37 protein-coding genes, 2 tRNA genes and 2 rRNA genes (1 of these 41 running past the window's edge) are annotated in these 46,411 nt (G+C 42.6%); 12 read left to right on the top strand and 29 right to left on the bottom strand.

The genetic code is table 11. From position 1 onward, the window contains the following. Window positions 1–64: 64 nt before the first annotated feature. The 16 genes from F612_RS0111760 to F612_RS0111680 form a co-directional block, all read right to left on the bottom strand. Window positions 65–2,933: ribosomal RNA gene (locus F612_RS0111760) — 23S ribosomal RNA — on the bottom strand. Between the two features lie 468 nt (window positions 2,934–3,401). Next, window positions 3,402–3,477 (bottom strand) — tRNA-Ala (locus F612_RS0111755). A 4-nt stretch (window positions 3,478–3,481) separates the two neighbouring features. After that, window positions 3,482–3,558, bottom strand: a tRNA-Ile gene (locus F612_RS0111750). A gap of 73 nt (window positions 3,559–3,631) precedes the next feature. Then, a 16S ribosomal RNA gene (locus F612_RS12755) occupies window positions 3,632–5,177 on the bottom strand. Together the 16S and 23S rRNA genes with 2 tRNA genes alongside form the textbook arrangement of a ribosomal RNA operon. Window positions 5,178–5,963: 786 nt before the next feature. Continuing rightward, the gene (gspN, locus tag F612_RS0111735; RefSeq protein ID WP_157760555.1) at window positions 5,964–6,731 is read right to left on the bottom strand and encodes a type II secretion system protein N; all 768 of its coding nucleotides are present in this window, start codon (window positions 6,729–6,731) and stop codon (window positions 5,964–5,966) included. A gap of 68 nt (window positions 6,732–6,799) precedes the next feature. Further along, on the bottom strand, window positions 6,800–7,288 hold the full coding sequence (gene gspM / locus F612_RS0111730; protein ID WP_019557966.1) for a type II secretion system protein GspM: 489 nt from the start codon (window positions 7,286–7,288) through the stop codon (window positions 6,800–6,802). Beyond that, window positions 7,272–8,480 (bottom strand): type II secretion system protein GspL, encoded by a 1,209-nt coding sequence (gene gspL, locus F612_RS0111725; protein WP_026329764.1) that lies wholly within the window; start codon window positions 8,478–8,480, stop codon window positions 7,272–7,274. The genes gspM and gspL overlap by 17 nt, the downstream gene beginning before the upstream one ends. Beyond that, the gene (gene gspK / locus F612_RS0111720) at window positions 8,467–9,465 is read right to left on the bottom strand and encodes a type II secretion system minor pseudopilin GspK (protein ID WP_019557964.1); all 999 of its coding nucleotides are present in this window, start codon (window positions 9,463–9,465) and stop codon (window positions 8,467–8,469) included. Before gspK ends, gspL begins: the two co-directional genes overlap by 14 nt. Next, the gene (gene gspJ, locus F612_RS12750; protein WP_019557963.1) at window positions 9,462–10,127 is read right to left on the bottom strand and encodes a type II secretion system minor pseudopilin GspJ; all 666 of its coding nucleotides are present in this window, start codon (window positions 10,125–10,127) and stop codon (window positions 9,462–9,464) included. The genes gspK and gspJ overlap by 4 nt, the downstream gene beginning before the upstream one ends. Continuing rightward, entirely contained in the window at window positions 10,124–10,486 is a 363-nt protein-coding gene (gene gspI / locus F612_RS13085) for a type II secretion system minor pseudopilin GspI (protein WP_019557962.1), read from the bottom strand. The genes gspJ and gspI overlap by 4 nt, the downstream gene beginning before the upstream one ends. A 1-nt stretch (window position 10,487) precedes the next feature. Further along, window positions 10,488–11,012, bottom strand: coding sequence for a prepilin-type N-terminal cleavage/methylation domain-containing protein (locus tag F612_RS0111705; protein WP_019557961.1), 525 nt, complete (start codon window positions 11,010–11,012; stop codon window positions 10,488–10,490). A gap of 22 nt (window positions 11,013–11,034) precedes the next feature. Then, window positions 11,035–11,490, bottom strand: coding sequence for a type II secretion system major pseudopilin GspG (gene gspG, locus F612_RS0111700; RefSeq protein ID WP_019557960.1), 456 nt, complete (start codon window positions 11,488–11,490; stop codon window positions 11,035–11,037). Window positions 11,491–11,550: 60 nt separating this feature from the next. Next, entirely contained in the window at window positions 11,551–12,774 is a 1,224-nt protein-coding gene (gene gspF / locus F612_RS0111695; protein ID WP_019557959.1) for a type II secretion system inner membrane protein GspF, read from the bottom strand. Between the two features lie 14 nt (window positions 12,775–12,788). After that, window positions 12,789–14,246 carry a type II secretion system ATPase GspE gene (gene gspE, locus F612_RS0111690; protein ID WP_019557958.1) on the bottom strand — a complete coding sequence of 486 codons (1,458 nt, stop codon included), beginning with the start codon at window positions 14,244–14,246 and terminating at the stop codon, window positions 12,789–12,791. Next, the gene (gene gspD / locus F612_RS12740) at window positions 14,243–16,324 is read right to left on the bottom strand and encodes a type II secretion system secretin GspD (RefSeq protein WP_245539543.1); all 2,082 of its coding nucleotides are present in this window, start codon (window positions 16,322–16,324) and stop codon (window positions 14,243–14,245) included. The genes gspE and gspD overlap by 4 nt, the downstream gene beginning before the upstream one ends. Window positions 16,325–16,376: 52 nt before the next feature. Continuing rightward, window positions 16,377–17,201 (bottom strand): type II secretion system protein N, encoded by an 825-nt coding sequence (locus tag F612_RS0111680; protein ID WP_019557956.1) that lies wholly within the window; start codon window positions 17,199–17,201, stop codon window positions 16,377–16,379. A 366-nt stretch (window positions 17,202–17,567) separates the two neighbouring features. Here F612_RS0111680 and hemH point away from each other — a divergent pair, with 366 nt between their 5' ends. Continuing rightward, a complete protein-coding gene (hemH, locus tag F612_RS0111675; protein ID WP_019557955.1) occupies window positions 17,568–18,755 on the top strand; it encodes a ferrochelatase in 1,188 nt (395 codons plus the stop codon). Window positions 18,756–18,779: 24 nt separating this feature from the next. Here the strand turns inward: hemH and folM are convergent, their stop codons facing one another. Next, window positions 18,780–19,517: a dihydromonapterin reductase gene (gene folM / locus F612_RS0111670; RefSeq protein ID WP_019557954.1), complete on the bottom strand. Its 738-nt coding sequence runs from the start codon at window positions 19,515–19,517 to the stop codon at window positions 18,780–18,782. A 222-nt stretch (window positions 19,518–19,739) separates the two neighbouring features. Between folM and F612_RS0111665 the strand changes: the two genes are divergently transcribed. Then, complete coding sequence (locus F612_RS0111665; RefSeq protein ID WP_019557953.1) at window positions 19,740–20,798, top strand: YeeE/YedE family protein; 1,059 nt, start codon at window positions 19,740–19,742, stop codon at window positions 20,796–20,798. Between the two features lie 66 nt (window positions 20,799–20,864). Here the strand turns inward: F612_RS0111665 and arsJ are convergent, their stop codons facing one another. From arsJ to F612_RS12735, 3 genes are all read right to left on the bottom strand, one after another. Further along, window positions 20,865–22,049 (bottom strand): organoarsenical effux MFS transporter ArsJ, encoded by a 1,185-nt coding sequence (arsJ, locus tag F612_RS0111660; protein ID WP_019557952.1) that lies wholly within the window; start codon window positions 22,047–22,049, stop codon window positions 20,865–20,867. A gap of 136 nt (window positions 22,050–22,185) precedes the next feature. After that, window positions 22,186–23,199, bottom strand: coding sequence for an ArsJ-associated glyceraldehyde-3-phosphate dehydrogenase (locus F612_RS0111655; protein WP_019557951.1), 1,014 nt, complete (start codon window positions 23,197–23,199; stop codon window positions 22,186–22,188). A 128-nt stretch (window positions 23,200–23,327) separates the two neighbouring features. Further along, window positions 23,328–23,669 (bottom strand): ArsR/SmtB family transcription factor, encoded by a 342-nt coding sequence (locus F612_RS12735; RefSeq protein ID WP_019557950.1) that lies wholly within the window; start codon window positions 23,667–23,669, stop codon window positions 23,328–23,330. Between the two features lie 168 nt (window positions 23,670–23,837). On the opposite strand from F612_RS12735, the gene F612_RS0111645 reads away from it, so the two are divergent. The 3 genes from F612_RS0111645 to folE2 all read left to right on the top strand — a co-directional run bounded on the left by F612_RS0111645 (window position 23,838) and on the right by folE2 (window position 27,410). Continuing rightward, window positions 23,838–25,181: an FAD-dependent oxidoreductase gene (locus F612_RS0111645; RefSeq protein WP_026329763.1), complete on the top strand. Its 1,344-nt coding sequence runs from the start codon at window positions 23,838–23,840 to the stop codon at window positions 25,179–25,181. Window positions 25,182–25,213: 32 nt separating this feature from the next. Further along, a complete protein-coding gene (locus F612_RS13080) occupies window positions 25,214–26,296 on the top strand; it encodes a CobW family GTP-binding protein (RefSeq protein ID WP_019557948.1) in 1,083 nt (360 codons plus the stop codon). Between the two features lie 154 nt (window positions 26,297–26,450). Then, window positions 26,451–27,410 (top strand): GTP cyclohydrolase FolE2, encoded by a 960-nt coding sequence (folE2, locus tag F612_RS0111635; protein ID WP_019557947.1) that lies wholly within the window; start codon window positions 26,451–26,453, stop codon window positions 27,408–27,410. A 280-nt stretch (window positions 27,411–27,690) separates the two neighbouring features. Here folE2 and F612_RS0111630 read toward each other — a convergent pair whose 3' ends face one another. Further along, window positions 27,691–28,803: an MBL fold metallo-hydrolase gene (locus F612_RS0111630; protein WP_019557946.1), complete on the bottom strand. Its 1,113-nt coding sequence runs from the start codon at window positions 28,801–28,803 to the stop codon at window positions 27,691–27,693. An 87-nt stretch (window positions 28,804–28,890) separates the two neighbouring features. Beyond that, complete coding sequence (locus F612_RS0111625; RefSeq protein WP_019557945.1) at window positions 28,891–29,994, bottom strand: AI-2E family transporter; 1,104 nt, start codon at window positions 29,992–29,994, stop codon at window positions 28,891–28,893. Window positions 29,995–30,115: 121 nt separating this feature from the next. Here F612_RS0111625 and ppnN point away from each other — a divergent pair, with 121 nt between their 5' ends. After that, a complete protein-coding gene (gene ppnN / locus F612_RS0111620) occupies window positions 30,116–31,489 on the top strand; it encodes a nucleotide 5'-monophosphate nucleosidase PpnN (RefSeq protein WP_019557944.1) in 1,374 nt (457 codons plus the stop codon). A 75-nt stretch (window positions 31,490–31,564) separates the two neighbouring features. Continuing rightward, window positions 31,565–32,791, top strand: coding sequence for a DEAD/DEAH box helicase (locus F612_RS0111615; RefSeq protein ID WP_019557943.1), 1,227 nt, complete (start codon window positions 31,565–31,567; stop codon window positions 32,789–32,791). Between the two features lie 194 nt (window positions 32,792–32,985). Here the strand turns inward: F612_RS0111615 and F612_RS0111610 are convergent, their stop codons facing one another. The 4 genes from F612_RS0111610 to F612_RS0111595 form a co-directional block, all read right to left on the bottom strand. Next, window positions 32,986–33,750, bottom strand: coding sequence for an EI24 domain-containing protein (locus F612_RS0111610; protein WP_019557942.1), 765 nt, complete (start codon window positions 33,748–33,750; stop codon window positions 32,986–32,988). Window positions 33,751–33,807: 57 nt separating this feature from the next. Then, entirely contained in the window at window positions 33,808–35,178 is a 1,371-nt protein-coding gene (locus F612_RS0111605; RefSeq protein ID WP_019557941.1) for an NAD-dependent succinate-semialdehyde dehydrogenase, read from the bottom strand. 123 nt (window positions 35,179–35,301) lie between these two features. After that, window positions 35,302–36,501 (bottom strand): EAL and HDOD domain-containing protein, encoded by a 1,200-nt coding sequence (locus F612_RS0111600; protein WP_019557940.1) that lies wholly within the window; start codon window positions 36,499–36,501, stop codon window positions 35,302–35,304. Window positions 36,502–36,653: 152 nt separating this feature from the next. Further along, on the bottom strand, window positions 36,654–37,997 hold the full coding sequence (locus tag F612_RS0111595) for a dihydroorotase (protein WP_019557939.1): 1,344 nt from the start codon (window positions 37,995–37,997) through the stop codon (window positions 36,654–36,656). A 344-nt stretch (window positions 37,998–38,341) separates the two neighbouring features. On the opposite strand from F612_RS0111595, the gene yidD reads away from it, so the two are divergent. From yidD to ppx, 3 genes are all read left to right on the top strand, one after another. Further along, window positions 38,342–38,680, top strand: a complete 339-nt coding sequence (yidD, locus tag F612_RS13165; protein WP_211209502.1) for a membrane protein insertion efficiency factor YidD — start codon at window positions 38,342–38,344, stop codon at window positions 38,678–38,680. A gap of 226 nt (window positions 38,681–38,906) precedes the next feature. Next, window positions 38,907–41,054, top strand: a complete 2,148-nt coding sequence (gene ppk1 / locus F612_RS0111590; RefSeq protein ID WP_019557938.1) for a polyphosphate kinase 1 — start codon at window positions 38,907–38,909, stop codon at window positions 41,052–41,054. A gap of 106 nt (window positions 41,055–41,160) precedes the next feature. After that, window positions 41,161–42,693: an exopolyphosphatase gene (ppx, locus tag F612_RS0111585; protein ID WP_019557937.1), complete on the top strand. Its 1,533-nt coding sequence runs from the start codon at window positions 41,161–41,163 to the stop codon at window positions 42,691–42,693. Window positions 42,694–43,039: 346 nt separating this feature from the next. On the opposite strand, the gene F612_RS13240 is transcribed toward ppx, so the two are convergent. The 3 genes from F612_RS13240 to F612_RS0111570 form a co-directional block, all read right to left on the bottom strand. Beyond that, window positions 43,040–43,207 (bottom strand): hypothetical protein, encoded by a 168-nt coding sequence (locus F612_RS13240; protein WP_019557936.1) that lies wholly within the window; start codon window positions 43,205–43,207, stop codon window positions 43,040–43,042. Window positions 43,208–43,322: 115 nt separating this feature from the next. Then, a complete protein-coding gene (locus F612_RS12725) occupies window positions 43,323–44,423 on the bottom strand; it encodes a flavodoxin domain-containing protein (RefSeq protein WP_019557935.1) in 1,101 nt (366 codons plus the stop codon). Between the two features lie 144 nt (window positions 44,424–44,567). Further along, window positions 44,568–45,074: a hypothetical protein gene (locus F612_RS0111570; RefSeq protein WP_019557934.1), complete on the bottom strand. Its 507-nt coding sequence runs from the start codon at window positions 45,072–45,074 to the stop codon at window positions 44,568–44,570. A gap of 183 nt (window positions 45,075–45,257) precedes the next feature. On the opposite strand from F612_RS0111570, the gene nfo reads away from it, so the two are divergent. Beyond that, window positions 45,258–46,106 (top strand): deoxyribonuclease IV, encoded by an 849-nt coding sequence (gene nfo, locus F612_RS0111565; RefSeq protein ID WP_019557933.1) that lies wholly within the window; start codon window positions 45,258–45,260, stop codon window positions 46,104–46,106. Window positions 46,107–46,256: 150 nt separating this feature from the next. Then, on the top strand, window positions 46,257–46,411 hold the beginning of the coding sequence (gene pyrE / locus F612_RS0111560) for an orotate phosphoribosyltransferase (protein ID WP_019557932.1). It continues 490 nt past the right edge of the window; 155 of the gene's 645 nt are visible here — the first part of the coding sequence; it begins with the start codon at window positions 46,257–46,259; its stop codon lies off the right edge, out of view.

Below are 46,411 nucleotides of genomic sequence, written 5' to 3'. Positions count from 1 at the left end.
GATACACTCAAGGTATATCATGACTTACTTTTAGTCACGTACTCAAAAGTTACTTTTGAGTTGTATAGTTAAGCCTCACGGGTAATTAGTACAAGTTAGCTTCAAACATTACTGCTCTTCCACACCTTGCCTATCAACGTCATAGTCTCTAACGGCCCTTCAGAAGACTTAAAGTCTAGGGAAATCTAATCTTGGGGCAGGTTTCCCGCTTAGATGCTTTCAGCGGTTATCCTTTCCGAACGTAGCTACCGGGCAATGCCATTGGCATGACAACCCGAACACCAGCGGTTCGTCCACTCCGGTCCTCTCGTACTAGGAGCAGCCCCCCTCAAATTTCCAACGCCCACGGCAGATAGGGACCGAACTGTCTCACGACGTTCTAAACCCAGCTCGCGTACCACTTTAAATGGCGAACAGCCATACCCTTGGGACCGACTTCAGCCCCAGGATGTGATGAGCCGACATCGAGGTGCCAAACACCGCCGTCGATATGAACTCTTGGGCGGTATCAGCCTGTTATCCCCGGAGTACCTTTTATCCGTTGAGCGATGGCCCTTCCACACAGAACCACCGGATCACTAGAACCTGCTTTCGCACCTGCTCGACGTGTCAGTCTCGCAGTCAAGCACCCTTTTACTCTTGCGCTCATTGCACGATGTCCGACCGTGCTGAGGGTACCTTCGCGCTCCTCCGTTACTCTTTAGGAGGAGACCGCCCCAGTCAAACTACCCACCATACACTGTCCCTGACCAGGATTCACTGGCCTAGGTTAGAACCTCAATAATATCAGGGTGGTATTTCAAGATTGGCTCCACTCTAACTAGCGTTAAAGTTTCATAGCCTCCCACCTATCCTACACAGATAGTATCAAAGTCCAGTGCAAAGCTGTAGTAAAGGTTCACGGGGTCTTTCCGTCTAGCCGCGGGTACGCAGCATCTTAACTGCGATTTCAATTTCGCTGAGTCTCGGGTGGAGACAGTGTGGCCATCATTACGCCATTCGTGCAGGTCGGAACTTACCCGACAAGGAATTTCGCTACCTTAGGACCGTTATAGTTACGGCCGCCGTTTACCGGGGCTTCGATCAAGAGCTTCGCCGAAGCTAACCCCATCAATTAACCTTCCGGCACCGGGCAGGCGTCACACCGTATACGTCATCTTTCGATTTTGCACAGTGCTATGTTTTTAGTAAACAGTTGCAGCCACCATTTTATTGCAACCCCTCCTAGCTTAGAGAGCAAGTCTCATCACCGAGCGGGGCGTACCTTCTCCCGAAGTTACGGTACCATTTTGCCTAGTTCCTTCACCCGAGTTCTCTCAAGCGCCTTAGAATTCTCATCCCGACCACCTGTGTTGGTTTGGGGTACGATTATTTATTACCTGAAGCTTAGAAGCTTTTCTTGGAAGCATGGCATCAATCACTTCACCCAAAAAAGGGCTCGTCATCAATTCTCAGCATTAACAAGAGACCGGATTTGCCTAATCTCTCTGCCTACAATCTTAAACCTGGACAACCATCGCCAGGCTGATTTAGCCTACTCCGTCCCTCCATCGCAGTAATAAATAGTGCAGGAATATTAACCTGCTTCCCATCGACTACGCCTCTCGGCCTCGTCTTAGGGGTCGACTAACCCTACGTCGATTAACGTTGCGTAGGAAACCTTGGTCTTTCGGCGAGGGAGCTTTTCACTCCCTTTATCGCTACTCATGTCAGCATTCGCACTCGTGATACCTCCAGGACACCTTACAGTGCCCCTTCGCAGGCTTACACGACGCTCCTCTACCATGCACTATGTGCATCCGCATCTTCGGTATATTACTTAGCCCCGTTAAATCTTCGGCGCAGGCCGACTCGATCAGTGAGCTATTACGCTTTCTTTAAAGGGTGGCTGCTTCTAAGCCAACCTCCTGACTGTCTGAGCCTTCCCACATCCTTTCCCACTGAGTAATATTTAGGGACCTTAGATGGCGGTCTGGGTTGTTTCCCTCTTGACAACGGACGTTAGCACCCGCAGTCTGTCTCCCATGATTGCACTTCTAGGTATTCGGAGTTTGCAATGGGCTGCTAATCCTTGACGGACCGCTAGACCATAACAGTGCTCTACCCCCTAGAGTGATACATGAGGCACTACCTAAATAGTTTTCGAGGAGAACCAGCTATCTCCGGGCTTGATTAGCCTTTCACTCCGATCCACAGCTCATCTCCGCATTTTTCAACATACGTGAGTTCGGTCCTCCAGTACCTGTTACGGCACCTTCAACCTGGCCATGGATAGATCGCCCGGTTTCGGGTCTACACCATGCAACTAAATCGCCCATTTAAGACTCGGTTTCCCTACGGCTCCCCTATTCGGTTAACCTCGCTACATAATGTAAGTCGCTGACCCATTATACAAAAGGTACGCAGTCACAGAACAAGTCTGCTCCTACTGCTTGTACGTACACGGTTTCAGGTTCTATTTCACTCCCCTTCAGGGGTTCTTTTCGCCTTTCCCTCACGGTACTGGTTCACTATCGGTCAGAAGAGAGTATTTAGCCTTGGAGGGTGGTCCCCCCATGTTCAAACAGGATTTCTCGTGTCCCGTCCTACTCGATTTCACTGATAAAAGAATTTCGCATACAGGACTATCACCTTGTATCGTTGGACTTTCCAGACCATTCTACTATTCTTATACCAGCTTAAGGGCTGGTCCCCGTTCGCTCGCCGCTACTTAGGGAATCTCGGTTGATTTCTTTTCCTCCGGGTACTTAGATGTTTCAGTTCCCCGGGTTAGCCTCCCACTAGGGGATATCCATAATTGGATGGGTTTTCCCATTCGGAAATCCAGGGATCAATGCATGTTTACTGACTCCCCCTGGCTTATCGCAAGTTACTACGTCCTTCATCGCCTTCTTCTGCCTAGGCATCCACCGTGTACGCTTAGTCACTTAACTATACAACTCAAAAATAACCTTGTGCCTTTTGATTACAAAGTCTATTGAGTGTACGTAACTAAAAGTTTCGCTGTCATGATATACGCTTGAGTGTTCTCAATATATATATATGTATTTACCTATACTTTCTAGCATCATCATTCTTTTAAAGTACGGTTTAAATACCTTTAAAGAACTCCACTAGAAGCTTTGGCCACATGCCATTGGAAGGTGGCATGTGACACCTGAGTCGACAAAAGTCGGCGTCGTCTCAGGCTCTTCAACGATCGTCTAATAATTAACACATTTAAAAATGATTAATCTAGATAATCGCTAAGATCTATTCCAAATTTTTAAAGAACTTTCAGTTATTCCGGCTATCTATGACTTGCAAAGCAAGCGAAAAATAACCATCAATACAACTGTTAATCAACTCTCAACCTGTCTCTAACTAAGTAGAGAAGGTAAAAAACAGATTAACAGTAATATTGGTGGAGCTATGCGGGATCGAACCGCAGACCTCCTGCGTGCAAGGCAGGCGCTCTCCCAGCTGAGCTATAGCCCCAATATGGTGGGTCTGGGTGGATTTGAACCACCGACCTCACCCTTATCAGGGGTGCGCTCTAACCAACTGAGCTACAGACCCGGGTCGTTCATTTCATGATAATTCAGAGACAATTTATGTGAAAACTCACTCAAGCTCGCGACTTTTTCGTCTTAAAGGAGGTGATCCAGCCCCAGCTTCCGCTAGGGCTACCTTGTTACGACTTCACCCCAGTCATGAACCACAAAGTGGTAAGCGCCCTCCCGAAGGTTAAGCTACCTACTTCTTTTGCAATCCACTCCCATGGTGTGACGGGCGGTGTGTACAAGGCCCGGGAACGTATTCACCGCGGCATTCTGATCCACGATTACTAGCGATTCCGACTTCACGGAGTCGAGTTGCAGACTCCGATCCGGACTACGAGAGGTTTTTTGAGATTCGCTCACTATTGCTAGTTGGCAGCTCTTTGTACCCCCCATTGTAGCACGTGTGTAGCCCATCCCATAAGGGCCATGATGACTTGACGTCGTCCCCACCTTCCTCCGGTTTATCACCGGCAGTCTCATTAGAGTTCTCAACTAAATGTTAGCAACTAATGATAAGGGTTGCGCTCGTTGCGGGACTTAACCCAACATCTCACGACACGAGCTGACGACAGCCATGCAGCACCTGTCACTGCGTTCCCGAAGGCACCAATCTATCTCTAGAAAGTTCGCAGGATGTCAAGGGATGGTAAGGTTCTTCGCGTTGCATCGAATTAAACCACATGCTCCACCGCTTGTGCGGGCCCCCGTCAATTCCTTTGAGTTTTAATCTTGCGACCGTACTCCCCAGGCGGTCAACTTATCGCGTTAGCTTCGTTACTAATCCTTTTAATAGGACCAACAACTAGTTGACATCGTTTACGGCGTGGACTACCGGGGTATCTAATCCCGTTCGCTACCCACGCTTTCGCACCTCAGCGTCAGTTTTAGGCCAGGAAGTCGCCTTCGCCACTGATGTTCCTCCAGATATCTACGCATTTCACTGCTACACCTGGAATTCCACTTCCCTCTCCTAAACTCTAGATTACCAGTATCAGATGCAGTTCCTAGGTTGAGCCCAGGGCTTTCACAACTGACTTAATAATCCGCCTACGCGCGCTTTACGCCCAGTAATTCCGAATAACGCTTGCACCCTCTGTATTACCGCGGCTGCTGGCACAGAGTTAGCCGGTGCTTCTTCTAAAGTTAACGTCAAACTAAGCAGGTATTAACTACTTAATCTTCCTCACAATTGAAAGTGCTTTACAACCCTCGGGCCTTCTTCACACACGCGGTATGGCTGCATCAGACTTTCGTCCATTGTGCAATATTCCCCACTGCTGCCTCCCGTAGGAGTCTGGGCCGTGTCTCAGTCCCAGTGTGGCTGATCATCCTCTCAAACCAGCTAGAGATCGTCGCCTTGGTGAGCCATTACCTCACCAACTAGCTAATCTCACGCGGGCTCATCCTATAGCGAAACCTTTCAAGAAGAGGGCTCCTTTACTCCGTAGAGCATATTCGGTATTAGCGTACGTTTCCATACGTTGTCCCCAACTATAGGGTAGATTCCCACGCGTTACTCACCCGTCCGCCACTCGACGCCTAGAAAAGCAAGCTTCTCTATCGTTTCCGTCCGACTTGCATGTGTTAAGCCTACCGCCAGCGTTCATTCTGAGCCAGGATCAAACTCTTCAGTTTAATCTTGCTTAGTATATTTATAACGAGCACTTCTGCTCTAACACTCGGAATTGACAAGATTTTGCATGGAAGGATTACTCCTACCTGATATTTGCATATCTACATAATTTTGTCGTTTTCGAGATTTTTTATATCGTCACTCACTTAAGGAGTTTCCACATAAATTATCTCTGAATTACCTGATTTTTAAAGAACTTAGGTCTCTTCGGGAAAGAGAAACAACAACGTTGCTTTTCTCCCCGGTAAGCCGCTCATTATAAGGGGGTTTGAACTTCTTTGTCAATTATTATTTTCAAATAATTTTCAAAGATTTTAAACCCGATCCGAAGATCTCTCATAACAAACGGGCCGGAACAAACGACTTAAAAAGTGTGTTTGCTTCGGAACGGGGCGTATTCTATCTAATCTCGCAAACTACGCAAGTCTTTTTTCATGCTTTTGATGACTTTTTAATGACTTATTTGAAACCATTCACTTTACGCCAACTTATTAAGGGGTTATCCACAGAGTTATTCACACCACATGGCTTAACACCCCTATTTTTGGGGATTTTTACGCAGTTTAAAAAAGGATCAATCCCTTTATAAATCTTGATTCAGCGACCGAAATCAAATATCTAAAGACTGAAACCTAAAACACCGCAATCAATGCGGTGTTTTGGGTTGGTTTAAATTAACCAGGCCTGGTTATCCTCTTGTTACTGACTTAAAGCCTTGTTAAGCAATACATCATAAGAAGAATATATAACTCTTAAAACCTTAAGTCCTAAAAACTGTCCAAACCATACTACCATTTTCCTTGGTTTATAAAAGTGGCTGAAGTGGGCGTTTTTTGCACCATTAATTGTGACCAGTCGGGCATTTTCTGAGCGGAATCAGCCTTTACAGAAAGCGTTATGTCATAGGTGTGATTCTCTTTGATGCTGACACGACCAGTTAACTTCCAACCATTTTCTTGAGCACTTAAACTCAATAAAAGGGTCTGTGCCACCATACTTGGCACAACTGTCAGCTTAGCGATATTGATACCGAAAGAAGAAAGTGAACGTAGTTCAAATTGACCACTCACTTCCTGCGGCCACAAAGTCAAAGGATCCAGAGCTACATCAATGTCGCTGACAACCATTTGACCGGTTGCCGCCAGTGTCTGCAGACCTGCTACTGATAAATGCTGGATCAACTGTGCAATGTCGATATTACCCCGCACATTTGACAAAAACAGTGGCGCTTCTGCAGACAGAATCTCTTTTTCAATATAAAAGTCGACTTGACTCCCTTCCGTCAAAATCCATTTTTGTTGACTGCCTATATTTGCTTTAAATAGAGGCAACCAATCAAGGCCCCAATTCAAGAGACCTAAATTCAATATCGCACCAGACTTGTCCGTTATGTGAGTAGATAATGCCATTTCGCCGTTCCAAACAGAACCTTCCACAGCTTCGATTAGCCATTGTTGAGGAATCTGTTTCTGCACCATGGGCTGAGAAATTACCCAACGTGCAGGCAGACTATAAAGCATGGAAAATACCAGCGTGCAGGTAAATAATGTAACCATCCAAAATCGACCTAACCGAATGGTGTCATCCTGTTTATTTTTTGGCCTATTTTTTATAAACATAGCCATCACCGTGCAACCTCAAACTCTACTTGTGCTTGTATTAAGCCAACCTCAATCGGTATTAACTGCATATTTTTGGCCATCACGCCTTGCGACTCCAACCTTGACAACCAACGAAACAAACGGGGTGCATTTACCTTATTGAAACTCACCTTCACACCCTTGGCTGTCAATTTTAGCTCTTGCATTTGATGCATTAAATTTCCAGACTTCAACTCTTCTTGAACAAAACGCATTAAGCCAGCTTTGGATTGAATATCTAACGGTAGATTTTTTGTAGATGATTGAGTTACAAGGGGCGCCTGCTGGTTTAGCCAGACCCATTCATTTTTAGCATTTTCAAGCGCTTGTTTCATATGCTCATTTGCAATATGAATCGGAGACCAGATTAAACTGTAGAACAACACAATAGCTAGGAACGACATTAACACTGTGACTAATTGTTTTTCGCGCTGGGCAAGTTGTGACCAGGCCTGGTTAATCTTCATCCACATAAAAAACTCCTTCCACTAGCGCGAGGGTTACGTTTTTAATTTGCAATGAAACCTTTCCCGAAACCTTGTCAGAGATCAAACGAGTATTTAACCCTTCCAAATCATGTGTTTTTTGAGCCTCTACAAAAATCGTTAGCCGTCCTGACGGATGACCTTTATGGCTGGAATTCTTTTGGTTCCATTGTATTTTTTGTATCTTAACCGCCGGGAACAATTTGAATCCATTTTCAATTTCATGCAGCAACTGACTTGGACCGACACTTTTAGAGCGATGAGTTTGATTGATTTTATTTTTAGTTTGCACCCGAATATTAATAATTTTATTCACCTCAGGAAAGAGATGCATGAAAAGCACTTCGGTTGCCGATTGATAGTTGTGCACTTGAGTTTTCATTCGCTGAGTTTCTAAAAAGGTCTGCATTAAAAAACTTAAAAGGATCAAAAAAAGAATCAGCAGATGCCATTGCCAACGTTGCCATATTGAATACCCCTCTGACAAAGAGACATACTCATCTGTTCGTAAGTTATCACCAGACACCCTATTCTTGGTGTGTGTTGAACTATCATACTGCTGGGTGATTTGTCGCAACTCGGGTAATTGACCTTCTTGACCTTGCCGCGCTAAAGCAAAAATTTCTTGCAACCACTCAGGATTACCCGCAAAACCGGAATACCGGTTTTTTCTTACAATTTGACATTTATCGGCCGTATAGACACTCCAAACAGCTTCCTCTTGGGAAGAGTCATTATCTGCGACCGGTATACTAAAACAGTCGGCAATTAAAGCCGTGTGTTCCAAGCCATTGTCTTCTAACACTTTAATCCACTTCTGCATTAACACGTGTTCAACGAGAGCCGCTGAAACGTTGCCTTGTGGGGAACGGTTCAAAGCAACTATATGGAAATGCTCTATCGCTTCAGAAAGAGACTCTTCTAGTGCAAAAGGAAGTGCAGCTAACCAATCGGTTCGGCGTTTTCCAGGCACAAAAACCGACATCAATAATACTTGTTGAGTGGGCACCCAAACCACGTCAATCGTCTGAGTCAACATCCCCTGAGTCTTCAGCGACTGAATAAGTGAATCTGTTTCAAAGGCTTGACCATTTTCAGACGATAAAATTAACGTTCCATATAAATCTATTTTTGCGACAATCTTCTTATTCACGTTATTCACGCTCTCATTCTGATGCACTTAACCACCTCTGCAATAAACTCACTTTTGCATCAATTCCACGATAAAAAATAGCTGAAAAACCCTGATCTGAATCACCATAATGAATATGCCCCTTTAATAAAAAGAACTGGCTTTGTACGGTTATCATCCAATCCGGCAAATCCCGTTCAATCTCTTTAACTGCATAACCGGTCTGTTCTGTTAAAAACGCCTTAAAGTCCTCAACACTTTGAGCAGGTTCAATCTTGCGCTGATGAATCCAGGCTTGGGCTATTTCTTGGTTCATCCAATCTGTCAAAGATAAAAGAACGATTTCTGAAACCGTATTAATATTGATTGCCGTGACCATAGGTAAAGCCGTAATACCTTGCTGGAATTGATCCCACTGCTTTCGAGACAAGGCATTCAACCCCTGTACATTTTTCAACTCACTTAAGGTGACAACCGCTTGGTTTGCCGTTCGGTAAGCTGGCACCTTTAATAGGTAAGTTTCACTTTCCGCACCTAAAGGTAAAGGTTCATCATCACTGTCAATCCAATCAGTCAAACTGTCAACAAAGTTTGATTTCAGCTCGAGATTCACCGCATAACGTGTCAATAAAGCACGCCATAACCTCTGTTTATCAGGCTCTTTTTCTAGCAAATTATTGACATTAATTTTAGCCAACAGGTCTTCGAGCTGTCCTGTAATCTCTCCACCTTCAAACGGAATCGCCACCAATGGTTGTGCCCAACGCTCACTCAATGCGTCAAGCGTGCTATTTTCAGCATCGAGTTTTAACCCTGTTTTAATCCAGGATTCAAGACCATATAATACGGACAAAGATTGAGATTGGTGCAACATGTAGGTGCTTCTTTTAAGTGAAAGATGTTCTTTATAGAGGATATTACTCCCCAAGACAGAAACCACGGCGACCACCAATAATACCGTCAATAAAGCAAATCCTTTTTGAATAGGTTTAGTGCAGACTGCTTTACAAGAGGGCCCTGGAAACGGCTTCACAATTGAGACCCCCTCTTTATCTCTGCGATGGGCGCGAACGATACACTATCAACCCCTTTAATCAATTTTGTTAGGGTACCTTTATCCTTAAGTTCAATAACCACTTCGACAAGGTTCGGTAAACGGGTATTTGAATCCACCGTACTCGGCCAACTCTCAACCCAATGATTTTGCTGATTCAGCATTCGAACAGAAAACCGACTCACAGAGTCGAGTAAGAATAACTTTACAGGCTCACTGTCTGCGGCACGATCGACTGTGGGCCAAACTTTTCGATAAAGCTTGTCTCCATCCAGGTAATAACCCACCCGCATCAAACCCGCATTCGCAAAAGGCGTTGGAAACTCGGCCAATCTTGTTAACTCCAAACCCAAATCTTCTCGGTATTGAAAAGCTGGTAACCGCCCACCTAGTTCATCTTGAATTGAACGCGGAACCATTTGCACTACATCTTGCTCTAGCCACCACACCGTTCGCTGTATTGCCGTCATCCTATCATTGTGTTCAAAAAAACTGCTCTGCACTCGAACCACACTGTCTATTGATTGATAAGACAATACCGCTATAACGGCTGAAATACTTAAAGCCACTAACAGTTCAATTAACGTAAAGCCTTTTTGAAAGTATTGTTTCACATATCCTGGAGGGTGAAGAGGGTTCATTTCTCACCTACGATGGTGACTAACCGAGCAGAAATTTCAGTTTGATTTGCTCTACGTACCTGCATTTCAGTTTTGTAGATACCGGGTATCAATGTTGGTTCTTTTAATAGTTCAGTTTTCCACTCTAGATTCATAAACGAAACTGTCTGCTTAGTTTCTCTCGCCACATCAGTGGTCATTTGCAGCTTTATCAACTCATTTTCAGCAATCATCGTTGCCATAATGCGCTCTTCCAATCCCGACTGATTGACAATGGATAAGCCAAGAGAGCGACTTAATGCCGCTAATGCAATCGCGATAATCGTGAGCGCAATCATGACTTCAATTAAAGTAAAACCGCGTTGAATTCGAGAGTTCATTTTATAAATCCTTCCCTTCAAACTGCAAAAACACATTCCATTGAATCACCTGTGGTTCAATCACTTCTTGCTGTTTGAGCTTCTGGCTCAAAGTCATAAGTGTAATAGAACCAGGGGTTACCTCTCCACTCGGCCAAAATACCCAACCGGGTTTAGGCAATTCGTAACGCCGTACTGCGGAGGGTTCGACTTGCCATTCAGCTTCAACCAACCAACTCATAGCACTGACCTTAGTGGAAGATTCCCAAATACCTTTGTCTGAACGAAAAACCGTTAAACCAGTCTTTTCAGGCACCACGAGATACATTTTTTGCTCAAATGCAGATAAGTCGCTGACAAACTTAAGAAAGCTTTTAACTTTAATGGTTTGCGTTCTGAGCTGACTTTCCTCATTTTGACTTAATGACAACATCCCAACACTTAAGACAATCGAAATAATAACGACCACCACCATTACTTCGATGAGTGTAAATCCACCTTCACTTAACCTCCGGCGCGAGAGCTGTTTAAATAAATTTGAGTACACAGAATTCAACCGTTTGATTATTTTACTTAATCATCCAGCTGCCAATGGTCGCATCTACACCTTCTCCCCCTTCTTGATTATCTGCACCATAGGTAAACACATCAAAATCTCCATGTTCACCTGGCATCAAATAAAGGTAAGGATGACCCCAAGGATCCATAGGCATTCTGTCCAATACTTGTTTCCAGTTTTTAGGCACCGGCTCCTGGGTAGGCTTCACAGATAACGCTTCTAAGCCTTGATCGGTCGTTGGGTAAACAAAATTATCCAGTCTATAAAGCTGTAATGATGAACCAATAGAGCTGATATCTTGTTTAGCTTTTACAATTCTGGCTTCATCAGGTCTATCCATTAACTTAGGCACAACCAAAGCTGCAAGCACTGCGAGTATGACGACTACTACCATTAATTCAATCAAGGTAAAACCTTTTTGAAGTTGCGCTTTTGGTTGTTTATTTGTAGCTGTTTGTTGTTTCATCTTTAATCCTTCATTGTTATTTTTCAACAGGTCTGCGGCTCGAATGTGTGCTTTGTTACATTAACCACTAATCATCTGATTCATTTCAAATATAGGCATCATAATCGCTAACACAATCAACAAAACGACGCCTCCCATCACAATAATCATCACGGGTTCTAAAACACTCACCAATGTTTCTGCGGCATTTTCTACCGATGACTCATAGTGTTTGGCTCCTCGTAATAACATATTATCAAGCTGTCCTTTACCCTCGCCTGTTTTGACTAGGTTAAGAAGTAACGGTGGAAAGATTTTCTCTTCGTTCATGGAATGATATACACTTTTACCCTCACGTACCTTCTTAACCATGTTCAATACAGATTGTTTAAGGGGGTCCAAAGTCATCACTTCGACTGAAATCGTTAAGGCTTCTTTAACATTCACGCCGCTTGATAATAAAACACCCAAAGTTCTTGCCCAGCGTGCGGTTTCTGAATAGATCAAGAAGCGCTTTATTCCAGGCGTTTTTAACAGCAGAGCATGTATTTTAAAACGCCATTTGGGTTGACGTAACATCCACTTCACACCCAATACCAACGCGATCACCAGCATCACCAAAAATTCTGCATAATTTTGCATAAAAGCACTAATGTCGAGCAAACCTTGTGTCAGGGGAGGCAAGGCTTGATCCATATTATCGAACACACTCACCACTTTTGGAACAACATAGACCATCAAAAAGAGGACTATAGCAATCGCAACCACAACCATTAAAACAGGGTAGATTAAGGCTGTTTTGAGTTTTTTATTTAATTGATCACGCTGTTCAATGGCATCGGCTAAGCGGGAAAGAACCTTGTCTAAATAACCACTCTCTTCACCTGCTTGAATGATTGCAATATATTCTTGGCTAACGCTATAAGTGGAACGCTGCATAGCCATTGCCAATGAATAACCCTCGGTGACGCTAGTATGTAAACCGGTAACGAAACGTGACATGAGCTTAGAGTCTGATTGGTGAGAGAGGGATTTTAAAGCTTGATTAAGGGGAATACTTGCATCCAACAACGTGTACAGCTCACGAGTAAAAAGCGCTAAATCACTCACTTTAATACGCTGTATCAACAAACTGCTAAAGAAGTTTTTTTCACTATTCTTTTGGGGTGCAAGCGACTGAATAGCAACCGGACTCAAGCCATCATCGCGTAACATTTGACGAATTTGACGTTCAGAGTCTCCTTCCAGCAAACCTTTTTTAGTCTGTCCTGATGCCGTCAACGCTTTATACTCAAATACCGCCACAATGTTATCCTGTTTTAAACCTGAGTGACTCTCAGAACTTCTTGCAAACTAGTGCGGCCATCAAGCACAGCGGCATAGCCACTCTCATGCAAAGGCCGTGAGTGCTTTCTGAGGACTTTTTCAATTTCGATCTCTGCGACTTTATCATTAATCATGCTACGGACTTGATCATTAATTAAAATCAACTCATACAAACCCATTCGACCTTGATAACCAGTTTGTTTACACTTTGCACAACCCACCGGCCGATGTATCTTCGCTTGACTTACACCAAGCACCTTGCATTCTGCTGCATCTGCACTGTATGTTTCTTGACAATGTGAGCATAAGCATCGGACTAAGCGTTGTGAAAGAACGCCCACCAAACTGGATGAGAGCAGAAATGGTTCAATTCCCATGTCTCTTAAGCGAGTGATTGCCCCAACGGCTGTATTGGTATGTAAAGTCGTTAATACCAAATGCCCTGTTAATGAGGCTTGAACCGCTATATTTGCCGTCTCTTGATCGCGAATCTCTCCAATCATCACCACATCAGGGTCTTGTCGCAAAATAGCACGTAAGCCTCTTGCAAAACTCATGTCTGCCTTCATATTGACTTGAGTCTGATTAATACCATCAATGTTATATTCGACAGGATCTTCAATCGTCATAATGTTGCGCTGTGAGTCATTTAATAACCCTAAACCCGCATACAAAGTCGTGGTTTTACCAGAACCTGTCGGTCCGGTCACTAAGAAAATACCATGTGATTTCGACAGAGCCTGCTGCACACCCTCTTCCATCTTGGCGGGCATGCCTAAATCAGATAACATCAGACGGTCTGCACCCTTATCTAATATTCGTAATACGACTCGTTCACCAAAACTGGAGGGTATCGTCGAGACTCTTAAATCAACCGCTCGCCCACCTAGCTTCAAAGCCATACGCCCATCCTGCGGTAAGCGTTTTTCAGCAATATCCAAACGTGCCATCACCTTAATACGCGATACTAACATTGGTGCCAAGCCCTGCTTTGGCGACAAAACGGTATGTAAAACGCCATCCACTCTGAAGCGAATACGCAGTTGATTTTCGAAAGGCTCAATATGAATATCAGAAGCATTTTCTCGAATGGCTTCCGTTAAAATTGCATTCAAAAGTTTTATAATTGGCGCTTCATCAGAGCTATCTAATAAATCTTCAGGCTCGCCTAACTCGGTAAATACGGTTTCTAAGTCATGGGTTTCGATTGACTGGATTGATTCCATTGAGGAGCTTGAACGATTGGCAAAACTCACTTTAATCTTTTCTTCAAAAACCTCTTGAGAAAGCTTATGAAAAGAGACTTCTGACTCCAATAAACGGCGCTGCATTTCTAATAATGCCGACACAGGAGTTCGATCAGTATAAAACAGTAAAATGCCACTGTTCTCTGCAATCGCTAAAACCACTTGGTTTTTGCGAGCAAAACTAAAGGAGAGTTCAATACTCATAAGCCTAACAGTTCATCCGTGCTCATAGGGTTAATGAGCGGTTTCGATTTTTCATTAACCTTTACATTGGGTGCTTTTTTAATCGGTTTCACCACTACTTTCTTCTCTTGCCATACGTTTAATGACGGTAAACGTGGAACCTCTCCCGCTAATCGGTCCGTATTCATTCTTTGAAGCACACCATTTTGCTCATCGACAACCTTGTTATATTTCTTTTGACTATAGAAATTGTTCATGGCATTATTTTTTATGATAACAGGACGTAAAAATACCATCAAATTGACCTTTTCACGTTTATTTTCAGATGAAGTAAACAATTGTCCCAGGCCTGGTATATCCCCCAGGCCTGGTATTTTGGATTCGACTTCTGTCTCTTTCTCAGTAATCAACCCTCCTAGTACAATCATATTACCGTCACCAACAATCACCTGTGTTTTGATTTGGCGTTTAGTTGTTTGAATATCAACGGCCTCGCCTTTTGGCAACACATCAGATACTTCCTGATCGATTTCTAAATAGACTTCATTACCTTGATTCAAAATCTGCGGAGTGACTTTTAACTTTAGTCCAACATTTTTACGTTGAATAGTACTAAATGGATTAGTGACACTGTTTGCCGTATTCGTATAAGTACCTGTCTGAAAAGGCACCTCTTTACCAACGACGATTTCAGCTTCTTCATTATCTAGCGTGACAATGGACGGCGTCGCTAAAATATTAGATCCCGAATCACTACTCAAGGCTTTAATTAACCCTCCCCATCCAGTAGAACCATCTGCACTTACTTCACCAAACCCCATGGAAATACCACGACCAATCGCTGAAGATTGCGCAAGGGGATTGCCGACATTACCCAGGATCGTGGGAATACTGCCTGAAAAGTTAACCAACCCAACGCCATTTTCGCCTAAAACTCCCCATTCAACGCCTAATTGACGAGATTTATCCTCAGAAACCTCGACAAAAATAGCTTCAATCAATACTTGAGCTCGTCGTATGTCTAGCTGTGTTATAACACTTTTCAGTGCCGTAATAATACTCATTGGTGCACTTAATATAATGGCATTCATACGCTCATCGGCTTCAATACTGATATCCTCTTGAGCACTTATGCTGTTCACGATGGAAATAGCACCTTTCACACCGGAACCGCCTTCTGGGCCGGCTGATTCAGCCGCATTCAACAAGGCTTTGTTTTTCGCAATTTTTTGTAAAATAGGTACCATTTCAATGGCTTTCGCATAACGAAGATAAATCACTTGAACGCGACCTGCGTTATCGACCTTAATATCTAAATCGGCAATTAGAGCTCGCAAAATCATACGCTTATGCTCTTCGCCCGTTAAGACAATGCGATTAGAGCGTTCATCAAAACTGACCTGGACATCCAGGTCACCCTGCCCTTTCTGCAACACAGTTTTAATCGTCTTTACCAACTCTTCAGCAGAAGCATTTTTAACCTCAATAACTTCATAGGCACCCTTTGAATCAATATCAACTCGCATTAACACACTTTTAATGCGTTTAATATTGGCTACCGTATCCGTAATGATCAGCTTATTACTTTCTGCAAGTGCGACTAAATGGCCTTCTCTTGCAACCAAAGGACGTAATGTAGCCACTAACGCTGTAGACGCCACATTATGAACTGAAATAACTTCAGTCACCCAGTCGTCGTCATTCTCTTTCGGACCACGATAAGGCAATTGATCTCTTGCTAAATTGGCGGGCACAATTTTGATGATTCCATCCCCAGGAATGGCAACATAACCATGCACACTCAAAACCGCTAATAGCGTTTGATAAAGCGTCTCTGGAGCCATCCCCTCCTCCGCGAGTAGCGTAACTTTACCTTTCACTCGCGGATCAATAATAAAATTACGACCGGTTATTTTTGCAACGGATTCTATCACCGTGGTGATATCAACTTGCTTGAAACTCTGTTTCATCTCCCCTTCAGCTTGCACATTGCCGATGCAAGTCAAAGATATTGACAAAGCCAGCACGATCGAAGTCATCCACCGCCCGGATCGCTTTAGCGTGTATTCAGACGGATTAACGTCACTGAATCGTTTCATTTTTAAACCTTTTAATCATTGTATTCACTGGATAAAAAACGTTATATTTAAATCAAGGCATTTCCACGTTTAGTGTCTGTTCTACGCCTTGTCGATCAATTACAACAGACAAGCTGGTTTCAGATAACAGTACCTGCCACAACGCCGGATTGCTCGATAACTCATCAATAGAGTGACCATTCACTACCCTCAATAAATCTCCTGGTTGAAAACCCAACGCCGTAAAGAGTGCCGTTTCTTGTTTCGGCCAAACCTTAATCATGGCAGGCCCACCTTTTTTATTGATAAATTCATAGCGCACATACCCCAGAATGGAAAGCGGTGAATTTTTAACTTGGTCTTTTATTAGATTGAGCTTTTTAGATTGCACTTCGCTCATATGCGCCGACCTTTCGTCAAAACGGCTATTTTTTAAAATATTAGGCGTGGTTTTTAATTCTAGTTTTTCATGCAGACCTCGGTTGGAAATCACTGCAAAATTAGCACCGACTTCAATCAATTCCACACCCTTTAGTATTTCATCTCCCACGGCGAACACCTGATTTCTGCCATTTACATCGATGACTGCAATACTTTTTAAAGGATGTTTTAAAAGCCCAGTTAACTTCAAATTCAATCGCGACTTATTAATCAACTCAGGAGATTCAATGACTTTCTGAGTCAGGAGTGCTTCAGGACGACCTAGCAAGTAAGATGGTGGAAGAATGGATCTATTATTTACAGTAGATTGGGAAACATTAGGCGCTATCATTTCAGGCTGAACTACCTGAACAGGTACTTCAAGAAAGCCAACAAATAACTTACCTAAACTCCAGGCAAGGATGCATAAAATTGTCACATAAAGAGTCGTTGAAAAATTCAAAGTTTTGGATAGCATTTTAATCTTTATTGTCTGCAATTTCGATAAAGGCTTAATCTAGCTTTAATGCTAGATATCTCAGTGCGTTTAAACGTCAAATTTAAAGGCTAATTTAGCAAAGATAAGTATATAGCAATTATCAAACAAAGGAGGAAAAAGCCGATTAAATAGAGTTTTCAAAAATAAGGTTCATCAAACCTAATATCAGGAGTCTACTCTCCATCATAGAGTGGATCCTTAACATTATTTTTAACTTACCATTGAATCATAACCAACAGTCCTTTTATGAATGCCTAATTTTCTGCGCAACCTTTAGCCCTTTCTCTTTAAATATCCTCTAAAATAACTCACCCTATCACTCTACTAACTTGTGGGAGCTATGCTTTGCTGTATCAAGGACTTGAAAACTTTCAACATGGTGTCGACACGGCAACGGGTATTTTAATCACGAACTTAGGAACGCCTGATGCTCCCACTAAAAAGGCATTAAAGCCCTATTTAAAAGAGTTCCTGATGGACCCTCGTGTGGTTGAGCCTCCACCAGCCCGATGGTTATGGCGTTTGATTTTAAATGGCATTATATTAAACACTCGCCCTGCAAAATCGGCGGCGGCCTATGGTACGGTTTGGAATAGCGAAGGTCCAGGTGCGCCTTTATTAAATATCGCACAACGCCAGCTTGATGCGATCGCAGAGCAGGTTCGTCCACATTTTCAGGGTCGTGTTGAGTTTGCCTTAGGCATGCGTTATGGCAACCCATCCATTGCTCACGCCTTACAAGAACTGCACGCTAAAGGTTGCCAACGTATTGTAGTGCTCCCTTTGTACCCGCAATATGCGGCTGCCACGACCGCATCTACTTTTGATGCTGTGACAACAGAGCTGCAAACTTGGCGTTGGTTACCGGAATTGCGTTTTATCAACCACTATCACCGCCATCCTGGTTACATCAAAGCGCTGGCGAATAGCATTCGCGAATACCAAATTGAAAATGGTCAACCCCAACTATTAGTCATGTCTTATCACGGTGTACCACAACGCTATTTAGATAATGGAGACCCTTACCACTGTGAGTGTCACGCGACCTCGCGTTTAGTCGCTGAAGAACTGGGGTTATCTAAAGATGAGTATCAGGTCACTTTCCAGTCCATTTTTGGCAAAGAAGAGTGGATTAAACCTTACACTGATGCAACGATGAAGGCGCTACCTGGCCTTGGCATTAAAGATATTCAGGTTATTTGCCCTGGTTTTTCGGCCGATTGCTTGGAAACCATTGAAGAGATTGGAGAAGAGAACCGTGAGTATTTTGAAGAAGCAGGCGGTGAAAAATTTGGTTTTATTAAGTGTTTAAATGACCGACCCGACCATACCGAAGCCTTAGCGGATATTTTATTGCAACATACACAAGGCTGGGTTGAACGAGATAACTTTGATGCCGAGTTAGACTCAATAGAACGCCAGACGAGTAAAGACAATGCCAAAGCAATGGGCTGCCCTTTCGAAGACTCTGGTTCTAACTCTCCACACACAAAAAATCCCTTATTAAAAAGAGATTATTTTTGGTTTTGGTAGAGAGTCACTCTCAGTTAATGTCAATTAAAGCAAACTACGCCCGCCCTCTAACGGCAGCACAGTACCGGTTGTATAAGAGCAGTTCATTAAGTATTGTACTGCCTGCCAAACCACCATTGGACCAGGCTCAATACCTAATGCCGATTGCGCTAAACGGCTCTGCTTATAAGACTCACTATCCCCTTCATTAAATAAAATCAATGCCGGTGCGATGTCATTCACCTTAATGGTCGGGGCAAACTTTTTAGCAAATCCTTTACACATATTCTGCAAGGCCGCCTTACTCGCCAAATAAGCAATATATTGGCTAGAAGCCCGCTCCACACTGTAATCCGAAATCGATATCACATCCTTAAGAGGACTTGTCGATTTCTCCAGTAACGGTTGCAAGGCATTGTTTAGAAAGTAAGGAGTATTAACATGAAGCTGAAAAAGCGAATCAAAACACTCCCCTTCCACCCCTTGTAACTTATCCGTACCCATTGCATCCGGTAGCCATAAAGAAGCATTATGAATCACCAGACGTAAACTACTTACTCGTGCTTGGAGTGATTTAACGAGGTCAGGCAAACTAGCCTTCGCCATAAAATCGACTTGAATAGCAATGGCGCCTAATGCAACTAACTCATCCACTTGAATGCGCGGCGTTCGATAGGTAAATATGACCGGATAATGCGTTTCTGTCAAAAATTTTTTAACTAAAAACGCACCGATACGTTGACCTCCTCCTGTAATGAAAACAACATCTTGCAATAACTTCACTGCTATACACACCTTTTAAAATTATAAAAATAAGCACTTATACTTATATGCCGATCAATTTTTTGAATTACATTCTCTAAAATTAATTGTTAATATAGCGCCAAGCAAATATACACCCTATAACAGGGCAATCACCCCACACGGTCTTGCACACATTGTCACGGCTTTAATCACACCCAGACACTTATTGTAACGTCATAAAATAAAGACTACGAAAAACCCATGCCGGAAAACCTCTACCTCCTGAACTACATCATCATTGGCAGCTTACTCGGTGCCACGTTGAACTATTTTCAATTTGGCTTCAGCAGTAGCTTTCGCTCTTTAATCGTCGACAACAATACGTTAGGCTTTCGTTCGCTATTGTGGATGCTCGGTTTAGCCATTCTGCTTTTTTCACCATTATTGGCTGTAGAGTCTTGGGAGGGACAGACATTTGAGGGGTTTATTCGTCCTCTTAGCTTAGCCATTCCCATCGGTGCCTTTATATTTGGAATAGGCATGCAAATTGGTTGTGGTTGCACCTCTGGAACACTTAACAGAGTAGGCCAATTACAGCCTTTATCTTTTACAACCTTAGCCTTTATGATTGTCGGGGGTACGATTGCCGCGGCAACGTTTAATGACTGGCAAACCCTGCCGACTAGTCCAGCAATTTCCTTTCAAAATAGCTTTGGCTGGCTTCCAGGCCTCGCCATTCAGCTAATCATCCTATTAGGGCTGTATAAAGTATTAACATTACATGAACAAAAACAAACCGGGCAAATAGAGCCATTATTCCACTCTGAAAACTGGAAATTTCACCCCTATTTATTAGCAGGGTTACTGCTTGCAGTCCTAAATGCTATCCTATTTTTAGTCACTGGCGCTCCATGGTCAATCAGTTCAGCTTTTCCATTCTGGGGTATTAAGCTGATTGAATTCACTGGTTTGCCCATCGATTGGCCTTTTTGGGATTATGCACTAGAAAATAGTAAGTCTCTTAATCAAACGCCCTTTACAAACCCTGTCAGCTTGACGACCTTTGGTGTGATATTCGGCGCGCTTGTCGTCTCAATAATTCACCCTCGCGCCAAAATAAAAGCCACACCCGTTCGCTTATTAATGAGCATATTTGGTGGACTTATTATGGGCTTTGGTGCCGTGATGGCATCAGGTTGCAATATCGGAGCCTTCTTTAGCGGTATCGCCTCTGGAAGTTTACACGGCTGGGTATGGTTGGTGTTTGCGCTATTCGGTAATATTTTAGGGTTGAGAATGAGAGCTTACCTATTGAAGTAACCTTTCTTTATACACACTAAAATAGCGCAATCGAGATATCTTAATTTAATTAAGATATTGGCCACCCTATTGACCAACAGGTTGAATCCTTCCCGCTAAAGCCCCTGCAATCACTATAAAACCTGCGGAAATAAACAAGCAAGCCTCCATACCTGCTACTTGATACACATAACCCGACAATACCGTTCCCGCTAAACGTCCACCTGCATTTGCCATATAATAGAAACCGACATCTTTTGATGTGCCGTCAGCATCCGCATAAGAGACAATTAAATACGAGTGGACCGCAGAATTTAATGCAAAAACGACTCCGAATAAAACAAGACCAATCAGTAAAATCCATAAGGGATCATAAGAGAGCGTTAATCCCATTACTATAGGAATGATCGCCAACCCAAAGGCCAATAACATAGCCGTTTTAGCGGTTGGCAATTCACCCCTGTTAAGTCCCGTTAGCTTAGGAGCAGCTGCTTGAATCAAACCATAACCAATGATCCATACCGCAAGGTAGGTGCCTATTTCAGCATGTTGCCAACCTAATACTTCTGCAAGGTAGATTGGTAAAGCCACGACAAACCAAACATCCCTTGCGCCAAATAAGAAAAAGCGTGCGGCTGAAAGCTTATTAATTGCAGGACTTTTCGAGAACATCTCCGTAAACTTAACAGCATTTTTGGCCTTGCCCAATCGATTATCTAATAACCAAACAGATAACAGTAGTGCAACGACTAACAAGGTGGCCAATATAAATAAAGCGTTTGCGAAACCGACAGCGGTTAAGAGAATGGCGCCTAAGAAAAAACCAACGCCTTTTAATGCATTCTTTGAACCCGTTAATAAACTAACCCATCGATAAAGCCCACCATCAGACTCCGACACTAAACTTTTTATACTACTTTTGGCGCTCATTTTATTCAGATCTTTGGCAATACCGGATAACGCTTGCGCAAACATGACATAAGCAATGGTCAACCACTCCGGACTGACCGTCAGCATCAATAAGGCACCAATCTGTAGGGCCAAACCAAGCTCCATAGTCACTTTAAGACCTAATTTGGCTCCAAACCAACCGCCAAACAAGTTGGTGAGAATGCCAAAAAACTCATAAAACAGAAACAATAGAGCAATTTCAAGCGGACTGTAGCCGAGCTGATAGAAAAACAGCAAGACCAACATGCGTAAGGCACCATCCGTTAAAGTAAAAGCCCAATAGTTGGCGGTGACGATGCCATATTGTTGTACTGCTGTCATATATTGTGCAACCCTAGTAAGATTTACAGGTAACTAAGCGTTTAAAATATTCACATAAAAAACCACCAGGCCTGGTGGTTTAAAGTATGAGCTTTAAATTAGACTTTAAGCCGATCTAACACCATTGAAGGGTAAATTATGCCGACTTATTCAGCCGACCGACTTTAAGAGCAAGCTCCATCATTCTCGCGACATAGCCCATCTCATTATCATACCAGGCGAGCACTTTTAGTTGCGTGCCTCCGACCACCATGGTGGAAAGCGCGTCAATCACCGAAGAGTGTAAATCACCTTCATAATCCACTGAAACCAATGGGCGAGTCTCATAGCCTAAAATATCTTTTAGATAGGTTTGAGAAGCCTGTTTAAACAGTTCATTCACCTCTTCAACCGTCACATCCCGTTGCATTTCCAACACTAAATCGGTCAACGAAGCATTCATTAAAGGCACTCGTACTGCTAGACCATTCAACCGTCCATTTAATTCTGGAAAAATAGAACCGATTGCCTTTGCAGAACCGGTAGTGGTCGGTATCAGTGATTCAAAACTTGCACGCGCTCGACGTAGATCTTTATGCCCATGATCCACCACTTTTTGAGTATTGGTTCGATCATGCATCGAAGTAATCATGCCATGTTTAATACCAATTTTTTCATGTAAAACCTTAATCACTGGCGCAATGCAGTTGGTGGTGCAAGAGGCGGCCGTAATAATAGAGTCAGAACCCGATTCAAATACATCATCATTGATCCCCATGACGATATTTTTAATTCCTTCGTTCATAGGCGCCGCGACAATCACTTGCTTAATGCCTTGATCCAAATAGGACTGGAGGCTTTCACGGGTGCGGAACTTTCCAGTGGCCTCAATCACAACATCCACATCTAATGCCGCCCAATCTACCGCCGAAATATCAGCAGATTGCGAATAGCTCATAGCGTGGTCGCCAATAATAATCTGATCTGCATCTTCATGTGCTTCATGATGCCAACGACCATGCACAGAATCAAAATTTAAAAGATGAGCTGAACCATAAGCATCCGTTGCAATTTCATTAATATGTACAAACTCGATGCCGGGCCAGTCATAAGCAACTCTTAGTGCCAAACGCCCCATACGGCCAAATCCATTAATTGCAACTTTAATCATATTACCCTCCTTATTTTTATTATCACATATACTTATATATTTGTGTTGGCGAATATTATAACGTTTTCACATTACACATATATGACAAAAAAATAACGTTGGGATAAACCGCAAATCAATACTGGTTGTTAACAAGCATTCTTACCTACCTGCTTAAACAAATCTTCTGAAAGAATTGAACGAGTTGGCAGATGGTCTTTTAAAGCTTTTAAAACAGATTTTGACAGCGTATCTAAAGAAGGACTTATTGAATAATGCATCCAAACGCCCTCTCGACGAGCACTCACTAAATTCGCTTTACGTAAATAAGCAAGGTGTCGAGATATTACGCTTTGAGGAACCTCCAAAACGACCATAAAATCACAAACACAAATTTCAGACTCTGCATGAATCAACAAGTTCAAAATTCGTAACCTAACCGGTTCCGAAAGTGATTTAAAGAATAATGAGGTATGTTCTAACTGATTCATAATTAAACGAAAACTCTATTTATCATATATTTATTGCTAAACTAAGTAAAAACAAACGCGAATCAACACAATATAAGAATTTGCTTAAATGCTCTCCGCTTTTCTATATAATACATGGTTTTGCAAAAACTGCATTCATTAGAGTTAAACTCGAGGCCCTTAAAATAAATGAAAAATCGTATGTTTGATGTTGTGATTGTTGGCGGTGGAATTTCAGGTTGTGCCTTAGCCTATGTACTGTCTAAATACACGGATGTTAAGTCGATTGCCGTACTCGAAAAATATGGTTCACTTGCCCCGCTCAACTCAAATGCACGCGCCAATAGTCAAACCCTGCACTGTGGTGATATTGAAACCAACTATAAACTTGAAAAAGCTAAGTCGGTAAAGCAACAAGCCAATATGTTAGTCCATTATGCCGAGATGGTTGATAAAAACGATTTCCTATATAAATTTCCAAAAATGATACTCGCTGTAGGCGATGATGAGTGTGAACGCCTCAAAAAACGACATGAAGAATTTGCCGAAGACTTTCCTTATATGGAATTGTGGGATGCAGAACGCATTGCACAAGTCGAACCTGCCGTTGCCCTCATCGATGGAAAGCCGCGTCCAGAAAAGATCCTTGCTTGCGGGTGCACGGATGAATACTCTGCGGTTAACTTTGGAAACCTTTCAAAATCTTTTATTAACAGTGCTCGTAAAACCAATACTGAATTAAATGTATCGTTAAGCTCTAAAGTTGAAAAAATCAGTCAGTTTGACGACCACTATGAACTACAAACATCGCAAGGCACGTTTATGGCGCGTTTTGTGGTTGTCTCCGCGGGGGCTCATAGCTTACTGCTTGCCAACCAACTTGGGCATGGTTTAGACATGTCAATTTTACCGATGGCAGGCAGCTTCTACTATGTTCCAAAAATGCTCAACGGGAAGGTTTATACCATGCAAAACGACAAACTGCCCTTTGCCGCATTGCACGGCGACCCTGATTTAATCGAAATGGATAAAACTCGCCTAGGTCCAACAGCACTGGTGTTGCCAAAACTTGAACGATACACCGGAGGGACCTATTGGGATTTCTGGAAAAGCTTAAAGCTTGATGGCAAAGTGGTTCGTGTCTTCTGGGAACTATTGAAAGACAGTACCATTCGTAACTATATTTTCAGAAACTTTGCTTTTGAAATCCCTTGGATTCGTCAGAAGCTATTTGCTAAAGATGCACAAAAAATAATCCCTGGACTCAAACCAGAGGATTTAGAGTACGCCACGGGCATTGGAGGGCTACGTCCTCAGGTTATCAATAAAACCGACATGGTATTACAGTTAGGCGAAGCCAGCATTGTGCCTGAAGGTGAAAATCTTATCTTTAATATGACACCTTCTCCGGGAGCAACGACGTGCTTAGGCAATGCTTACCGAGATGCCCAAATCATCTGCGAGCGCCTAGGCATTGATATAGATAATGAGTTACTCTCCGAAGAACTGCTTGATGGGCAAGCCTGCCGTTAAACGGTTAGAAGCTCTTTAGTATATACACGCTTATGATGCCTCAACAAACCTCCCTCCCTACCCACCTTATAACAGGTCTATTGGGGAGCGGAAAAACCACTACACTCAGACAACTCCTCCATCAAAAACCCGAGCATGAAAGATGGGGCATCATCATCAATGAATTTGGTGAAGTCGATATTGATGCCGCTACGTTACAAAGCCAAGGATCTAACGATGCCGTCGTTTCTGTGTCGGGGGGCTGCATTTGCTGTAGCGCACAATACGGTTTAACCCAAGCGATTAATCAACTATTGGCGGAATCGGCAACTAACGTAATCACTCGTCTGTTTATCGAGCCAACAGGATTAGGTCATCCCGCCAAAATCATCGATACTCTCACACAATCATCGTTTGTAAGACCACTCTCATTGCAACCCATTCTGTGTGTGATTACACCACAACAACTCACACCACTGCGCTGGCAAAAATCGTCTGTGATGCGAGATTTGGTCACGCTTTCAGACATTATTTTGCTTAATAAAACCGATTTAAGCAGTGCTGATGAACAAAATATCGCGCTTGAACTCCTGCAAAACGGCTATCCAGCCAAAACACAGGTAAAACCAACCCAACAGGGCTGGATTTCATTGGCAGAAATCCTCAATTTAGAGCAGAATACCGACAACAAGAACCGGTACCGCTTTACCCTGTCAAATTCTTTCGAAGGCTTTAGGGTTCACCAAAAACAGACGACACAGAGATCAAAAGCAATTGAATCTTCACTGCCTGGTGTTCGTCAGTGTTTGATCCAAGTCGTATCTGATACATCAGAACTGTCCTCTATCGGTTGGATCTTCCACTCTAAAATTCAATTTAACCGTATTAAGCTCAAAAGTTTTTTTACCACGATGGCACCCTTTTTAAACCGCGGCAAAGGACTTTTAAAAACGGGGAATGAATGGCAACTGATCAATTGGAGCGATGAGCACCTCAGTTTTGAAGACATCGCTTGGCGCCAGGATAGTCGCCTGGAACTCCTTTTCAATGACACTATTGACCCCCAAAAACAATCCCTTAAACATCATAAGGACATTGAAAATCAACTACTTAGGTGCATTAGCAAAACTGAGTAATCTCTCTTTATAAAATAACAATAGTGAATAATACCCCACCTTTTTGGTCAATTATTTGCTAAAATCTTGCGTTACATTTTAATCTTCCGTGTGTAGTCTGAGTTAGGCGCTTTCGCCCAATTTTATTGAACTCACACCTACCGAAGGAAATTGCATGACCAAGCACATGCCCGACATCGCGTGCCAACCGCACCAAGCCCCTCAAGGGAAACTCAACTGGGTAGGAATGAGTGGAATTGAACTGCCTATTCTCGTTCAACAAGGTTTAGAGCCTAGAAACAGCGTTCGTCTCTCGTCAAAAGCGCAAGCCTATGTGAGCCTAGATGACCCTATGAGCAAAGGCATCCACATGTCTCGTTTATATCTAATATTAGATCAAATGGGCACTCAAGAAAATTTAACACCCAATCGCGTTAAAATCATTCTCGAAAAGTTCATAGAGTCTCATCATGATCTTAGCAATCAGGCATTTGTTGAATTTAAATTTGATTATTATGAGCGTCGCCAGTCCCTTAAAAGTGACAACAGTGGTTGGAAGCACTATCCAACCACTATTCGTGGTGAAATTCGCCAAGGCAAGTTTGAATGCGAAGTATCGATTGAAATCCCATACTCATCAACCTGCCCATGTTCCGCGGCTTTGTCGCGCCAACTCATTCAAGAAGCATTTACAAAACAATTTAATGCTCAAGCGAATAAAGGTTTGGATTACCAAGCGGTGGTTGATTGGCTAGGTACACCGGAAGGCATTAATGCGACTCCGCATAGCCAACGCTCTTATGCCCAGGTTAAGGTAAAAGTAATTGAATCAGACAAGCTTGAAATTTCGACCTTAATTAACCAACTTGAAGATGCGGTTCAAACACCCGTTCAAGCGGTGGTCAAGCGTGAAGATGAGCAAGAATTTGCGCGTTTAAATGCCTCAAACCTCATGTTCTGTGAAGATGCGAGTCGCCGCATACAAAACAAACTCAATGCGCTTCCTGAATACAGCGATTACTGGGTGCGAGTGAATCATCTTGAAAGTCTGCATCCACATGATGCCGTTGCCATTGTCACCAAAGGCATCGAAAATGGTTATATTGATGAACCGAATCTGATGGATCCTATGTAAGCCATTCAGATTCATCTTCCCACAAAAAAGCCGATTTAAGATATTCTTAAATCGGCTTTTTTGTTTCTAAAACTTAAAACCTACCAGGCCTGGTCAAAAAAATAAAAACCGCCAAAAGGCGGTTAGAGTTTTTAGAAATAAATCACTAAAGAGAAGCCAATACACCATCAAAATTTGGGAGATGACTACTTTCTCATCAAGGCAAGTTCAAGCGAAGTGTAGTGTAGTAACACTACACGAGTTTGGGCTTAACGCAGAGGAGAAAGCAATCAGCCCCAAATCAGAATGCGCCGGCTTGGATTTCTTTGTATACATGTCTGGCATTATTGTCTGCCGCCTGTGCAAAAACAGGGCGATCTTTATACATAGACTGATCAATGTTCATCGCATCCTCTACTGTACCGCCCGCATCGATCACTTTCTGAACTTCTTTATGCAAGTAAACCAGATAATCATAGGTTTGGCGCTTAATGGTTGCCATATCAGTTGGCGTACCATGCCCCGGAATGACGATGGTATCCGCAGGAATAATGTCCATCATTTTTTTGTACGACTCGACCCATGCAAAAGAGTTGGTATAACCAAAGAAGACTGGCATACGCTCATTGAACCCTAAATCACCTGTTAAGAGAAGTTTACGCGAAGGCACATAGACACTGGTAGAAGCCTGTGTATGGCCAGGCCCAAAGTCTTGCAAAATGACGGTTTCTCCACCGCCAACATCAATGGTAATAGGACGATCAAAGGTTGTAAATTTGTCAGTCACATTACGAGCAGAATTCGTAATATTTTTTCCAACCTGAACAGACCAATCTGCTTTAATCGAATCAAATCCTCGATTAAACTCATCATTTGCCGTACTACTAGAATATAAGTTTTTAACCCCAATATCTGCCCAATAGCTTGCTCCTAAATAAGCGTGTCCTTGGCTATTTTCTACCGCTAGCCACTTGACAGGCTTATCCGTTATCTGTTTGATTTGCTGATGTAATGAATAAGCCAAAGCGTTATTTGCGCCGGCATTAAAAACAAAAACACCGTCTTTGAAAACCATAAATGAGAGGTTGTTATTTAATCCAAAATTCGCTGGGTTATGCCATATCATGCTTCCCACGACAGTATAAACACCGTCAGTCACTTTGACTGCTTTTGGGATGGGCAGTGCTTCACCAATGTAACCGACTTTGCGTTCTACCTTAAGAACATCATCGGCATACGCGTTCGCGGCATCCGTTAATACATTGCTGTAAGTTTGTACTTCTGCAGCATATGCTTTGAATCCTTGGATATAAGGATCTTCAGTCACATTACTGGCGGCCATGGAGGGTGTATTTAAAAACCCCATAAGTAGTACAAGCTTCGAAAAAGAAAATGCTATTTTTTTTGTATTCATAAAAACCTCCTAATTGGGAATTTTAAGACTGACTCTAAACAACTCTTGTTTTCGCATCATACCACCATTAACCCTATTAGATTATCACTAAGTTCTATCTAGGACGTTAGAATTTTTATGTTCATAGACATCAAAGATAGTAATGGCCATCGCGGCAATGACTGGCCCGAAAAACAGCCCGATTACGCCAAAGTGAATTAAACCTGCAAAGGTCGACAGAACCGTTAGCAAAGTATGGTTTGCGATTGATAAGTCTTGTCCTGCCTGACCCATTCCGTTAGTAAGTTTGGTAATCATGATCGGGCGTATAATATTATCAATCACAAAACCCGTAATCACCACACCCCAGAAGCCAATCACCCCTGCCATGACATAATCTCCCTGGATCAGCGCATAGATTACAATTGGAATCCAAACCAGTGCGGCACCAACAATGGGAATAAACGAGGTCACGGCAATCGCCATCCCCACAAATAGACCAGGCAACCCTAATATCCATGCCACCAGTGCAAAAGAGACGCCTTGCAATATGGCAATACCGACCACACTCAAGGTCAATACCGTTGATAAACTAGCGAAACGTTGCATAATCATACGGTCATAACGGTTTTCTAAAGGCGATAAAATGGCAAGGTGTTTCGCGATCGTGTCGCCATCTCGATAAAAGAAAAACAGCGAAAAAATTGAGAGCCCGATGAAAGCAACGAAAGAAGAGGTCGTGCCAACAATGCCCTCTAATAAAAATACGGTCGTTTTCTGCACAAAGGAGATAATTTTGGCTGAATTGGCTTTAATTTGTTCTAAAGCACCGGCTTGAGTCGCTTCACTAATCGGTAAATAAGCCAATAAGGACTGGTTTAAACTTGCTAAACTTTCTGCATCCTGCGCTTTAATCCAAGCTTGTGCCTCACTATACAGCTGCCCGAATTGCATACTCACTTCAATGAGTAAATAGGTCACTGGAGCAATCACGCCAACAAAAATGATCGCACTCATAACGGATGCGGCGAGCGTCTCAGAGTCATTGCAGTGAGGCAGTAATTTAAGATAGAGCCGATAACTCGCAGTCGCTAAAATCATCGCAAAAAACAGCGCTTCTAAAAATGGGGTAAACAACCAAATCAACCCTGCTAAAGCCAATAGCAGTAAAATAATTAAAAAACCTTCCTCATAAGGGCGATTGTCACGCATAATAAAAACCTCAAAGATAGCCAAATTAAATTAAATAGAAAACGGTTTCTAGTGCAGTATTGAAGGTTGAAAAACTTCAAGAAATTTACCGTTTAGAACCAATAGATGAGTTTACCTTAATATGAATACTAATATTGCAGAAGTCATCATCCGCCCAGAAGGCTCCCTTCAAATCCTATCCTATCAAGAAGCTCATCTGCTATGTGACACATCCGATCAAGGCCTTAATGATCTCCTTAAGCAGTGTTCCTTAGCCGTACTCAACACTGGAGTACAAGAAGATGACGGCTTAGCCCTGCTTGAAAAATATGCGCGCTTTTCCATTGAAGTCGCCGTTAAGGGTCGTGGGGTACAATTGGTTATCAAAAATGCACCCCGTCATGCCTTTGTAGACAATCAACTTATCGTTGGTATTCGTGAACATCTGTTTGCTGTGATTCGTGATTTAATCTACTCTCGAAACGAAATTATGCAAAATCCACAATTTAATCTAGACAACTCCCACGGTATTACGAATGCGATTTTTCATATCGCTCGTAATGCACAATTGATGCGCCCCAACAGCCTACCGAATACAGTAGTCTGTTGGGGCGGGCACTCTATTTCAGAAGCAGAATATAAATACAGCAAACACCTTGGCTATGAATTGGGCTTACGTAACTTAGACATTTGTACTGGGTGTGGCCCAGGCGTGATGAAAGCACCTATGAAGGGTGCCGTGGTCGGTCATGGCAAGCAACGTTATAAAGAGGGACGTTATATTGGCATTTCCGAGCCAGGCATTATTGCGGCCGAAGCCCCGAATGCAATTGTAAATGAACTCTGCATCCTGCCAGACATTGAAAAACGCCTGGAAGCGTTTGTCCGATTGGGACATGCCATTATTATCTTCCCTGGCGGCGCTGGCACCATGGAGGAGTTACTCTATTTATTGAGTATATTGCTACATCCTAAAAACAAAGGGTTGCCACTGCCCGTTATTCTCACTGGACATGGTGGTAGTCAAGCCTATTTCGACTCGGTTATACACTTCATCAAAGTCACGCTGGGTACGGAAGCTATTGACTTACTAGAGGTGATGATCAATCGGCCTAAGGATGTTGCAACACGCATGAAAGAGTATATGGAAGTGATACGTCAGGATCGCAAGAAAAGCAGTGACGCTTATTACTACAATTGGCGAATTACCCTCGAACTGGATCAGCAACAACCTTTTATACCGACCCACGAAAATATGGCACAACTCAATTTAAACAGTGACCAGCCCCCGCATATCCTAGCGAGTCAGCTCAGAAAAGCCTTTTCGGGCATTGTTGCCGGTAATGTTAAAGCCGATGGCATTCTGCAAATTAAAAAAAATGGCCCTTTTGAATTAAACGGTGATCCAGAAATTATGGCCGCAATGGATGACTTGCTGCAAAATTTTGTCGAACAAAAACGCATGAAAATTGATGCAAGCACGTATAATCCTTGTTATAAAATAAATCGTCGCTAAACCAGCCTATCCAAGCCTACTTGGCCTGGTCAAAAACAGCCTGATAAAGCCCATAACGTATAACAGAGATTCCGCATGACATTTGAAGAATTTGACCTCGATGAGGTACTATTAAGCGCGATCAGAAAACAGTCGTACAATAAACCAACCCCTATTCAAGTAGCGGCTATCCCATTAATGCTAGATCGCAAAGATGTATTAGCTGGCGCGGCTACGGGCACAGGCAAAACAGCCGCTTTTGTGTTGCCGGCACTACAATACTTATTGGATGAACCTAAACACTCAAGCAGACATCCGCGTATTTTAATATTGTCGCCTACTCGTGAATTGGCCTTTCAAATTCATAAGGTTGTCAAAAACCTGGGCTCTTATGGCAACTTCCCTTCGGTCATTATCACAGGCGGCTTTAAGCTTAACGTACAAATCGATGTATTGACCCGAGCATGTGATATTTTGATTGCGACGCCAGGGCGTTTAGCAAAACTGATCGAAGAGGATGCCGTCACGCTATCATATGTTGAGATGGTCATTATCGATGAGGCTGACCGTATGCTCGATATGGGGCAAGGGCCAGTGGTTCGCGCCCTTTTGGATGCCATTCCAGGCGATTTCCAGGCGGGACTTTTCTCGGCCACCTTATCAGGAAAAGGTATTGAACAGTTTGCGGAGGATATCTTAGATGAGCCAGAAGTTGTACAAGTTGATGCCCCAAACACTAAGTCAGAACAGATTCAGCAAGTCGTTTATTTAGCCAATGACAAGGCACATAAAGATGCCTTGTTAAAAAATATTTTAAAAGATGCCAGCTGTCAAAGTGCGATCGTCTTCTGTAATAAAAAAGAAAAGGCTATTGAGGTCACCGAGTGGCTGCAATCGCAAAATATTTCCGCTCAAGTATTGCATGGCGATTTTACTCAAGCGACTCGCCTAGACAAAATGAATAAGTTCAAAGCCAACAAGATTAAAGTATTGGTGGCCACCGATGTCGCAGCACGTGGTTTAGATATGTTGAAAATCACTCACGTGATTAATTACGATATGCCTTTTCGTGGAGACATGTACATTCACCGAATCGGTCGAACGGGTCGTGCACAACAAGTCGGGATCGCCATCAATCTGGTTGAACGTCATGATCTCAAACATTTAGAACGTATCGAATACCACTTAGAGCAAAAACTGCCGATTGAAAAGATTTCGGGCTTAGAGCCAACGTTCACCATCAAAGAGATGGAGAAAAAGGCGGCTAAAAAGAAAAGACCTAAAAAAGCGCCGGCCAAAAAACCTAAGAAAGCTAAACGATAAAGACTTAAAATCACTGCAAAAGCATGGGGAGGAGTTCAAATACTTTGTGCTTTGATACTGCCCCCTTCGTAAACCGACCAGGCCTGGTCAAAACCTTACTGCTTACACAACCCAGCACCTCCGCTTTTCCATATACAAACTTCGCATCTTGAAAAAATTCGAGTCTTGATCGTTCAGTTTTTGGATCAAAAGCACTATTTAGCTAATTTAGGCATAGTGGATAAATGATCGAAATAATGGTGTGCTAAAGCGATGACCGCCAGTACTGGAATAAACAACCCTAATACCGGCAGGGTGCTCAGTAAGAACAAACTGCCTAAGCTTAGCGTAGGTGTCCAGTTACCGAAGCCTTTAACATCGTTAAACATCGGTTCCGGTAGAATCACTTGGCCCACATCAAGGACTAATGAATACCTGAAAAACATAAAACCAAGTAGCCAAAACCAAATGATATTAACCAATGGAATAAACATGATTGGAATGGTTAATAAAAATAGGAGTACCAATAGTAAACCATATTTAAGCATCTTCCAAAGCATGCCTAAGGTTGAACCATGCCCTACATAGTCCACATTCGGATAATGCTTATCATGAATGACTTTCACCAAACTATCTGTCATAAAACCGGTAATAATCATGGCAAATAAAAGCAGGAGGTAACTTCCCAACAAGAAGGCCAAAACGCCCGCAACAATCGCCATAACAGTGGTCACAATCCACAGCAATATTGCACCGATAAAAGGCACTGCTCCAATGCTTTGCTCCGCTTGCGTTGTCCATGTATTCACCTCAGCTACCATCGGATTCTGAGTAATGAAATCACTGACTAGAAAGAGACTAAACAGACCATAACCCATTAAAGAGACCAAAATAATCGAGGCCAAAAAGGGGATAAATAAGCGCCAAATAATTGCAGGCTCTTTTAAATCTGAGAGTGTTTTAAATAATAAATCTATCATTATCTTCTCTATTTTTAAAGATCCAACTGAATGAAAGAATACTGGCTACTCGCTGTATTACTTTATCCAAACAGACTTCACATTAGTAAATTCACGAATCCCTTGAGAGGAAAGTTCACGGCCATATCCCGAATTTTTGACACCACCAAAGGGCATTCTTGGATCTGAGAAACTGGGGCTATTAATGAAAGTTGCACCTGATTCCATGCCGCGTGCCATCGCCTCAGCTGTCGCTAAGTCATCACTCCAAATAGACCCACCTAAACCATATTCAATTGAATTGGCAATGCCCAAAGCATGCGCCGGTTCAGTGGCTTTAATGACAATGGCTACCGGTCCAAAAAACTCTTCATGGTACGCTGGCATATTGCTAGAAATATTAGTCAAGATGGTTGGCGCATAATAGCAACCAGGTCGATCAAGCTGATAACCACCAGTAACAATAATGGCTCCCAAATCCACAGATTCCATGACTTGCTCATGCAGCTCGTCTAATAAATCCTGACGTGCCATCGGCGCTAAAGTCGTTGTCATATCCATCGGATCCCCTGCCACAAATTTGGCTTCAATCGCTGCTTTAAACAATTCAATAAAAGTATCTGCCTGAACATGATCAACAATAAAACGTTTTGCGGCGATACAACTTTGCCCCATATTTTGAAAACGACCTTTTACCGCCCCTTCAACGGTTTTTTTCATGTCTGCATTTTCGAGAACGATAAAAGCATCTGAACCACCGAGTTCTAAAACAGTTTTCTTCAATTCTGAACCCGCGATACTGGCGACTTTACGCCCTGCATTTTCACTGCCGGTTAAGGTCACCGCGCGCACAGCCGGGTGGCGAATGACACTTTCTACCATCTCTGAGCCAATCATTAAAGTGGTAAAGATATTATCCGGAAAACCCGCTTTTCTAAAAACTTCTTCCATTGCTAAGGCACATTGCGGTACATTTGAAGCGTGTTTTAAAACAGCAATATTACCGGCAATTAAAGCGGGTGCGGCAAAGCGAAACACTTGCCAAAATGGATAGTTCCATGGCATAACCGCCAAAACAACTCCTAAAGGCTGATAATTGATATAACTACGACTGGCATCGGTTTCAACCAACTCATCTTGTAAATAGGTTGGACCATTCTCGGCATAAAACTCACAAACCATGGCGCATTTTTCAATTTCCGCTTCCGCTTCCACAAAAGTTTTACCCATCTCTAAAGTAATCAATTGTGCTAACAAATCGCTGTCGTCACGCAATACATCGGCAACGCGTCTTACCATCAAACAACGATCTTCAATCGGCGTCCGTTTTGCCCAGTCATCAAACATATAACCTGCCTGCGTCACGACATCATCCAACGTTTCTTGATCCCAGGTGTCAAATGAGCCTAATAACTCGCCAGTAGCGGGATTGATTGATTGCATAGCCATGAAATCTTCCTTGTAAGGTGAATAATAAATGAGTGTTCATCCGGAAATTCGGATCACAAATAAGCCGATAAACACCGACTTATTGAGTAATTTAGAGCTTAATATTAACGCTTTTAAATACGGCTATGAACTGATTGCCTGTTGCGCCCAGGCATTCGCCGCCATAAAATTATTACCAATTTCACTGATACCTAATTTTTCATAATGCAAATGGATCTCTGCAACGTTAGCTTGTTCCATGGCCACCAACACCTTTAGAACCTCACCCATTGACCCTTTTCTATCGATTAACGCGCTGGCAATCTCTTCTGATAAAGGCATTTCGTTGACAATTTCAGAAATTGGCATTTTAAAAAATGCACCTAGATTAGAAAATAACCCCACCAAAAAGTAGCTGTCTTTATCATGAACATGTCCAGCCGACTCTGCCATTAACTCACAAAATTTAGCGCGCATTAAAGAGGTGGTTAACAGCTCTTGTGGTACATCCTCCATACCGGACAACATCAACATATTGACCCAAAACTTAAGGCGCTTTAGCCCCATATAACGCAAAGCATCTGCCACATTTTCAACTTTAACGGGAATCATCGTCGCAGGATTATTAATTGCTAATAAGAGTTTATGACTTAGAGAAACGTCTTGGCCAATAATATTAGACAGTTGATGGAAGTCGGTGGCTGGATCATTTATCTTAGCTAATAATTGCAACAATGTAAGTTTATTTCCGGACAGTTTTTGGCCGTTGATAATGACTGGGTTGGTGAAAAAATAGCCCTGAAAATAATCAAAACCTAATTTCTTCAAATATAAGAACATCTCTTCTGTTTCGACTTTATCAGCAATGACTTTAATGCCCTTCTGATGAAGTGTTTCGAGCATTTTCTTTAGCTTTAATTCGGTATAGTTATCTATACTAATTTTTACATAATCACTGATGGTGACAAGTTTAAGACTAGAATCATCGTCAACATAGTTCTCCAAAGCGATATGTGCACCTTCTGACTTAAGCTCCTTCAGGCTTCGTAACACAGCGACATCTTGGATGACATCATTTGGGATCTCAAGGATAAGCGGATGATTATCATCGAAGTCGGGCAACGATTTAATATTAATTAATACTTTAGGCAGATGCAACATGGCGACATGTTTACCGACAATGGATTGAAAACCAATCTCTTCTTGAGTTCTCTTAATCAGCTCAACGGTCGCTTCAACCGTATTTTTACTCGGATTCAAACCTTGGTAAAATTGCAATTCATAGGCGTACACATTCATGTGTACATCTAAAACCGGTTGTTTACCGATAAATACTTCAGACATATTGAGTTCCTACATTTAAGATGACTTAACCTGAGTAAACGATGATTCCGTTGTTACACTATTGAACAAACTATACGTCTGATTACGATTCGCTTCAATAATAACCCGTGTAATACTCTACAAATAACGTTGACCAGGCCTGCCTAACCCTTTTAACGGTTAAATAATACCCGTTTGCCAGGCGTAAACTCAGCAAACTTGCCTTGATGGTATTTCAACTCACCCGATACAATCGTACTCATAATGCTCGACTTAAAGGTATGACCTTCCCAAGGAGACCACTGACATTTATAGAGGTTATGCGCTTTATCATCCGTATGTGGTTTATTCATATCGACCAAAATCAGATCTGCCCAATAGCCTACTCGTATATAACCGCGTCCTTCAATTTGGTAACGGATCGCAACATTATGAGCAGTCTTTTGTACAATTGTTTCAATATCGAAGACGCCATCATGCACCATATCCAATAGGGCCGGTATAGATTGTTGCACCTGCGGCAGTCCAGCCGGCGCGCTGAAATAGGGATTGTTCTTTTCCGGCTCGCTATGCGGTGCGTGATCGGTGGCAATAATATCGATACGCCCGTCTCTTACTGCTTGGCGAATCGCATCACGATCAGACTGCTGTTTAATCGCGGGGTTACATTTAATATAGTGGCCCTTGGTAACGTAGTCATCTTCGGTAAACCAGAGGTGATGCACACAGGCTTCGGCGGTAATCTTCTTACCCTCTACCGGGCCGGGTTCAAACAGCTCCATCTCTTCCGCAGTGGTTAGGTGCAAAACATGCAAATCAGCACCCGTTTCTTGGGCTAACTGCACCGCAAAAGAGGACGACTTATAACAGGCTTCACGACAGCGTATATTGGGGTGTTCAAAAGCAGGGATATCGTCACCATACTTTGCGCGGTATATCTCTTCCTGCGCTATAATCATCGGCGTATCTTCGCAATGCGTGGTGATCAATGTTGGACTGTGGGTGAAAATGTCACGCAATGCTTGTTCACGATCTACCAACATATTACCCGTTGAAGCACCCATAAAAACCTTAACGCCACAGACATTGCGAGGATTCACCTGCTTAAGTTCGTCTAAATTATCATTGGTCGCACCAAAATAAAAAGAATAATTACTCCAAGCCTTTTCTGCCCCAATCTGATATTTCGCTTCCAAATTTTCAATCGTCGTCGTTGTTGGTTTTACATTAGGCATATCCATAAAAGTCGTCGTACCACCAGCGATGGCCGCTTTAGATTCCGAGGCTATATCTCCCTTAGCCGTCAAACCGGGGTCTCTAAAGTGCACTTGATCATCAATCATGCCTGGTAATAACATTAAGCCTTTAGCATCAATCACTTGATCAGCCTTGGCCACGATATGCTCTGCAATTTCAACGATTCTGCCCTCTTTTACCAGAACATCACCAACCCACTGTTGGCCTTCATTGACAATCGTTGCTTGCACAATAAGAATGCTATGGGGAGTCGCTGTCATGGTAAATTTCCTTTAATCGTTTGATAATGCATTTTGTCGCTCAATACTTGGTATTCTATCCTGAAACATTGTAATATTTTTCTATGATTTCTAGGCAAATGAGTTCTCTTCATCCACAAGGTACAAGTAAAGACTTATTTCCTTGTTGCATACCCTAAATAAACAATGGCTTTCAAAGACGTTGAAAACGGTGAAGCGCTATCTTACTTAAAAGGTGTAAAGCCAGATTTTACACAATACAACTGTTCCTGATCTGACCGCTTTGCGGTTGGTAACTTAGAGCATTGGCCCATGGAGAAAAATCATCATGATCATTATAACATTGACTTCTACAAGCCAGTTAATTGAAACCCTTTAACCCAATTACTTGGCTGTTCATCGGCCTGGTACGCTTTTACCAACTGTTTATCAGTCCGATTCTTGGGCCTAGGTGTCGCTTTTACCCGAGCTGCTCGCACTACACCATAGAGGCTTTAAAGCAGCATGGCATGCTCTGTGGGAGTTGGTTGGCTATTAAGCGTATTTTTCGCTGTCATCCAGGAAACCCCGGAGGAGTTGACCCTGTACCGAGCTGCGGCTGTCAATCGTCCAAAACCTGTCAAGAACCCGTGGACACAGAGGATGAAATCATAACAGAACCAAACGCCAAACAATCTCTAGACAATGAGTCAACAACCAAATGAAGCACGTCCACTCTTAACCAACAGCCAGTCATAAAACAACCGATTCAATATCTAATAAAGTAGCCAGACCTGGCCAATTTGTATCTTAGGCATTTCTAATGCCGAAATCGAATGCACTGTCATCTAAAATTAACAAAGCAATCCTGATTTACACCATCATAATCGGCTAAAATAGGTAGGATCGATACATTCATATTTGTCACACCGACTCAATTCAGGAACCCACATGTCTGCTACTTCTGCAAATGACAGCTTAACCAACTCAACTCCTTTAGACCTTCAAAGCTTTCCGCGTTTTATCAACCGAGAGCAAAGCCTGCTAGAGTTTAACCGTCGTGTATTGGCACAAGCCAAAAACCCTGACATTCCGTTATTGGAACGTTTGAAGTATTTGTGTATTTCCAGCAGTAATATGGATGAATTTTTTGAAGTGCGACTGGCCAGTTTAAATGAGTTAAAAGAAGACCCTTGTGCTTTAACACTACCCGATGGTCAAGATCCTAAGGTGGTGATTGAATGTTTGTCTAAAACCGCTCATGAAGTTGTTGAAGATCAATATATTACTCTTAATCATCTATTGATGCCGGCTCTGGAGAAAGAGCAGATTCGCTTCCTGCGTCGTAACCACTGGACCGAACAACATAAATCCTGGTTGACCAATTATTTTATTGAATCGTTACAACCGGTTTTGAGTGCAGTAGGACTTGACCCCTCACACCCATTTCCAAAAATATTAAATAAAAGTTTAAATTTCATTGTCTCTTTAGAAGGCAAAGATGCTTTTGGGCGATCAAATGGTTTAGCGATCGTGCCAGTACCGCGCGCGTTGCCCCGCATCATAAAATTACCGCAAGATGCGACAGAAGGGCAAGATGATTTCGTTTTTCTCTCTTCTATTTTACATGCAAATGTCTCCCGCCTGTTTCCCGGCATGACGGTTACCGGCTGCTATCAATTTCGGGTAACGCGTAATACCAACTTATTTATTGATGAAGAAGAGATTGACGACATTCTGAGCGCCTTGAAAGGCGAACTCTCAGGCCGTCAATATGGCGGAGCCATTCGTTTGGAAGTGGCAGATAACTGTCCAAGAAACATGGTAGATTATCTATTAGACCGCTTCAAACTGGACGAGGCTGCACTTTACCAAGTCAATGGGCCGGTCAACTTACACCGTTTAAGCACTGTGCCAGATATGGTGAGTCGAGCAGATTTGTGCTTTCCACCCTTCTCGGCGAAACAATATAAGACTCAACGTTTCCATAAAAAAATATTCCAGCTATTTACTCAACATCAACAAGTAGAACAAAATATTTTTGATAAGATTCGAACTAAGGATATTTTATTGCATCATCCTTATGATGCATTTGCACCTGTTATCGAGTTTTTACATCAAGCCGCGACAGATCCAGATGTACTCGCCATCCGCATGACGTTGTATCGTACGGGTGAAGATTCGCTTATCATCAAAGCCTTGGAGCGTGCCGCTAAAAATGGCAAAGAAGTCACCGCGGTAATAGAATTACGGGCCCGTTTTGACGAAGACAATAATATTATTCAGGCAACCCGCTTGCAAGATGCTGGTGTCCATGTCATGTACGGCGTCGTTGGTTATAAAACCCACGCCAAAATGATTTTAGTGGTGCGTCGGGAAGCAGACAAAATTCGCCACTATACTCATATGGGTACAGGTAATTATCACCACATCACTACCCGATTCTACTCTGACTTTGGCCTAATGACGGCCAATCCAGCAATTGGTCGCGATGTCTCCAAAATATTCCAACAGTTAACAAGCCTCGGGGATACTAAAGATCTTGAAGTCCTGCTGCAATCACCTTTCACGCTGTTGTCGGGCATGATTAAAAGAATTGAACGCGAAGCTGAACACGCCAAAGCCGGTAAACCTGCTCGCATTATTGCCAAAATGAATGGACTAGAAGAGCAAACCATTATTGATGCATTATATGAAGCCTCACAAGCCGGCGTTATAATTGATCTGATTGTGCGTGGTATCTGCAGTTTGCGCCCTGGCATTCCGGGCTTATCTGAGAACATTACGGTCACTTCGATTATCGGCCGCTTCTTAGAACACCATCGTATTTATTACTTTGAAAACGATGGCGGTCAACCCGACCTATTCTGTTCAAGTGCCGATTGGATGAAACGTAACTTAACGGCGCGAGTTGAAACAGGGTTCCCCATCTTAGATCCAGCCTGTTTTCAACAAGTCTATACCGAAGGTTTAGCCATCTATTTAGAAGACAATACCGGTGCTTGGATACTCCAACCGGACGGTACATATATTCCTAAACCTTTAGATGGAAAAATACCCTTTAGTGCCCAACAAGCGTTAATTGAAAAATACAGCTAGTTCAAGATCAGCCTCTGCAAACATTCAAACACTTAATATAATCGTTTGATGGGTTAAACGGCTAAAACCAGGTAAAATGCCCCAAACGATTTACAAGGTGCTAAAAATGTCAAAACAGACTCAACCTTCCGAACCAGAAAGTGAACCAGATCAATCATTATATGCCGCGATAGATTTAGGCTCGAACAGTTTTCATATCATCATCGCGCGCGAAGTGCACGGTCAGATGCAGGTGGTTGATAAACATAAAGAGATGGTACGTTTACGCTCTGGTCTGGATAAAGATGGCAAACTGACGGACAAGTCCTTTCAACAGGGGATTGAATGTTTGGAACGGTTTGGGCAGCTCATCAAAGGCATTCCCGCTCAAAATGTGCGTGCTGTGGGCACAAATACATTACGGAATGCCCGAAATAGCCATGCATTTTTAATGCAAGCCAAACAAGTCCTTGGACACACCATTAAGATCATCTCTGGTCAAGAAGAAGCGCGTCTAATCTACCTAGGCGTTGCACATGGTTTAGCTGCCAGTGATGAACAGAGACTGGTCATGGATATAGGCGGTGGCAGTACTGAATATATTATTGGCAAAGGCTTTGAAAACAGCCACCTAACCAGTACCGAAATGGGCTGCGTTAGCATTACGCAAAACTGTTTTCCCAAAGGAAAAGTCAACGCGGAACGCATGAATTTTGCCATCTCTCAATGTCGTCAAATTCTTAGACCACATCGAATTCAGCTCAAAAATCTGAACTGGGATACCGCCATAGGGGCTTCAGGCACGATTAAATCTATTGGTCAGATCTTGGAGTTAAATGGATGGTCGGAATCAGGCATAACCTTACCTGGAATGGAAAAACTCGCCGCTGCACTCATTGAAGCCGAATCGGCAGAATCCCTTAAGCTAGAGGGTTTAAAAGATGAACGCCGACCAGTATTGGCAGGTGGATTAGCCATTTTAATGGCGACTTTTATGGAGCTAAATATTGAACAAATGCAAGTCTCAGCGAATGCCTTACGTGAAGGGTTAGTGTTTGACACACTTGGTAGACTTTATGCTGAAGATGTTCGAGAAGTGAGTGTCAGTGCCATGCAACAATGGATGCGAGTCGACACTCAGCAAGCCACACATGTTGCAAAAACCGCGAAAGCGCTCTTCAAACAAGCCCATAATACTTGGAAATTACGTTCTACTGATTACGACCTAAAACGCCTATTAAAATGGGCTAGCATGCTTCATGAATGTGGAATTGCCATCAGTTACAGACGGTATCGTCACCATAGTGCTTATCTGATTGAACAAGCTGACATGCCTGGTTTTGACCAACAGGAAAAACAGATGCTGAGCGCCATGATGTTAAATCATCGTGGGAAATTCAATTCTGCTGTTTATGGCGATTTAGATGAAACGACTGCCGAACAACAGATTTATTTAACCGTTTTGCTCCGCTTAGCCGTTCGTATTCACCGCGGACGAGATTTCGAACAGGCTGACCCCCTGCTTCACATTGAAAATAAAAACCATATACACCTAGAATTTGAAGACAATTGGTTGCAAGATCACCCATTAACTCGAATGGATTTAGAGATTGAAGCGAAACGCCTGAATGCGATAGGTTTAAAGCTCTCTTTAGAATAACGATGCGTTTACTAAGCCCAAGCTACAGAATAAAAAAGCAATAAACCTTAACTCACTCCAGTTGTAACACCTCTTCCATAATGTTCAATTTCAGGCAACAAAAAAGGCGATTCAATGAAATTGAATCGCCTTTTTTATACCGCGTTATATCAAGTCACGTTACCCTTTAATACGGTGTGTAACGTTAAGCTAAATCCTAGAAGCCTTTGTTCAGGAACCAAACATAAGTTTGCCAGAGAATTAAAGTCTGAATTGAATTAAACGCTTATCAACAGTCCAGTGCGTCTAAATGTATTTGCGGGTTTTAGCTCAAGGTCTAATACTAAAAAACTTATTTCTCTTACTCTTAGACTTTTTTTACTGCCAGAGCACATGAAGTTTCGGGATTTAAAGGAACGTTCTGAGCTTGTTGCTGACTCACATCATCATTTACAGCATGTGCTGAACCTGATGCAATAAATAGGGTCATGGTGACGGCAAAAACTAAAGTCAATAATGTTAATATTTGTTTCATTTTGAATTACTCCCGAAGTGTCTTTAAACATGAAAATGCTTTAAGAATTATTATAGAGGCTTTCCAAAACAATATCTAGTGTATTTTAGTATATTATAAGTAATTTTATGCACTATCAGTATATGTCCAATTGTACCCGTTTCTGTTTTCGCCAGGCCTGCCAAGTATTTTGTGCGCACTGTTGGTTGACACGATAAAACTGCATGATCAACTCAATCCAGGTGTCTTCAACCGACTGTGCTAAATGATACTGATCTCCACAAATATAAATGATAGCACCCTGCTCGAACTGTTCCCAAAGAAACTTAGCCTCCTTCTGCATGACATTTTGCACATAGTTTTTTTCGGCTTGGTCTCTTGAAAAAGCAGTAAACAAATTCAGCTTCCCTGCTTTCTGACAGCGTTGGAGATAATCCGCAAATAAAAATGAGCAGGCCTGGTGAGTTTCACCAAAAAATAGCGTATTTTGCCCACTGGCTTTATCGTTGACACGTTGTTGTATAAAACCGATGTAGGGTGCAATTCCTGTACCTGCGCCTATCATAATAATGGGTGTACTCGGATCGAGTGGAAGTTTAAAAGTGGGATTGGATTTAATACTACCCTCAATCACATCTTCAACCTGCAGCTGGCTAACGGTATAACTAGCAACACCATAATGCCTGCGGTTAGCGAGCTCACAAGCGGCTTCAGGCAAATAGGTTACCAACTTCACCACTAGATGCAGTGTATTACCAACTGCGACTGATGCTGATGCAATGGAATAGTACCGCGGTGCTAAGGGAGAGAGTAGCCTGAGGAATTCAAGCCCTAACGCTTTAAGCGGAATAAAGGTCTGTAGAATATCCAAGATATCTCGACCTCTGGCGTACGCTATCATAGCGTGTCGATCAACCCAATCGCCTAAACCATATTGACGCTGTATTTTGTTGAGAATTGCCGGATTCAGCTGCGATATTTCTAAGTGATGCGTTAATGCCTGCCTGACCGAGACAAGACCGATCCGACGTAATTCTATGATTTCTTCACCAGACAAGGATAGCTCTGCCAATAGGACAGCGACCCATTCAGATTGATTGGCCGCTTGTAGCGTTAACCAGTCGCCTGGTTGATAATCAAGAATTTGACCATTTTCGGGCTCCAATACCAAATGATAGAGGGCTTTATCTTGACAAAGGTGGGTAATATTTTGGTTGGAGGTAACACGAAAACGCATTGCAAAAGTACTCATTGAGAAAATTCAAATGGACACATTTTAGCATGCTTAATCACTTAACTAGGCCTGGTTAGGGCTTAACATCGATTTACCAGGTGACAATTTAACGTGACCTAAAAGCTGAAAAGCAGTCATCGCTTAACCTTAACGAATATTTTCCATTAAAACGGTTAACCAAGGTGCCGTTGCCAGAATGGTGACCGCTGACATTAAACCGGCAACCAGCCCTAAGCCAATTTGCGGAACAAGATTATTTTGTTTCATATCAATTGTCGAGATTTGACGTTCAACCGCGCTAAAAATATCCACCTGTTTTTTCAACAAGCCATTCAAAGTACGAATTTGTTTAAATAGCAATTGCTGCTCTTTCTCCATCGACAAGTTGGATTTTCTTGATTTCTCCTCTACATCACGCATCTGGCTAGCCAATAGACCAATAGAGGCATCCATCTGTTTTACCAGTCCTTGAATAGCCGTTTTATCTTCATTAAGCCACTGAAAATCAGGGGTAATCATGTCGGACATATCAATATCATGAAACCGGTTTTTGTTCGTTTGGTGAGCACCACTGTCTCTTTGACGACGCATCGCTTGCTCTAACAACACACTTTTGGAGCCTAAAGGTTCTACCTTTCTTAAATCAATCGCCATAACGCTTTCCTTGTGTTTCAATTATGTATGTCAAGAACAGCCTGCAGTCGTGCTACTAACCCAGGTGTCAATTTCTTGTCTATTATTATTTGTATGATGCAGATTCCGTGCCAAGATCAAGTTTTCCGCTAAAAAAAATAACAAATATTTAATAGACAATAACCCAAGGATTAAATGAGAGTCATGAAGTATATTGGTGCCCACGTTTCCGCTGCCGGCGGTGTTGAGAATGCTCCTTTGAGAGCGCATGAAATTGGCGCAACAGCGTTTGCATTATTTACAAAAAACCAACGCCAATGGACAGCAAAACCCTTAACTGAAAGTAGTATTGAACAGTTCAAAGCCAACTGTGAACTCCACGGCTATGGCCCAGAGCAAATTCTGCCACACGACAGTTATCTTATTAATTTAGGTCATCCGGATATTGATAAACGTCAAAAATCACTTGACGCCTTTATTGATGAGTTACAGCGCTGTGAGCAACTCGGCATTAGACTACTGAATTTTCATCCCGGCAGTCATTTACGTGAAATAAGCGAGGACCTTTGTTTGGACTACATTGCGGAATCGATTAACGTTGCTTTGGAGCAAACAAAAGGTGTTACAGCAGTCATTGAGAATACCGCCGGACAAGGCTCAAACCTAGGGTATAAACATGAGCATCTCGCGCATATTATTGACAAGGTCGAAGATAAAACACGTATTGGCGTTTGTCTTGATACTTGTCATGCCTATGCCGCAGGTTATGACTTACGTAATGACTATGTCGGCGTGATGGCGGATTTTGAATCTGTAGTCGGTTTTGAATACCTTAAAGGCATGCATATTAATGACTCTAAAGCGGTTTTAGGACAAAAACTGGATCGGCACCACAGTCTTGGGCAGGGAGAAATTGGCTGGCATCCATTTGAACTTCTGATGAGCGACAGTCGAATTGACGGTATTCCGATGATTTTAGAAACGGCCGACCCTTCTATTTGGGCAGAAGAGATTCAAACACTGAAAAAATTTGCAGGAATTGAGTCGTCATAAGCTTTAATTCTTGACGTCTTATGTGAATCCATACCTCAGTGAGCTTCCAACCTTTTCAAACGAGTGAGAAAACTATAAAAACTTGGTGTAAGGAATCGCTTGGAGTAAAATATTGTTCTACTCGATTAAAAGCAAAAAGCCCTACTCTCAATGAATAAAAATCAATTTATCAAATTCGTCATGCAAACCGGTGTGTTAAAGCTTGGAGAATTCACTCTTAAATCTGGGCGTATCAGTCCGTATTTTTTCAATGCAGGCCTGTTCAATACAGGTTCTCAGTTAGCGACGCTTGCCAGAGGCTATGC

The sequence above is a fragment of the Thiomicrorhabdus arctica DSM 13458 genome, from assembly GCF_000381085.1.
Lineage (GTDB): Bacteria > Pseudomonadota > Gammaproteobacteria > Thiomicrospirales > Thiomicrospiraceae > Thiomicrorhabdus > Thiomicrorhabdus arctica.
The sequence above is the reverse complement of the archived record's forward strand: the minus strand, read 5'-3'. Positions and strand labels throughout refer to the sequence as shown.

Coding starts and splice junctions, on each gene's coding strand:
- gspN (WP_157760555.1), bottom strand. CDS start 6,731: ATGGTTACATTATTTACCTGCACGCTGGTATTTTCCATGCTTTATAGT.
- gspM (WP_019557966.1), bottom strand. CDS start 7,288: ATGTGGATGAAGATTAACCAGGCCTGGTCACAACTTGCCCAGCGCGAA.
- gspJ (WP_019557963.1), bottom strand. CDS start 10,127: ATGAACCCTCTTCACCCTCCAGGATATGTGAAACAATACTTTCAAAAA.
- gspI (WP_019557962.1), bottom strand. CDS start 10,486: ATGAACTCTCGAATTCAACGCGGTTTTACTTTAATTGAAGTCATGATT.
- gspG (WP_019557960.1), bottom strand. CDS start 11,490: ATGAAACAACAAACAGCTACAAATAAACAACCAAAAGCGCAACTTCAA.
- gspE (WP_019557958.1), bottom strand. CDS start 14,246: ATGAGTATTGAACTCTCCTTTAGTTTTGCTCGCAAAAACCAAGTGGTT.
- gspD (WP_245539543.1), bottom strand. CDS start 16,324: ATGAAACGATTCAGTGACGTTAATCCGTCTGAATACACGCTAAAGCGA.
- F612_RS0111680 (WP_019557956.1), bottom strand. CDS start 17,201: ATGCTATCCAAAACTTTGAATTTTTCAACGACTCTTTATGTGACAATT.
- F612_RS0111665 (WP_019557953.1), top strand. CDS start 19,740: ATGCCGGAAAACCTCTACCTCCTGAACTACATCATCATTGGCAGCTTA.
- arsJ (WP_019557952.1), bottom strand. CDS start 22,049: ATGACAGCAGTACAACAATATGGCATCGTCACCGCCAACTATTGGGCT.
- F612_RS0111655 (WP_019557951.1), bottom strand. CDS start 23,199: ATGATTAAAGTTGCAATTAATGGATTTGGCCGTATGGGGCGTTTGGCA.
- F612_RS12735 (WP_019557950.1), bottom strand. CDS start 23,669: ATGAATCAGTTAGAACATACCTCATTATTCTTTAAATCACTTTCGGAA.
- F612_RS0111645 (WP_026329763.1), top strand. CDS start 23,838: ATGAAAAATCGTATGTTTGATGTTGTGATTGTTGGCGGTGGAATTTCA.
- F612_RS13080 (WP_019557948.1), top strand. CDS start 25,214: ATGATGCCTCAACAAACCTCCCTCCCTACCCACCTTATAACAGGTCTA.
- folE2 (WP_019557947.1), top strand. CDS start 26,451: ATGACCAAGCACATGCCCGACATCGCGTGCCAACCGCACCAAGCCCCT.
- F612_RS0111630 (WP_019557946.1), bottom strand. CDS start 28,803: ATGAATACAAAAAAAATAGCATTTTCTTTTTCGAAGCTTGTACTACTT.
- F612_RS0111625 (WP_019557945.1), bottom strand. CDS start 29,994: ATGCGTGACAATCGCCCTTATGAGGAAGGTTTTTTAATTATTTTACTG.
- ppnN (WP_019557944.1), top strand. CDS start 30,116: ATGAATACTAATATTGCAGAAGTCATCATCCGCCCAGAAGGCTCCCTT.
- F612_RS0111615 (WP_019557943.1), top strand. CDS start 31,565: ATGACATTTGAAGAATTTGACCTCGATGAGGTACTATTAAGCGCGATC.
- F612_RS0111610 (WP_019557942.1), bottom strand. CDS start 33,750: ATGATAGATTTATTATTTAAAACACTCTCAGATTTAAAAGAGCCTGCA.
- F612_RS0111605 (WP_019557941.1), bottom strand. CDS start 35,178: ATGGCTATGCAATCAATCAATCCCGCTACTGGCGAGTTATTAGGCTCA.
- F612_RS0111600 (WP_019557940.1), bottom strand. CDS start 36,501: ATGTCTGAAGTATTTATCGGTAAACAACCGGTTTTAGATGTACACATG.
- F612_RS0111595 (WP_019557939.1), bottom strand. CDS start 37,997: ATGACAGCGACTCCCCATAGCATTCTTATTGTGCAAGCAACGATTGTC.
- ppk1 (WP_019557938.1), top strand. CDS start 38,907: ATGTCTGCTACTTCTGCAAATGACAGCTTAACCAACTCAACTCCTTTA.
- ppx (WP_019557937.1), top strand. CDS start 41,161: ATGTCAAAACAGACTCAACCTTCCGAACCAGAAAGTGAACCAGATCAA.
- F612_RS13240 (WP_019557936.1), bottom strand. CDS start 43,207: ATGAAACAAATATTAACATTATTGACTTTAGTTTTTGCCGTCACCATG.
- F612_RS12725 (WP_019557935.1), bottom strand. CDS start 44,423: ATGCGTTTTCGTGTTACCTCCAACCAAAATATTACCCACCTTTGTCAA.
- F612_RS0111570 (WP_019557934.1), bottom strand. CDS start 45,074: ATGGCGATTGATTTAAGAAAGGTAGAACCTTTAGGCTCCAAAAGTGTG.
- nfo (WP_019557933.1), top strand. CDS start 45,258: ATGAAGTATATTGGTGCCCACGTTTCCGCTGCCGGCGGTGTTGAGAAT.